A 57,671-nucleotide genomic window follows, 5' to 3' on the forward strand; every position below is an offset into this window, starting at 1 on the left:
ATAATAAATAGAATAAAAATGTATTTATGACCTAAAATATGCGTTTTTATGCAAAAAAATAAGAGGATTATCCTTTTATAGGAAATTCTCTTTTAAATGTAGTAGTACAAAAAAGTACAGTGAATAATCAGTGGGAATTTCCCACTGATTACAGTTGATTTTTTGTTGTGTATGAGTTAGAAAATATTATTTTGATGGTGAGCCTTTAATGAATTTCCATAAGTCGTGGAATACATGAGCTTTGTGTAATGTATTAAGTAGTACTAATATGACTGGACCGATGATTAATCCTAAAAAACCAAAGAGCTTAAAGCCGACAAATAGAGCGATGAGTGTCGCTAATGGATCGAGTCCAATATTAGATGAAAGTACTTTTGGCTCCATGATTTGTCTTTGGACAATCACGACGATGTATAGGATGAGAAGACCGATGGCGAATGCAGTATCGCCTGTGAAAAATACGTATATAACCCAAGGAACGAAGACGGCTCCAGTTCCTAAATACGGGAGTAAATCTACAACTCCTGTAATAATCGCGATAGTAATTGCGTATGGCACGCGTAATATTAAAAGGCCGATTAGTACAATGATAGTTGTCATAGATACGAGTGTAAGTTGCGCTTTAACAAAACCAAACAAAGCTTTTCTTAAATCGACAAAAATAGTTTTTCCGTATCCGTGTACACGATTAGGTAGAAGTTTTCTTACTTTATGAGCAAGACGGTGCCAATCGTAACTAATGAAGAAGGTGGCTAATAAGACGAATACAAGGACAGTTAAAGTTGTTGGTAATGCACTAATGAAATTTGTTAATCCGCTTATAATGGCGGTTAAAAGTTCTTTCATTTGTGTCGTTGCTTCGGTGCCTAAGTTTTGAATGTTTTGTGTAATAGTGTATCGCTGTGGTTCTCCAAGATGATTAAATTTAGAAATTAAATCATCATAGAGAGGCATAATATGATTAAGTGCAAATTCTTGGGCGAATGCAACGATATCTGGAAACTTCACTGTGACAATTTGTAGTAAGTATGTTGTGGCAGATATTGCTTCAGTTACAAGGTATGTAACAAGTCCGACGATAGCTCCGAATACGAGAATTAAGCTAACGAGTACCGCTAATGCGCGAGGGAATTGTAGTTTTTGATTAAGGAAATTGACGACAGGATTAATCAAATAAGCGAATGCAAAAGCGATAATAAAAGGGTAGATAAGGCCTGATATGTGCAGCAATGCATAGAACCCAACTACCGTTGCTACAATGACAAATATGAGTCGTAATATCATATATAGTAAGTTTCGGTTCAAAGGTGTATACCTCCCATTCCAATTTGGATTATCCTAATTCGTTCAACTTATAACTAGTGAGATTCACTGATCAAAGTTTCACTTTATGTTATAGTGGAATGATGGATTTAGCCTGCTTTTGCAGCGGATTAATGACTACAGAAGCTTGTTGGTGACGCTTCTACTATATGGTAAAAACTTCATTTTCTCTCTTTTTTATTTTACCTGTTTCTTATTATAAAAGAAAGGAGAGACATCCGCTTTTAAATGTATATGCATGTTTTATTTTTTTCTGGTTAAAGTCTTGTTTGTAATTTTGAAATGCATATGAAAATCAATTTGTTTCTTTATTATAATTGTTAAATATGCATCGGTATAGCATGTATAACGATAGGTTTAAGGGTATTTTTGTTTGGAAACAAGTTCATTATTTTCAGAAAGGAAGTGCAATCATGATTAGTCAGTCAACGTTATTTTTATTCATACTACTTATTATAGGACTTATTGCTAAAAACCAATCGCTTACTGTAGCTGTTGGAGTGTTATTTTTATTGAAGTTTACGTTTTTAGGCGATAAAGTCTTTCCTTATTTACAAACGAAAGGAATTAACCTCGGTGTGACGGTTATTACAATTGCGGTGCTTGTACCAATTGCGACGGGGGAAATAGGGTTTAAACAGCTTGGAGAAGCGGCGAAATCATACTATGCATGGATTGCTTTAGCTTCAGGAGTAGCGGTTGCTTTATTGGCGAAAGGTGGGGTGCAATTATTAACGACTGATCCTCATATTACAACCGCACTTGTTTTTGGGACAATTATAGCTGTTGCTTTATTTAATGGAGTTGCTGTGGGTCCGTTAATTGGGGCTGGAATTGCCTATGCAGTTATGAGTATTATACAAATGTTTAAATAAGGAATTTTATAGTAATATAAAATTTTTGAATTCTTTCTGTTCACAAAAGTCAGATAATTGTTTATAATAGGATTAGAAACTTTGAAAAGTTACATAACAGCAGAGACTTTACACCAGATAAAATAAAAACAACATAAAACAATTTTATAATGATATTGTTTTATGTTGTTTTTATCATAAAACTCTTCGGAATTTATTTTCCTCACTAACTTGTTGTTCTGAGCGTGAGGATTCGGGGAGATATTCACGCTCATGCTTTCCATGTAAGTAATGGACAATTAGAGGGGAACATCGCAATAAATTTGCATGAACGTGCATTTTGCTTGCCTAAAGAGTGAACGAGCATTCATAATTTATAAGGGGAGCAAATAGATATAAGGAGCAAGGTTGGGAGAATTTTCAGGAAAAGGAGAGAATGTCATGACTGTTATTCGAGGTTTAGAAGGGGTAGTAGCAACAACATCATCTGTGAGCTCTATTATTGATGATACATTAACTTATGTTGGGTATAATATTGATGATTTAGCTGAGAATGCTACGTTTGAAGAAGTAGTGTACTTATTATGGCACCGCAAGCTTCCTAACGAACAAGAACTAGCGGAATTTAAAGAGACTGTATCAGAATACTATAAAGTTCCAGGTGAGATTTTAACATATTTGAAACAAGTAGATTTAAAAATCGCGCACCCGATGTCGGTTTTACGAACTGCGATTTCCATGCTATCATTATATGATGAGAGCGCTGAAATAATGGATGGAAAGTCTAATTATTTGAAAGCGGTTAAATTACAGGCTCAAGTCGGAACTTTAATTGCGGCTTATGCAAGAATTCGCAAAGGTTTAGATGTTGTTGAGCCAAGAAAAGATCTATCATTAGCTGCAAACTTCTTGTACATGTTAAATGATCGTGAGCCAAATGAAGTTGAAATTGAGGCTTTTGATAAGGCACTTGTACTTCATGCAGATCATGAGTTAAACGCTTCTACATTTACTGCACGTGTTTGCGTAGCTACACTTTCAGATGTGTATTCTGGTATTACAGCAGCAATCGGTGCATTAAAAGGTCCTCTTCACGGCGGGGCAAATGAAAATGTAATGAAGATGTTAACTGAAATTGGCGAAGAAGAAAATGTAGAATCATATATTCATAATGCTCTTCAAAATAAAGTAAAAATTATGGGATTTGGTCATCGCGTATATGAGCATGGTGATCCACGCGCGAAACACTTACGCGAAATGTCTAAGAGATTATGCGTGCTTTTAGGAGAAGACAAATGGTATAATATGTCTATCAAAATTGAAGACATTGTAACAAAAGAAAAAGGTCTTCCACCAAATGTTGATTTCTATTCAGCTTCTGTATACCATTGTTTAGGAGTTGACCATGACCTATTTACACCTATCTTTGCGATTAGCCGTATGTCAGGCTGGTTAGCTCATATTCTAGAGCAATATGAAAATAACCGTTTAATCCGTCCGCGTGCTGATTATGATGGACCTACGCATCAAGTGTATGTTCCAATTGCGCAACGATAAGTGAAAAACACTATTTTGATAGTGAAAATACGCTTTCAAAAGTCTGATTTTTTCGGAAAGATATAATGATTAGAATATTTTAATTTGACTAACGGTTTGAACTGAGGGGTTATTCCCTCAGTTTCATACATATGAAATTTCAAACATGGGGGTTATCACATTGACGACAGGTGAAAAAATTACTGTAACTAATGGTGTTATGAATGTACCAAACAATCCGATTATTCCATTTATCGAAGGAGATGGAATTGGTCCTGATATTTGGGCTGCAGCATCTCGCGTACTAGAAGCAGCAGTTGAGAAAGCATATGATGGTGAGAAGAAAATTGTTTGGAAAGAAGTGCTTGCAGGGGAAAAGGCATTTAACCAAACAGGCGAGTGGTTACCAGAAGAGACTTTAAATTTAATTCGTGAATATTTAATCGCAATTAAAGGTCCACTTACAACTCCAGTTGGCGGTGGTATTCGTTCTCTAAACGTTGCGCTTCGTCAAGAATTAGATTTATATGTATGTCTACGTCCAGTTCGTTACTTTGAAGGTGTTCCTTCACCTGTAAAACGTCCGGAAGATACTGATATGGTTATTTTCCGTGAAAATACAGAAGATATTTACGCTGGTATTGAATATGCACAAGGTTCTCCAGAAGCGGAAAAAGTTCTTGCATTCTTAAAAGAAGCAATGGGCGTTAATAAAATTCGTTTCCCAGAAACATCAGGGATTGGTATTAAACCAATTTCAGAGGAAGGGACAAAGCGTCTTGTTCGTGCTGCGATTCAATATGCAATTAACGAAAAACGCTCTTCTGTTACATTAGTTCATAAAGGAAACATTATGAAATTTACAGAAGGTGCTTTCAAAAACTGGGGTTACGAAGTAGCTGAACAAGAATTTGGCGACAAAGTATTTACTTGGGCTGAATATGATCGTATCGTTGAAAAAGATGGTAAAGATGCAGCGAATAAAGCGATGGCAGAAGCAGAATCTGCTGGAAAAATCATCGTAAAAGATTCTATTGCAGACATCTTCTTACAACAAATTTTAACTCGTCCACGTGAGTTCGATGTTGTTGCAACAATGAACTTAAACGGAGACTACATCTCGGATGCACTTGCTGCACAAGTAGGTGGAATTGGTATTGCACCTGGTGCAAACATTAACTATGTGACTGGACATGCTATCTTTGAAGCTACACATGGTACAGCTCCAAAATATGCAGGTTTAGATAAAGTAAATCCATCTTCTGTTCTTCTTTCTGGTGTATTATTATTAGAGCACTTAGGATGGAATGAAGCTGCGAATTTAGTAACTGATTCAGTTGAGAAAACAATTGAATCAAAAGTAGTAACTTATGATTTCGCACGCTTAATGGAAGGTGCAACAGAAGTGAAATGTTCTGAGTTCGCTAATGAACTTATTAAAAACATGGATGTAGCGATAATCAAAAACGCATAATTAAAGCGGGGGGTAAATTATGACAATCAAACGCAAGAAAGTTTCAGTCATCGGTGCAGGATTTACAGGAGCAACAACAGCATTCTTATTAGCACAAAAAGAACTTGCAGATGTTGTATTAGTGGACATTCCACAGCTGGAAAATCCAACAAAAGGGAAAGCGTTAGATATGTTAGAAGCGAGCCCAGTACAAGGTTTTGATGCTAACATTATTGGTACATCTGATTACGTAGATACTGCTGATTCTGACGTTGTCGTTATTACAGCAGGTATTGCGCGTAAGCCTGGTATGAGCCGTGATGATTTAGTAGCAACAAACTCTAAAATTATGAAAAGTATTACGCGCGACATTGCAAAACATTCACCAAATGCGATTATTGTTGTATTAACAAATCCAGTTGATGCAATGACATATTCTGTATTTAAAGAAGCAGGATTCCCGAAAGAGCGTGTTATCGGTCAATCGGGCGTATTAGATACAGCTCGTTTCCGTACATTCATTTCACAAGAATTAAATCTTTCTGTGAAAGACATTACAGGATTTGTTCTTGGTGGACATGGTGACGATATGGTACCTCTTGTACGCTATTCCTATGCAGGTGGCATTCCGTTAGAAACATTAATTCCAAAAGAGCGTTTAGAAGCAATCGTAGAACGTACACGTAAAGGTGGCGGTGAGATTGTAGGCTTATTAGGAAACGGTAGTGCATATTATGCGCCAGCAGCTTCTTTAGTTGAAATGACAGAAGCAATCTTGAAAGATCAACGCCGTGTATTACCTGCTATTGCATACCTTGAAGGTGAGTATGGTTATAGTGACATTTACTTAGGGGTACCAGTAATTCTAGGTGGTAACGGAATTGAAAAAATTATTGAATTAGAACTTCTTGCAGATGAAAAAGAAGCGTTAGATCGCTCTGTAGAATCTGTACGTAACGTTATGAAAGTTCTTGTTTAATAATTAAATATAAGCGGAAAAAGATTCGGGGCCCCGAATCTTTTTCTACTATTTACTAAATTGTTTTTTTGAAATAATATGAAAACGCTATCATTCGGTGTATCCTATAATGAAATTATAGACTTATACTATACATTGCCCTCGTCATAGTAATTCTCGGATAAGGTATCACTTTTAATAGGATAATAAGGTGAAAAAATCGGAGGGGGTTGTAACATGTTAAAGAAAAAAGTTCAAATTGGTCGTAGAATGGATGAAATTACAGTAGGAGAGAAATTATCTATCACTGAAAAAATTGAGGATAAAGATTTGTTATTGTATTTAGGGTTAACGAATGATGCCAATCCATTATATATTCAGCATGATTACGCATCCCAAACTCCGTATGAAAAGCCGATTGTCCCAAGCATTATGCTAACGGGGCTGATTACAACGGCGGTTACGAAATATTTACCAGGTCCAGGTAGTCATATTACTAGGAAGGACCTTACGTTCGTGAAACATGTTCACCATTATGAAACGTTACAAATCCACTTTGAAGTTGTGGCTGTTTCAGAGGAGGAACATACAATTGATATGCTTGTATTTGCTCATGATGAAAAAGGGGAAACTGTTGTAAAAGGTTCATTAACAGTAACGCCACCTTTTAAATCTGTTTCCATTATGGAAAAGGCATTAGATAATTTTTAAAAAATGAAAGTTAGAATGATATAAAAGTAGCGCTAGTCATATTCTTATTAAGGGTATGCTAGCGCTACTTTTTGTTTGGAAAGGGTGATATAACTGTGAAATGGGAAAGGGAAGACATTATTTTTGAAACGATAAGAGAAGCTGAAGTGTGGGCCGATTCAATTGCGAATGAAATGTACGGGAAAGTATTTGATGGATATGAAACACCAGATTATAAAATAGCGTATGCTCTTTCGTTTTTCCTAGCGCAAAATCGAGATTGTATAGTTCATACGGAAGTGAGTTTTAAAAAAGAGAGAGCGATCTATAAAGTTTGGGAAAATCCTGTGTAGCTGAAGGTGAGTCGTAATTACTTCTATTTTCTCAATTTTACACAAACGAGCTCCATGAATAGACAATTATATTGAGGGAGACCTTGTTTTCTAGTATGATGAGAATAACGGGGAAAATACTAGGATGAAGAAGGTTTCAAGTCTATAACTTGGAGGAAAAGAATGAACAATCGTATTTTAGTAGTTGATGATGAGGAATTTATCTTAACTTTAATTGAATTTAATTTACAACAAGCTGGGTTTGAAGTTATAACAGCGATGGATGGAGAAATGGCGCTTCAAAAAGCGACAACAGAACGCCCAGATTTAATTATATTAGATTTAATGCTTCCAAAAATGGATGGTATGGAAGTTTGTAAAGAATTACGATTGCAGCGTGTTATGACGCCGATTTTAATGCTAACAGCAAAAGATGATGAATTTGATAAGGTGCTAGGTCTTGAGCTTGGGGCTGATGATTATATGACGAAGCCGTTTAGCCCAAGGGAAGTTGTTGCTCGTGTGAAAGCGATTTTGCGCCGCACGAAATTACAGCAAGAAGAAAAAGTTTCGGAAACGCCAGATGAAGATAGTATCATAATTGCAGAGCTTAAAATTTTACCGGAGTTTTATGAAGCGTACTTCCAAGGCAGGAAACTGGAACTAACACCGAAAGAATTTGAGTTACTTGTTTATCTTGCAAAAAATAAAAGTCGTGTATTAACTCGTGACCAATTATTGAGTGCTGTATGGAATTATGATTTTGCCGGTGATACAAGAATTGTTGATGTCCATATTAGCCATTTGCGCGATAAAATTGAACAAAATACGAAAAAACCGACGTACATTAAAACGATACGTGGTTTAGGTTATAAATTAGAGGAGCCAAAAGGGGATGAATAAATTTCGTTCCAGGCTTCTTTTTACATTTGTTTCTCTTATCGTTTTTATCTTAGTTGGACTAGGTGTATTATTAGAAACCGTATTTGAAAATTACTATATAGATCATGCTAAAGAAAGAATGGTAAAAGAGACAAGGTATGTTGCTGTATTAGCAGAGGAGCAAGGGTTTGATTCTGTTTTAAAAAAGCCGTATGTATTTGAAAAGTTAGAAGAACAAATACCAGCTTCTATTATATTTGTGGATGAAAAAAAGAAAGTTCAATATAGCGGAGGGAAACAATCTGCATTTAATCAAGAGATGATTAAAGAACTTTCTTCTGAAGCAGGAAAACAAAAAAATAAAGTCATTACGAAAGAAACAGATCAAAAAAATGAATTTTATCATGCTGTGTTCGTCCAGGATGTAGAAGGGAAACAAGGATATATTTTGGTGAAAAGTACAATTGATACTTTGAGGGACGTTCACCAAAAAACGTGGGGATTATTAATTATCGGATTTGTCATTGCTTGTCTCGTAGTTGTATTCCTAGGTGTCAAAATTACAGGACAATATATTAGGCCGATCGAATCAGTTACGAAAGTTGCGATTGAATTAGCGAAGGGTAATTATAAAGCGCGTGCATATGAAAGTCATTCGGATGAAACAGGAATGCTGAGTAAAGCAATTAATATTTTAGCTCGTAATTTACAAGAGATGACACTCGAACAAGAAATGCAACAAGATCGTTTGCACACATTAATTGAAAATATGGGAAGCGGAATGATTTTAATTGATAGCCGTGGTTATATAAACCTTGTAAACCGTTCTTATAAGGAGACTTTCCACGTAACAGATGAAGAATATTTAGACCGTTTATATTATGAATCGTTTCACCATACGGAAATTATTGAGCTTGTGGAAGAAATTTTTATGACAGAAGTGAAAGTGCGTAAACAAATGCTATTGCCGCTAGGTATTGAGCGCAAGCATTTCGAAGTATACGGAGCGCCAATTATTGGGACAAACCATGAGTGGAAAGGGATTGTTCTCGTATTCCATGACATTACAGAGTTAAAGAAATTAGAACAAATGAGAAAAGACTTTTTAGCGAATGTTTCTCATGAATTGAAGACACCGATTACTTCTATTAAAGGTTTTTCAGAAACACTCTTGGACGGAGCGATGGATAATAAAAAATTCTGCGAACATTTCTTGCATATCATTTTAAAAGAAAGTGAGCGTATGCAAGGATTAATTGAAGATTTATTAGATTTGTCAAAAATCGAGCAGCAAGGGTTTAGATTAAATATGGGCACGGTTGATATGAAGGGGCTTCTTGAAGACATTCACATGGTGCTTGATAATAAAGCGGGTGAAAAAGAAATCTCTTTACAAGTGAATGTATTGAAACGAGTTTCCGTTATTGGAGATCCGAGCCGCTTAAAACAAATCTTTATTAATTTAATTAATAATGCAATCGTATATACGCCGGCTGGAGGCGTTGTTTCAGTTGAATTATTAGAGGATAAATATAATGCGTATATAAAGGTGTCGGATACTGGAATTGGTATTAGTAAAGAAGAAATCCCTCGTATATTTGAACGTTTTTATCGAGTTGATAAAGCGAGAAGTAGAAATACGGGTGGAACGGGTCTTGGTTTATCAATTGTAAAGCATTTAGTTGAAGCACATCAAGGTACGATTACAGTGGATAGTGAGGTTGGAGAAGGTACAACATTTACAGTTGTTTTACCAAAATCAGCTACTGAAAAATAGGATGAAGGATATTTACAATATATTAACAATGGCTTAATTAAATATTAATAAAGCTCTGTTAATATAATATATGAAAACCCCTTCATCCAAGGAGTAATTTTGGACGAGAGTAGTTATGCTATTCTCGTCACTTCCCTTTTATGCCAATGTAAGTCTGTTTATATATGATAGAAAAAAACCGTTATTTTTCTTCTCTCTATTAGTCATGTTAATATAGAGAGAGGATAGGAACGGTTTTTTTTCTGTGGAAAAATCGTTTCAAATTTGTATGGGGAGGTTTGTAGTTTGGAAAAAAAAGTCGTATTAGTAGATGGTAATAATATCGCGTATCGTGCTTTCTTTGCACTACCGCTTTTAAATAACGACAAAGGTATACATACGAACGCAATTTATGGTTTTACGATGATGTTAATGAGAATATTAGAGGAAGAAAAACCGACGCACATGCTTGTGGCGTTTGATGCGGGGAAAACAACGTTCCGTCATAAAACGTATAGTGATTATAAGGGAGGACGTCAAAAGACTCCACCCGAACTATCAGAGCAATTCCCGTTTATTCGCGAAGTACTTGATGCATTTAATGTTCCGCGCTATGAATTAGAAAACTATGAAGCGGATGACATTATGGGGACTTTAGCGAAAGAAGCGAGTGAGCAAGGGTTTCATGTGAAAGTTATTTCAGGAGATAAAGACTTACTGCAACTTGTTTCAGATAATACACTCGTATGTATTCCTCGCAAAGGGATTACAGAAGTAGATGAATATACGAAAGAAGCTTTATTTGAGAAATATAGCTTATCACCAAAGCAAATTATCGACATGAAAGGTTTAATGGGAGACCAATCAGATAACATTCCAGGTGTACCGGGTGTTGGTGAGAAGACAGCCATTAAATTATTAACGCAATTTGAAACGGTAGAAGCAGTGTATGAAAATTTAGATCAAGTGAGTGGAAAGAAATTAAAAGAAAAGTTAGAAGCGAATAAAGAACAAGCTCTTATGAGTAAAGAGCTTGCGACTATTATTACAGACGCGCCAATTACTGTGCATGTAGATGATATGGCATATAAAGGGTATGAACCAAGCGATGTTATTCCGATGTTTGAGAATTTAGGGTTTACATCTCTTTTAAATAAGTTAGGTGTTACACCAGAAGAAACAGCTCCTGCTGAATTAGATGATATTACATTTGATATCGCTGAGGCAGTTACAGAAGAAATACTTCAGCAAGATAGTGCGCTTATTGTAGAAGTGCAAGAAGATAATTACCATAAAGCTGATATTCAAGGTTTTGGTATTCAAAATGAAAATGGTTGTTACTTCATTCCGGCCGATGTTGCTCTTAAATCAGATGCTTTTAAAGAGTGGCTTGCAAATGGAGAAATGAGAAAACATACATTTGATGCGAAGCGTGCTATCGTTGCCCTAAAGTGGAAAGGTGTAGATATTCAAGGGATTGACTTTGATTTATTAATTGCCGCTTATTTACTTGATCCAGCTGATACCGATAAAGATTTCCGAACTGTTGCGAAAATGAAAGAAACACATGCGGTAAAATCTGACGAAGAAGTTTACGGGAAAGGTGCGAAGCGTGCTGTTCCTGAGCAAGAGGTAGTAGCTGAGCATGTCGCTCGTAAAGTGCATGTATTATTCGATGTGAAGCAAACATTCGTAGAAGAGTTAGAAAAGAATGAGCAATATGAACTATTTACAGAGTTAGAATTACCGCTTGCTCGTGTATTAGCTGACATGGAAGTGAAAGGTGTTACAGTTGATACGGAGCGTCTTCGTAATATGGGAGAAGAGCTTGCGGGTAGATTAAAGGAAATGGAACAAGAGATTTATGAGCTTGCAGGAACGGAATTTAATATTAATTCACCGAAGCAGCTTGGGGTTATTCTGTTTGAAAACTTAAATTTACCTGTTATTAAAAAGACGAAAACAGGTTATTCTACGTCTGCTGATGTACTAGACAAGCTTATGGATCATCATGCAATCATTCCGAAGATTTTACACTACCGTCAATTAGGGAAACTAAACTCTACATATATTGAAGGGTTATTAAAAGTTGTACATGACGATTCATCTAAAATTCATACTCGCTTTAACCAAGTTTTAACGCAAACGGGACGACTAAGTTCAACGGAACCAAACTTGCAAAATATCCCGATTCGCTTAGAAGAGGGAAGGAAGATTCGTCAGGCGTTTATTCCTTCAGAAGAAGGATGGATTATGTACGCAGCCGATTATTCACAAATTGAACTTCGTGTGCTTGCTCACATTGCAAAAGATGAAGGTTTAGTTGAAGCGTTCCAACATGACATGGATATTCATACGAAAACAGCTATGGATGTATTCGGTGTTGGAAAAGATGAAGTGACATCTAATATGAGACGACAAGCAAAAGCTGTAAACTTCGGCATTGTATACGGTATTAGTGATTACGGTCTTTCGCAAAACTTAGGAATCACGAGAAAAGCGGCAGGGGAATTTATTGAAAGGTATTTAGAAAGCTTCCCTGGAGTACAAGAATATATGGCTGACATTGTAAAAGATGCGAAGCAAAAAGGATATGTTTCAACGTTATTAAATCGCCGTCGTTACATTCCAGAAATTACGAGCCGTAACTTTAATTTACGTAGCTTTGCAGAGCGTACAGCAATGAATACACCAATTCAAGGTAGTGCGGCGGATATTATTAAAAAGGCTATGATTATTATGGCGGATCGCTTAGAAGAAGAAGGCCTACAAGCTCGCCTACTTCTGCAAGTACACGATGAATTGATCTTTGAAGCGCCAAAAGAAGAAGTGGAAAAATTAGAGAAGCTTGTACCTGAAGTAATGGAGCATGCAATTGAACTAGCAGTTCCATTAAAAGTTGATTATTCTTACGGTCCAACTTGGTACGACGCGAAATAAGGAAGTGATAAAATGCCAGAATTACCAGAGGTTGAAAATGTTAGACGGACACTTGAAAATCTTGTAACGGGAAAAGTGATTGAAGATGTAATTGTCACCTATCCAAAAATAGTGAAACGACCAGACGATGCAGAAATCTTTAAAGACATGCTAAGAGGCGAGATGATCGAGAATATAAAGCGAAGAGGTAAGTTTTTGCTTTTGTATGTAACGAACTATGTAATTGTTTCACATTTGCGTATGGAAGGTAAGTTTTTACTTCATCAAGAGGATGAGCCAATTGATAAACATACACACGTACGTTTCTTATTTACAGATGGAACTGAATTACATTATAAAGATGTGAGAAAGTTTGGTACGATGCATCTCTTTAAGAAAGGTGAAGAGTTTGCTCAAATGCCTCTTGCTGATTTAGGACCAGAGCCATTTGATGCTGAATTGACACCGCAGTACTTACAAGAAAGATTGCAAAAGACAAATCGCAAAATAAAAGTCGTATTATTAGATCAGCGTCTTTTAGTAGGGCTTGGAAATATATATGTAGATGAAGTATTATTCCGTTCGCAAATTCATCCAGAACGAGAAGCTGCATCTTTAACAGAAGAAGAAGTAGAAAGAATTTATGAGGCGATTGTTACAACGCTAGGCGAAGCTGTTAAGCGAGGCGGAAGTACAATTAGAACGTATATTAATTCGCAAGGACAAATTGGTTCGTTCCAGGAACTTCTAAATGTATATGGGAAAAAAGGAGAACCGTGTGTGACTTGCGGTACGCTATTAGAAAAAACAGTTGTTGGCGGAAGGGGAACACATTACTGCCCAATTTGCCAACCTAGAATATAGAAAAGGGATAACATCGGATAGGCATTTGTCATATACATAGAGCAGAGCTATGTATAAGGGAGGAGCTTACCGATGTACCTTTATTTATCTCTTATTTTATTAGCTTTTACATTAAGCTTAGATAGCTGTAGTGTGGGGCTAACATATGGGTTAAGGAGCGTAAGAATTCCACTAAGATCAATTATAATTATCGGGATCTGTTCAGCAGCTGTCATGCTCGTTTCCATGGGAATTGGACATATGATCGCGAAAATATTTTCACCTGTTATCGCAACGCGTATCGGTGGGCTTGTTCTTATTGGAATAGGTATTTGGGTATTATATCAATTTTTTCGAAGTGATAAAAAAGAAGAACCGAAGCAAGAGGAGAAGGTTTGGAAATTAGAAATTGCTTCACTAGGGTTAGTGATTCAAATTTTGCGGAAGCCGACTGTTGCGGATTTTGATAAATCAGGAACCATCTCTGCAGGAGAAGCACTACTTCTCGGTATCGCTCTTTCTATAGATTCGTTTGGTGCTGGAATTGGTGCATCTTTATTAGGTTATGCACCTGCTATGATGGCGCTGTTAGTTGCGGTTATGAGTTCTTTGTTTTTATTTATTGGAATGAAACTTGGAACGGTTTTATCCAATATGAAATGGTTACAAAAATTTACATTCCTGCCTGGGGTTTTACTCATTATTATTGGAATTTGGAAAATGTAAGTATGGGCGTGGAACATTAGTTTCGCGCCTTTTATTATGAGGAGGATTGTTATGACGGTAGTAATTGGATTAACGGGAGGCATTGCAAGCGGAAAAAGTACAGTGTCTCAAATGTTTCATGAACTTGGTATACCGGTTATTGATGCAGATATTATTGCGAGAGAAGTTGTAGAACGAGGAAAACCAGCATATAACAAAATTGTAGAAGTCTTTGGAACGGAAGTACTACAAAAAGATGGAGAACTTGATCGTCCGAAGCTTGGAAGTGTTGTTTTCTATAATGAAGAAAAGCGATTGCACTTAAACAAAATTGTTCATCCTGCGGTACGAGAAGAAATGAATGCACAAAAAGAGTTATACATAAAAGAAGGTATGCAATCGGTTGTGTTAGATATCCCTCTTTTGTTTGAAAGTAAATTAACAAATCTCGTTGATCGAGTATTAGTTGTAGCGGTTACGCCGAATACGCAATTAGAACGTTTAATGAAACGGAATAGTTTTTCAGAAGAAGAAGCAACGGCGCGTATTCAATCTCAAATGCCACTAGAAGAAAAAATAAAGATGGCGGATGAAGTGATTTATAATGATGGCACAATTATGGGAACGAAAACACAATTAGCTGCTATTTTGAAGGAATGGAACATTATTGATTAAAAAATTGTGAAATTAATGAAAATGCTTAGTGACATATCTCCTTTTTGTGTTATACTATTATTGGGATTGGAGATAAATAGTATAACGCATTCAAGGGGGATAACATATTATGACTCGTGTGGCAATCAATGGATTTGGACGTATTGGGAGAATGGTGTTTCGTCAAGCAATAAAAGAAAGCGCATTCGAAATTGTAGCAATCAATGCAAGCTATCCATCAGAAACGTTAGCACATTTAATTAAATATGATACAGTTCATGGAAAGTTTGACGGAACAGTGGAAGCATTTGAAGATCACTTACTAGTAGATGGGAAAATGATTCGCCTTTTAAACAACCGCGATCCAAAGGAATTGCCTTGGAAAGAATTAGGTGTTGAAGTTGTAATTGAAGCAACTGGTAAATTTAACTCGAAAGAAAAAGCAATTCTTCATGTTGAAGCTGGAGCGAAAAAAGTCATTTTAACAGCACCTGGTAAAAATGAAGATGTAACGATCGTAGTTGGTGTGAACGAAGAACAATTAGATATTACAAAACATACCGTTATTTCAAATGCATCTTGTACAACAAACTGTTTAGCGCCTGTTGTAAAGGTGTTAGATGCGCAGTTCGGAATTGAAAACGGTTTAATGACAACTGTTCACGCTTATACAAATGACCAAAAAAATATTGATAACCCACATAAAGATTTAAGAAGAGCGCGTGCTTGCGGACAGTCTATCATTCCGACAACGACGGGTGCTGCGAAAGCGCTTGCAAAAGTTCTTCCACATTTAAATGGAAAACTTCATGGTATGGCACTTCGTGTACCAACACCAAACGTGTCTCTTGTTGATTTAGTAGTAGACGTAAAACGTGATGTAACAGTTGAAGATATTAATGAAGCATTCAAAACTGTTGCAAACGGTGCGTTAAAAGGAATTGTAGAATTCAGCGAAGAGCCTTTAGTGTCTATCGACTTTAATACAAATACACACTCAGCTATTATTGATGGTTTATCTACAATGGTAATGGGTGAGCGTAAAGTGAAAGTACTTGCTTGGTATGATAACGAGTGGGGCTACTCTCGTCGTGTTGTAGATCTTGTAACGTTAGTTGTAGATGAATTAGCAAAACAAGAAAATGTACAACATATTTAAGTGGAATAGAGGGAGGGCAAGTGAATATTTGCCCTCTTTTTTTATTTTTTTCTGAAAAGGGAAAAAATTATATGAATATATTTTCAAATAGTGGACATACCAAAAACCATTGGGATTACTGTATTTGTGAATCGATTAATTTTTTTAGGGAAAAGTAAAGAGGAAATTATGACAGAAAATCGAAAAAACTGTGGTTGCAAAATGAAAATAAACAAAGTATACTAACACTCGTAAACTTAAGAGCTGAGGTACGTAGTCACTACTTAAAGGGTTAGGACCTCTCTGGACTAACTTTCCCCCGTGGTAGTGGAGCAAGCCAAATTGCAAATTAGTTTTCAATTCGAACAGTTAGAATAAATTTACAAGGGGGAACTGTAGAATGGATACTATGGATACGATGGGTCGTCACGTGATTGCTGAACTTTGGGATTGCGATTTCGACAAGCTTAATGACATGACGTATATTGAACAATTATTTGTGGATGCAGCACTAAGAGCTGGTGCTGAAGTACGTGAGGTTGCTTTTCATAAATTTGCACCACAAGGTGTAAGTGGAGTAGTAATTATCTCGGAATCACATTTAACAATTCATAGCTTTCCGGAGCACGGTTACGCAAGTATTGATGTTTATACTTGTGGGGATCGTATTGATCCAAATGTTGCTGCAGAATATATTGCAGAAGGTTTAAACGCGAAAACGCGTGAGAGCATCGAGCTTCCTCGAGGCACTGGTAGCTTCGAAATTAAGCAGAGAGAAACAAAAGCTCTTTAAAAAAGAACATAATTGATTTAAAATGTAAAGAGGTGTATAATGCACCTCTTTTTTAGTTTATATAAAATAGGATCACGATATGTAATAACTTAGAGTGGTCATTATAGAAGAATGAGTTATATAATATTGTATATATATTTTCACATGTAGGTGAGTAGCGAAAGAATAAAGATTATAGTGTAAAGGAGTGAATGAATTGCGTTGTCCATCCTGTTTTCATAATGGAACAAGAGTGTTAGATTCGCGTCCGGTAGACGAGGGGCGCTCTATTCGAAGAAGAAGAGAGTGTGAAAGTTGTTTAAGTCGCTTTACGACATTTGAAAGAGTAGAAGAATCACCTCTTATCGTTGTTAAAAAAGAAGGAACACGAGAAGAGTTTAATAAAGAGAAAATTTTGCGCGGTTTAATTAAAGCGTGTGAAAAAAGACCTGTATCTTTAAGGCAGTTAGAGGAAGTAACACAAAGTGTGGAGCGTGAACTTCGTAACTTAGGTATATCAGAAGTGAAAAGTGATATGATTGGTGAAATTGTTATGGAAGAACTTCGTGATATTGATGATGTTGCTTACGTACGTTTTGCTTCTGTGTATCGTCAATTTAAAGATTTAAATGTATTTATTGAAGAATTAAAAGATATACTGCAAAAAGAGAGAGAGTAGAAGGAATCTCTTTATATACTGTAAGTAAACGAGATAAGAGAGCTAGAAGCGGAAGCTAATAGCTCTTTTTCGCTAATAAATTATATAATAAAGATAGAACGAGTGAAATGTAGGTTAGATTGGATGAGAGAAAGGAAAAGCAAGAATGGAAAAACAGTCATGGATGGAGCTATTGCCGATTGATCGTTATAAAGTAAGTGCGAAAGGGTTGTTACATAATTACGACCGTAAAGTATTAACGATGTTGTATCAGCCGTTAATAGGTAGTAGAGCTTTTAGCTTATACATGACACTATGGGGAGAGTTAGAGCAAGATCGTGTGTTTGGAAAAGAGAATACACATCACTCCCTTATGGTGACTATGCAAATGCAACTTCCTGAAATATATGGGGAACGAGTAAAGTTAGAAGCGATTGGTCTTTTAAATGTATATATTAAGAAAGAAAAAGATATTCGAATGTTTATATATGAATTGCAACCACCTTTATCTCCGAAGCAGTTTTTTGATGATATTGTTTTAAGTATCTTTTTATATAATCGCTTGAGTCGGACAAAATACAACCAAGTAAAGCAATATTTCTTAGAAGAAGAATTCGATTTTGCTTCTTATGAAAATGTTACGCGCTCCTTCAACGATATATTTGATTCGTTTAACCCAGGTCAGTTTGAATATGCGCAAGAAGAACTGCGTATCCCGAAAACGACAATTATGCCAAGTAACGAGAATGGGGATGCTCCGAAAGTTTGGAACGATTTCTTTGATTTCTCTTTATTTGTAGACGGACTATCAGCGCTTGTTCCTAAAAAGGCGATTACAGATCAAGTGAGAGAATGTGTTATTACACTCGCTTATGTGTACGGTGTGGATGTGTTATCGATGCAAAATATCGTTCTTGGCGCAGTGACAGAGATACAAACAATTGATATCGAAAGGCTTCGGAAGGGAGCACGCGATTGGTATCAATTCGAAAATGGTCAAGCGTTACCTGTATTAAGTGAAAGAGTGCAACCTCATGCTGCTCGTACAATGAAAGAGAAAGAGCCATCTACGCAAGAAGAGATGCTAATGAAGCAGTTAGAGGAAATCTCGCCAAAACAACTATTGAAAGAGATTTCAGGCGGTGCAGAGGCGACGAAAGCGGACTTGCAAATCGTTGAGGATGTAATGATAAACCAAAAGTTAACGCCAGGGGTTGTGAATGTACTTATTTATTACGTTATGCTACGCTCAGATATGAAGCTTGCTAAAACGTATGTCGAGAAGATTGCTGGACATTGGGCGCGAAAAAAGGTCGGTACAGTAGGCGAGGCGATGGCGCTAGCGAAAGAAGAGAATCGTCAATATCAAGAGTGGGCTGAGACGAAGAAAAAAGGTCGTACAGCGAAGAAAACAGTGCGAAAAGAAATGGTACCAGATTGGCTTAAAGAAGAGTCGAAAGAAGAAGAGAAAGAACCTGTAAAAAATGACGTAAGTGCGAAAAAAGATGCAAGTACGTTAGAAGACGAACGGAAACGATTAGAAGAAGTGTTGAAAAAATATAAGCGTGATTAATAAAAGAAAATGAACGCTCTTTGAGGTGAGAAAATGGAGCATATTCAAAATTCATTTACGAAATTAATGGAAAATAAAAACTTTAAAAATAGATATGAAGTCTTAAAGGCAGAAGTGATGGCGCACCCTCGTGTGAAAGAATTTATAGACGAACATAAAGGTGAAGTAACGACTTCTATGATTGAACGAAGTCTTGTGAAGTTATATGAATATATTGGACAAAGTGTAGGGTGTGCGGATTGTCCAGATTTAGGGTCATGTAAAAATATGCTACAAGGATATGAGCCGAAGCTCGTCATCCAAGGTAAGATGATTGATATTCAATATGATCGTTGTATTAGAAAAGTAGCATATGATGAGAGAAAAAAATATGAAAAACTTGTTCAAAGTGTATATATGCCAGTTGACATTTTGCAGGCAACTATGGAAAATTTAGACCCTTCAGATTTAGATGCACGTATTGATGCAATAGGTGCAACGAATGAATTTTTAAACACATACGAACCAGGTAAAAAAGCACAAGGTTTATATTTGTACGGTAAATTTGGTGTAGGGAAAACGTATCTTTTAGGGGCAATTGCAAATGAGCTTGCGCGAAAGAAAATTAGTTCGATGCTCGTATACTTCCCTGAATTTTTACGTGAAATCAAAAGTTCGATTCAAGATAATTCGATTAGCGGAAAGATTGATGCTGTCAAACGTGTACAAGTATTAATGTTAGATGATATCGGAGCAGAAGCGATGTCAAGTTTTGTACGTGATGATGTACTCGGTGCAATCTTGCAATTCCGTATGTTGGAAAACTTACCGACGTTCTTTACATCTAACTTTGATTTCAAACAGTTGGAACATCATTTAACGTATACACAGCGCGGTGAAGCAGAAGAGATGAAAGCGGCCCGTATTATGGAACGAATTAAATATTTAGCGAAGCCAATCCCAATTGGCGGGAAGAACCGTCGTAATAAGTAAAGAGCGAGCTGAGAAGCTTGCTCTTTTTTATTTTAAACATTTTTTCAGAGTAGCTTGTATCATTTTTTTCTCCCTCCCTTAATATATATAAAATTAGCAAGCCATATCGAGTGGATGTTCTAACAATGGGAGATAGGTTTCTACTAAGAGTGAACTTCCATAGATCGGACTCTTATAGGATTTGTAACGTATAGATGCAATCCTTTAGAGCGGGGATAAAAGGGGGGACAAAAGTGATTGAAATTTGCTTCGAAGAAAAAAATGATGCTGTGCACGTATACAGACAACTAACGAAAAGAACGGAATCCTTATATAAGGAAACAAGTGTATATTTAAACGAACAAAAGGTTGTTATTCATATACCATTATGTGAATCGAATTATATTGAAAAGATTTTATTGCCAGTATTACTATATTTCATTATGAATGTGAAACAAAATGAATGGATTCATACCATTTTAAAGGAAAAGTTTTTTTATGAAGAACAAGAAGAGTGTCATCAAATATTGCATATGGCACATGAGATTTTAAAGGAAAGAAGAAAAGGAGTAGCTCGTGATTTAACACGTCAAAAATTCGAATCTTATATTGCGTCGTCTTTGAATGATTGGCTTTGTGATCCGCTCTCATTCTCATTTTCATCATACGTTCGTTTTCGTCTTCGTACATATAGGGAAATGGTAGCTGAGCTTGCTGAAGTTGCAATTGATGAGTATAAGATGGAGCAGGAATATCAAATGTTCATTGAGACACTTCGCCAACAAGTAAGTAGCCGGAAATCACGTTTGTCCTGTGTACATCTTATTTTTGATGAAAGTTTTATTTTCTATGATGATAAAGGTAGACGTTTAAAACAGGATAAATTGGTTCAATATATAGATGAAGAATTATTAAAGAAACAGGACGTATATATTGATACGAAAGTAATTGCACCACTTCTTTCTATTTCGCCGAAAAAGATTTATTTATATACGAAAGAACAAGATCATAATATGATTATTACTTTGCGAAATGTATTTCAGGAACGAGTGCAACTACATGGATTACATGAATTTGAGCGCAACGTGAAAAATTTAAAAAATAAAGGTAACGCCCTTGATTTTCTAAGTTTTTGAGCATATAATTACCTACATAAATGAAATATATCGAAATGTTATGATGAGGACATGGGTAGTTTTCTACGATTTTCAGAGAGGGAAGCCTTAGGGTGCGAGCTTCCTATTACGGGCTTATTACTTACCACCTCTAAACTTTAGCAGTGAACGTTTTTCTAGTAATTGCTAACGGACAACACCGTTATGTTGAACTTGAGCAATTAACAATAAGGTTAATTGGAACAAGGGTGGAACCACGAATTCAACACTCGTCCCTTTTTACGGGATGAGTGTTTTTTATTTTGAAAAAAAAGAGGAGTGACCAGTGATGGCAGATGTAGTTAAAATTACTTTCCCTGATGGAGCTGTGAAGGAGTTTCCAAAAGGAGTAACAACTGAAGAAATCGCAGCTTCTATTAGCCCAGGCTTAAAGAAAAAAGCTGTGGCTGGAAAATTAAACGATGAGATGATCGATCTTGTTACACCAATCGAAGAAGATGGTGCAGTTTCTATTATTACATTAGATTCTGAAGATGGCTTATATATTTTACGCCACTCAACAGCTCACCTTTTAGCACAAGCGTTAAAACGTTTATATAAAGATGTTAAGCTTGAGCTTGGCATTGGTCCAGTAATCGAAAATGGCTTCTACTACGATATTGATATGGAAGAAGCAATTACAGTTGAAGACTTCAAGAAAATCGAAAAAGAAATGCAAAAAATCGTGAACGAAAACTTAGAAATCGTTCGTCATGAAGTACCACGTGCAGAAGCACTTCGTCGCTTTGAAGAAATCGGCGATGAGTTAAAATTAGATTTAATTAACGATCTTCCAGAAGATGCAGTTATTTCGATCTATGAGCAAGGCGAATTCTTCGACCTTTGCCGTGGTGTTCACCTTCCGTCTACAGGGAAGATTAAAGTATTTAAATTATTAAGCGTGGCAGGTGCTTACTGGCGCGGCGATAGCAATAATAAAATGTTACAACGTATTTACGGTACTGGATTCGTTAAGAAAGCAGAATTAGATGAGCACTTACGTATGCTTGAAGAAGCGAAAGAGCGCGATCACCGTAAATTAGGTAAAGAGTTAAAACTATTTACTAATAGCCAAAAAGTAGGACAAGGTTTACCACTTTGGTTACCAAAAGGTGCAACAATTCGCCGTATTATCGAGCGTTACATCGTTGATAAAGAAGCAAGCTTAGGCTATGATCACGTATACACTCCAGTATTAGGAAGTAGAGAGCTTTATGAAACTTCTGGTCACTGGAACCATTACCGTGATGGCATGTTCCCATCAATGGAAATGGATAATGAAGAGTTAGTTCTTCGTCCAATGAACTGCCCTCACCATATGATGGTTTATAAAAATGATATTCACAGCTACCGTGAATTACCAATCCGTATTGCGGAACTTGGAACAATGCACCGCTATGAAATGTCTGGAGCATTATCTGGATTACAACGTGTACGCGGAATGACTTTAAATGATGCGCACATTTTCGTTCGTCCAGATCAAATTAAAGAAGAGTTAAAACGTGTTGTAAACTTAACTTTAGAAGTGTACAAAGATTTCGGTTTAGAAAACTATTCATTCCGTCTATCTTATCGTGACCCAGCAGATACTAAAAAGTATTATGCTGATGATGAGATGTGGGAAAAAGCACAAGGTATGTTAAAAGAAGCTATGGATGAAATGGGTCTTGATTACTATGAAGCTGAAGGTGAAGCGGCATTCTATGGTCCAAAACTTGACGTTCAAGTCCGTACTGCTCTTGGAAAAGACGAAACACTTTCAACTGTACAATTAGACTTCTTACTTCCAGAACGCTTTGAATTAGCTTACGTTGGTGAAGACGGTAAACAACATCGTCCAGTTGTAATTCACCGTGGTGTTGTATCAACTATGGAACGTTTTGTAGCCTTCTTAATTGAAGAATACAAAGGCGCATTCCCAACTTGGTTAGCTCCAGTTCAGGCGCAAGTAATTCCAGTTTCTCCGCAAGTACATTTAGATTATGCGAAGAAAGTACAAGATGAATTACGACGTGCTGGTATCCGTGTTGAATTAGACACTCGTGAAGAGAAAATTGGTTACAAAATCCGTGAAGCACAAATGCAAAAGATTCCGTACATGCTTGTAGTAGGTGACAATGAAGTTACTGAAAATGGCGTTAACGTACGTAAATATGGTGAACAAAAATCAGAAACAATCGCATTAGATGCGTTTGTTGACATGATTAAAGTAGAAGGAAAACGATAAGAAAGAGCCGCGGTATACCGCGGCTTTTTTATGTATTATAAAAAAGAAAATCTAGAAAAAATAACCAAACAATACTTATCATAAAAAAGTATTGCAAGTATGCTGGTTGTTTGTTACAATATTTCTTGTTGTTAGTAAAACACATCGCGTCTTCTTGACAGACGTCATGTCCTATGATAAACTCATCAAGGATAATAGAATATGGTTTTGACAAGTAGAAGCACCCGCTTCTCACCTGATGGACGCATTCGCAGTTAGCAGGTAAATGTATTTCTTACTAAAGATATTACAAGTGTGGGTGCCGTGTGCCCGCACTTTTTTTGTTCGGGTTCTACAATTGCAAAACGTATTCTAAGAAAACCTTGGAGGTGGCTTACTATTAGCAAGGATATGATGATTAACGAGCAAATTCGTGCACGTGAAGTACGCTTAGTTGGCGCAAACGGCGATCAACTTGGAATCAAGTCTCGTAATGACGCTTTAGACTTAGCTGCAGGTCTTAATCTTGATTTAGTATTGGTTGCTCCAAATGCGAAACCGCCAGTATGCCGCATTATGGACTACGGTAAATTCCGCTTTGAGCAACAGAAGAAAGAAAAAGAACAGCGCAAAAATCAAAAAGTAATTAGCATGAAAGAAGTTCGTTTAAGTCCAACAATTGATGAACATGACTTTAACACAAAACTTCGTAATGCTGTCAAGTTTTTAGAGAAAGGCGACAAGGTTAAAGCGTCAATTCGCTTTAAAGGACGTGCCATTACTCATAAAGAAATCGGTCAACGTGTTTTAGATCGCTTCTCAGAAGCTTGTGCTGAAGTTAGTACAATTGAATCTAAGCCTAAAATGGAAGGACGTAGTATGTTCTTAGTTTTAGCACCGAAAAACGATAAGTAATAGATAGAGGAGGAAATACCTATGCCTAAACAAAAAACTCATCGCGGCGCTGCAAAGCGTTTCAAAAAGACTGGATCTGGTAAACTGAAGCGTTCTCACGCTTACACAAGCCATTTATTCGCTAACAAATCTACAAAAGCTAAACGTAAACTACGTAAAGCTGGTGTAGTTAGCGCTGGTGACTTCAAACGCATTCGTCAAATGCTTGACAACTTAAAATAAGTTCGGCTGATATATAGAACAAACTAGGAGGTAATATTATGCCAAGAGTAAAAGGTGGTACAGTTACTCGTCAACGTCGTAAAAAAGTTATAAAATTAGCAAAAGGTTACTACGGTTCTAAGAGTACATTATTTAAGGTTGCTAACCAACAGGTTATGAAATCTCTAATGTATGCATTCCGTGACCGTCGTCAAAAGAAACGTGACTTCCGTAAATTATGGATTACACGTATCAACGCAGCAGCTCGTATGAATGGTCTTTCTTACAGCCGCTTAATGCACGGTTTAAAAAATGCTGGCATCGAAGTTAACCGCAAGATGCTTGCTGACTTAGCTGTTCATGACGAAAAAGCTTTCGCTGAATTAGCAACAGTTGCAAAAAACAACATTAACTAATTGTTTAAAACCTTAGAAGATCTTTCTTCTAAGGTTTTTTTATTTGTATTCATCATAACCATTCAATAACTTGTAAAATTTCCCGCTTCGTGTCGTCACAATTAAATGAGTTAATTCTCTCTAGTATATTAAGATGTGCTTGTAAGAACTTTTGTAACGATAACGAGGAGGCTTTTACATGAAAGTAGGAAAGATTAACGGACGTGTCGTTATCGATATGACAAAATCAATATAAAAGCTATAGCGATATAAAAGAATATATATATAAAGTCAGGAGAATCCTCCTGACTTTTTTTATTTGAACTCATTCGTGAGGAAGTGTATCTTTCCTAGCAGAAACGACACTGCTATAATGGAAAGATGATATGGAACTTTCATCAAGTGAATAATCTATGAGTGATGATTGAAACGTATTTGCAAATTAAGGACAAGCTATCTTTATAAAGATGTAGGTAGCTGACTTGTTAATAAGAAACGAAAAATAATAATGAACTTTGAGATGAAACAACATTGTTGCGGAAAATGCGATGTTGGAGGAGGGCAATAGAATGGACTTACTACAACTATTTAAATTACAAAAAGAGTTAGATGACCGTATTGTGAAAGAGCATGACTTACAACCGAAGAAATTGTTAAAAGAAAAAATGTTAGCTCTTCTTGTAGAAATTGGAGAACTTGCAAATGAAACACGTTGTTTTAAATATTGGAGCAATAAACCAGCGTCAGAACGTGAAGTAATATTAGAAGAATACGTAGATGGTTTGCATTTTATTTTATCAATCGGAATCGATTTAGGAATTGATAAAAACTTCTTATTCTATAAATGTGCGCAAACGAATAAAACACAAGTGGAAATTTTCTTAGACACATATGCGAAAGTAATTCGTTTTACAGATCAACCTTCTATCACGAACTATATTGAACTATTTACAAGCTATCTTCGCCTTGGACAAGCACTTGAATTTGAACAAGAAGAAATTGAAAAAGCATATTTAGATAAAAATGAAGTAAATCATCAGCGTCAAACACAAGGATACTAATTTAATTTTTGAATATTTCAATTTCCTTTTGTATAATAAAGTGACTGAAGAAAAAGGAGGGTGTTGGCAATGACAAAATTAGACGAGACATTGACAATGCTAAAAGAATTAACAGACGCACGCGGTATTGCGGGTAACGAGCGTGAACCACGTGAAGTAATGAAGAAATATATTGAGCCGTTTGCAGATGAACTTTCTACTGATAATTTAGGAAGTTTAGTTGCGAAAAAAGTTGGGGAAGAAAACGGCCCGAAAATTATGGTTGCAGGTCATTTAGATGAAGTTGGCTTTATGATTACGCAAATTGATGACAAAGGCTTCCTTCGTTTCCAAACGGTTGGTGGTTGGTGGTCGCAAGTTATGCTTGCACAGCGCGTGACAATTGTAACGCGTAAAGGAGATGTAACAGGTGTAATTGGTTCAAAACCACCGCATATCTTGCCTCCAGAAGCTCGTAAAAAGCCAGTTGATATTAAAGATATGTTCATCGATATTGGTGCTTCTAGCCAAGAAGAAGCAATGGAGTGGGGCGTAAGACCAGGAGATCAAGTTGTACCGTACTTTGAATTCCAAGTGATGAAGAATGAAAAAATGTTACTTGCAAAAGCATGGGATAACCGAATTGGTTGTGCAATTGCAATTGACGTATTAAAACAATTAAAAGATGAAAAGCATCCAAACGTTGTATACGGCGTTGGGACTGTACAAGAAGAAGTTGGTCTTCGTGGTGCAAAAACATCTGCAAACTACATTAAGCCAGATATCGCATTTGCAGTAGATGTAGGTATTGCTGGTGATACACCGGGTGTAACAGCCAAAGAAGCGCAAAGTAAAATGGGCGATGGACCGCAGATCATTTTATATGATGCTTCTGTTATTGGTCATACAGGTTTACGTGATTTCGTTGTTGATGTTGCTGATGAATTACAAATTCCATATCAGTATGATTCTGTAGCGGGCGGGGGAACGGATGCAGGAGCAATTCATATTTCTGTAAATGGTATTCCGTCTATGGCAATTACGATTGCGACACGCTACATTCATTCTCATGCAGCGATGTTACATCGTGATGATTATGAAAATGCAGTGAAGTTAATTGTAGAAGTTATTAAACGTCTTGATAAAGAGGCTGTACATAACATTACATTTAATTAATAGAAAAAAGCGAAGGATAATTTCCTTCGCTTTTTCCATTTTTAAAACGGTCTTTCCAATCCTGCTGCAGTATGGGCTCCTAAAATAATTAAGCGAGTTAATTGCATTGCCATGAAATGCGGGGTATAAATCATGCCTCTTTTTAACCATGACATAATCATTCCGATATGTGCCCCTGTAACATAACTAATAAGAATGTCACGAGGAACCATGAGTCCTTCATCATCAGGTTGTGAAATAGATAAGCTTAATGTTAAATGTGTTTGGACTGTTTTCATCATTTTATAAGAGTAGTTTCCAGCGGCTTTATCACCGAGCATAACGTTATAGAAGTTCACATTTTCTGCTATATGTTCAAACAAAGCTAAAAAGGTTGGATGTGGTGAGTCAAATGTGAGCTGAAAATCTTCTTTATTTTGTTTTTGTGGTTTAATGACTTCAGCTAGTTTTTCTAACATTTCTTCTATGCTTTTTTCTAATAAATCATATTTATCATGGTAATGGCTATAAAATGTAGCACGATTTACAGGAGCACGTTCCGCGATATGTTGCACAGTTACATTTTCAAAGCCCTTTTCGCCTACTAAAGCGACAAAAGCATCCTGTATGAGTTGTCTCGTTCGTTTTACACGTGGATCATTTGTATTTTTAATAGACATTTTTACTTCACCTCGTTTAATTTTTTTAACTTAAACAACACACGTATAGTGTAATGTTGTTTAAACAACATATAGGTTTAAATTGTTGGTTGTAGATTCGGGATAATTATTTATAATTATAAACGATAGTCCTTTAGAAATCAGCACCGCTAGGATGCAGACAAAGCATAGTTTGTGTCGTAAAAGGTGTGCTTTTTTTGTTTAAAGGTTAATATAATTAACAATTAAACAATATAAACAATAAGGATGTAAATAGTTTAGAAAAAAATTATATGCGATATAAGGAGAGGAATGCAATGAATCAGTTTCGAAGAATGGTAATTATCAACATTATCACATTAATTGTATTAGTTGGCGGCGGTATTGGCGGTTATTACTATTACAATCAAACAGAAAATTATTTAAAAACAGAAAATGCAAAGATTGACGGGAAAGTAATCCCAATTGCATCACCAGCAGCAGGTAAATTAACAGACTGGAAAGCTGAAGTCGGAAAAAACTACAATGAGAACGATAAATTAGGTGCGGTTACTGTAGCAGGAGCAAATGGTGAGCAAACAGTAGATGTAACAATTCCGCAAAATGCAACAGTTGTACAATCAAACGCAACAACAAATGCGTTCGTTGGAGCAGGAAGTCCAATTGCTTACGCATTTGATATGAACAATTTATGGGTAACAGCAAATATTGAAGAAACAAATATTGATGATGTTCAAAAAGGCCAAACAGTAGATGTGTATGTAGATGCATATCCAGATACAACATTGACAGGAAAAGTAGAACAAGTTGGATTAACAACAGCGAATACATTCTCGATGTTACCATCAAGTAACGCAACAGCGAACTATACGAAAGTAAAGCAAGTTGTACCAGTTAAAATTTCTTTAGATCATAGTAAATCAGTAAATATTGTTCCTGGAATGAATGTGTCAGTTCGTATTCATAAGTAAGGGGGAGATGAGATGTCCTCAATTGCAATTGTAGGATATGCACTATTTTGTATAATCGTCTTCTTCCTTATAAATCGTCTTTTACGAAAGAAAAAAACGAATGTGGGAGAAGAACAAGTCCCAGCCGTAAGTAAGATAGAAGTAAGTCAAGCAGAAACAGTAGAGAAAGAACTTGAACAAAAACAAGAAACAGAAGCTTCTAACGTAGTGGAATTAGAAACAGGGAAGCAAGAGCAAGTAAAACAGGAAAAAGAAATGCTGAAGAGACAATTGCCGGTAGAGAATGTGAATGTAAAAGCAGTTGTAGCTGTATTAATTCTTGGTATGTTCGTTTCTATTTTAAACCAAACGATCATTAATGTTGCACTGCCTCCATTAATGAACGAATTTAACGTATCAACTTCAACAGCACAATGGTTAATTACAGGCTTCATGCTTGTAAACGGAATTTTAGTACCGATTAGTGCATTTTTAGTTTCACGGTTTACGTATCGTAAATTATTCATAGCAGCAATGTTATTCTTCACTGTAGGATCTATCATTTGTGCTACATCAGGAAACTTCACAATGATGATGACGGGCCGTGTTATTCAAGCGGTTGGTGCAGGTATTTTAATGCCAGTTGGTATGAATATCTTCATGACATTATTCCCTCCTAATAAGCGCGGAGCAGCTATGGGACTACTTGGGGTAGCGATGATTTTAGCACCAGCTATCGGACCAACTGTAACAGGTTGGGTAATTGAAAACTATAGCTGGAACTTAATGTTTTACGGGATGTTTGTTGTTGGTTTAATTATTACGTTCTTATCTTTAAAATTCTTTACACTAGCTCAGCCAGTGTCTAAAACAAAGTTAGATGTATTCGGTGTTATTAGTTCAAGTATTGGACTAGGTAGCTTACTGTACGGATTTAGTGAAGCTGGAAATAATGGCTGGACTAGTGCAGAAGTTGTTATAACACTTATCATCGGTGTCATTGGTTTAGCTGTATTTATTTGGAGAGAGTTAACAACGGACAATAAAATGCTTGATTTACAAGTGTTTAAATATCCAACGTTCACTTTCACATTAGTAATTAACGCAATCGTAACGATGGCATTATTCGGAGGTATGTTATTACTTCCAGTATATCTGCAAAATATTCGCGGCTTTACGCCGATGGAATCAGGTTTATTACTCCTTCCGGGATCATTAATTATGGGGATTATGGGACCAGTTGCAGGAAAACTATTTGATAAGTATGGTATTCGTCCGTTAGCAATTGTCGGATTAGCCATTACAACATTTGCGACATATAAATTTACAACGTTATCGATGGATACACCGTATAGCGTTATTATGACGGATTATATTATACGCTCAATTGGTATGTCATTCATTATGATGCCAATTATGACAGCTGGTATGAATGCACTGCCGATGAAATTAATTTCTCACGGTACAGCAACGCAAAATACGTCAAGACAAGTAGCTGGTTCAATTGGAACAGCGATATTAATCACGCTTATGACGCAACAAACTACTGCTCACGTAGCAGATTACGGCAACATGTTAACGACGTCAAACCCAATTTTAGTTGATAAAGTACACGGTATGGGCCAAAGCTTAGCGGCATTAGCCGGATCAGCTCAAGCAGGAGATGCGATGAGCACGCAACTATTATTCGGACAAATTTCAAAGCTATCTGCAATTAATGGTATTAATGATGCCTTCTTAATTGCAACAATACTCGCAGGTATTGCTTGGGTGTTATCGTTCTTCTTACCATCAGGCAATAAACGAAATAGAAAAGCAGGGAATTAATTTCCCTGCTTTTTTGTCTTTTAAAGAGTGAGATATAAAAGATGATAACCACTCACAGAGCATAATCCTGTTATAAACAAAATCGTGCCCATAGAACGAATACTTGATATTTGTCTTCCGCTTATAATAGCTAATAGTCCAGCTAAAGAGAAGAGACACCAATATAAGGTTCCAGAAATTAGGATCATCCGCTCTATGTCTATTCCATAACCTATACAAATGATAGGAACAACGATAAGCAATATGCTAATCAATCCTGCTATGAATGTAAAAAAAATTCGATATTTAATTCCGGCAGCAATTAAAAAAATACCCACGATGAATTCGCATAACAATAAAATAGGGGCTAAGATAAGCCAAATAAATAATCCGGTAGATTCCATGTGTAATAACTCCTTAACGAATGAAAAATGAATTAGGCATAGACATGAGCTGCCAACAGTCCTATCGAAAAAATAATGAGTCCCATGTTGCGTATACTATTAATTTTTGAACGTGCCCCATTGATTCCTGCTAATAAACCAGCTAGAGAGAAAAGAGAGGTATCGGGATGATACCTCTCTTTATACTAAAAAGGCGAACATATTATTCATAATATGAAATAGCATAGCTGGAATAATAGAATTTGTTTTCTTACATAGAATAGCCATTAAAAGTCCCATGAAGAATGTGATTACCATTACTCCAAGTGAGTATGTGTGTGCGATACCGAAGAAGAAACTCGTTAAGACTGCTGCAATCCAAAATGGAAAACGCTCTGATAAGAAGCGAAGTATGAAGCCACGGAAAATGAGTTCTTCAAAAATTGGTGTGAGTATTGCAAAGCCAATAAGTAGTAATGTTTGATATTGATTAAAAACTTCTAAGTTTAGTGCAGAAGATTGTTGTTTCGTTGCGTCTTGGAATACATAATTTAACATGATGAAATTAAGAAGAATATTTAACGCGAAAAAAAGGAGCAAGTATATGTATGTACGCCATTCTTTGAGTGCCCTAAAGTTAAATGCCTCTAGTAATAGTCTTTTTGCAGGTTCGTATTTAAAAATGAAGAACAATAAAATCCCTAGTTGCAATGCGATACTTGTAGTATTTGCAATAGAATCATATAAGGCTATTTGCTTTTTATTTGTGAGACCAGCTGTATAAATCATTAAAGGTAATGCTAGAAATAAAGTGATAAGTCCGGTTCCAAAAAAAGCAAATAAGACAGAACTAATAAATTGCCCCCATGACATGGAGTGTTTCTGTTCATATGGAAGTTGTGTAGTGGATTGCATGTATAAAATCACCTCTTTTATATTCTTATATATAATTATAAGGTATTTTTATTTATAATGTTATGCTCAAATATTACATACAAAGTTAGAATTTTTACAATTGCACTTCTTGTTACATGATTAGTAAAAATAATAAAAGAGGTATCACTCTGTAGTGATGCCTCTTTCTCATTGGTAACTATGTTCTGTTTTGTTATTCGATTTCGATTGCTCTATTTGCAATTCACGCTCTACCAATCGATCTAACTGCTGCATTGCTTTTATTGCTTTTTCATAAGAAATCGTTCTATAATGGTGTGCTCCGCCTGGCTCTTCATCGGCTTCATCTGCCCGCTTAATAACGGTTTGTAGAGGTGTTCTTTCAAGCGTTTGTTCTAGTAGGAAAGAATCAGTGTGCAGAAGAATTGCAACAGAAATTTCTTTTGCTAGATTAGGGTGTTCCCCTAATCTAATAAGCAATTTATGAGCTCTTTCCGCTCCTTTAATCGCATGTATATCATTCTTTTTATACAAGTCATAGTCCCATTCTCCCTCACTGTACCATGTGTGATGTCCGATATCATGAAGGAATCCAGCCTTTGTCGCAGCATCGACTGAGGCGTGATGCTTTTTAGCTAAGTGAAACGCATGGTAAGCGACAGCAATCGCATGGACCATCCCAGAACGGTTTACGTATTTTTGTGTAATATGATGTTGAAAAATTTGTTCAAGCGTAATACGACGCATAAAACATTCACTCCTTTTATCTATTGATGTATTTAAAGAAAAACGATAGGTTTAAATGTATTTTGAACATTGTACTCCATCAATCAGCGTTAGTAAAGTAGAAATGTTTAGGAAAAGAAAAATTTTATAGACATAAAAAAATCACCTTAGTTTTTTCTAAGGTGACCTTTTATTGCTTATTTTTTTAAACCTTGCTCCAGTGTTCCTAACATTTCGTGTTTTTCATTTTCATCAGCATTTTTCCAAATGACTTCGAATAAAACGCCAAGACCTGGAAGCATTTTTTCTTCACCGCTTTGAATTGCATCGACAATCGTTTCTTGTAATTGGTCTTGCGAATTTCCAGATACATTCGCTAATACAGCGCCGCGTAAATTAAAACTCATTATATTCACCTCTTCTTCAGAATTGAAACTGACGTTAGTTTTTGTTCTTTTTTATGTAAATATGTATGAAAAATAGGCTATAATGATAAGACAAGAAGAGAGGGAAATACATATTATGAAAAACATTGATTCAGTACAAAACCCACGTGTGAAGCAGTGGAAAAAGCTGCAGACGAAAAAAGAGCGCGATAACAAAGGTTTATTTTTTGTAGAAGGATTCCATTTAGTAGAGGAAGCGTTAAAGGCAGGAGTTGTAACAGAACTTATCGTTTCAGATCAGACAGATCTTCCGAAAGATTGGACAGTTAATGATGTTGAAATGTATATTGTGCCTGAAGCAATTGTAAAAGTACTTCGCGAAACAGAAACAACGCAAGGTGTATTTGCTGTTTGTGAGAAACATGAGAAAGAAGTAGCTCTTACTGATGGGAAATTTCTTTTATTAGACGGCCTTCAAGACCCAGGTAATTTGGGAACGATTATTCGTACAGCTGATGCAGCTGGTATTCATGCCGTTGTGCTTGGAGAAGGGTGCGTTGATGTTTATAATAGTAAAGTGCTACGCTCTACACAAGGTTCTATTTTCCACTTACCGGTTGTAAAAGGGAACTTAGAAGAATGGGTAGACAAGTTAAAAGAAAATAACGTGCCTGTATATGGAACAGCTCTTGAAAATGGAGTTCCGCACGTTGAAGTAACACCGGCCGGAAGTTTTGCATTAATTGTAGGAAATGAAGGAAGCGGCGTACGCCAAGAAATTCTTGCAAAAACTGATCAAAACTTGTATATTCCGATTTACGGAGGGGCAGAATCATTAAATGTTGCGGTTGCAGCAGGGATTTTAACGTATTATTTACAAAGCCCAGTTGCGAACAAATAAAAAACTTCTTATAATAAGTTGAAGTATACGTTCGTAATGAACATACAATAAAAGTTAAATAACGAAAAACGTTGATAGAGAAGAGTAGCTTACAAAATCGCCATATAGGGAGAGAGTGCCGTAGACTGAAAGCATTCTTATGGTAGATGGAAGTGAATTCACCTCTGGAGTTGGCGCCAGGACCATTTATATGTAAAGGCGTTCCGGTCAGAATTGATCGTTATAACTAATGAGTGGGCAGACTTGTTCTGTCAATTTAGGGTGGTACCGCGAATTTACCTCGTCCCTTTTTGGGAGCGGGGTTTTTTTATTTTTAAAATTAGGAGGGTTCCAAATGGAAGCACGTTTAAAAGAGCTAAAGCAAAAAGCGTTAGAGCTTATTGAAGAAGCGAAAGAGCTAAAGGGCTTAAACGACGTACGCGTAGCGTATTTAGGAAAAAAAGGTCCAATTACAGAAGTATTACGCGGCATGGGAAAATTATCAGCAGAAGAGCGTCCACGTATGGGAGCATTAGTAAATGAAGTACGTGAAGCGATTCAAACGCGTCTAGAAGACAAAATTGGCAACTTAGAAAAAGCAGTAATTGAGGCGAAATTAGCTACTGAAACAATTGATGTTACACTGCCAGGTCGTCCTGTTGAAACAGGTTGTCACCATCCGTTAACAGCAGTTGTTGAGCAAATTGAAGATGTATTTATCGGTATGGGTTATGAAGTAGCTGAAGGAACAGAAGTAGAAAAAGACTACTACAACTTCGAAGCATTAAACTTACCGAAAGATCACCCAGCGCGTGATATGCAAGATACATTCTACATTACAGAAGAAACGTTATTACGTACACATACATCTTCTGTGCAAGCACGTACGATGGAAAATAACAAAGAAAAAGGACCAATTAAAATTATTTGTCCTGGTAAAGTGTATCGACGCGATGATGATGATGCGACGCATTCACACCAGTTCATGCAAATTGAAGGTCTTGTAATTGATAAAAACATTCGCATGAGTGATTTAAAAGGTACATTACAAGTATTCGTGAAAAAGATGTTCGGTGAAGATCGTGAAATCCGTCTTCGTCCAAGTTTCTTCCCATTCACAGAGCCATCTGTCGAGATGGATATTTCTTGTATGATGTGTCACGGTAAAGGTTGTGGCACTTGTAAAGGAACTGGTTGGATCGAAATTTTAGGCGCAGGTATGGTTCACCCGAACGTACTTGAAATGGCTGGTTATGATTCAAAAGAATATCAAGGTTTCGCATTCGGTATGGGCGCAGAGCGTATCGCAATGTTGAAATACGGCGTTGATGACATTCGTCATTTCTATACAAATGATGTACGTTTCTTACAACAATTCAAACGAGCGTAAGGGAAGGAGAGGATAAATATGTTCGTATCATATCGTTGGTTACAAGAGTATGTAGATATTAAAGATGTAACGGCACAAGAACTAGCAGACAAAATCACGAAAAGTGGTATTGAAGTAGAAGGCGTTGAAGTATTAAATAAAGGTGTAAAAGGTGTTGTAGTTGGTCACGTATTAGAATGTGAAAAACACCCAGAAGCTGATAAGTTAAGCAAATGCTTAATCGATATCGGTGAAGAAGAGCCAGTTCAAATTATTTGTGGTGCTACTAATATTGCAAAAGGTTTAAAAGTACCGGTTGCAAAAGTTGGCGCTGTACTTCCTGGTAACTTCAAAATTAAAAAAGCAAAACTACGCGGTGAAGCTTCTCATGGTATGGTTTGTGCCCTTCAAGAGCTTGGCATTAATGGGAAACTAGTTGCGAAAGATTACGCAGATGGAATCTTCATCTTCCCAAGTGACGCTGAAGTTGGTGCAGATGCACTTGAAATTTTAAACTTACATGATGAAGTACTTGAGCTTGGTTTAACACCAAACCGTGCAGATTGCTTAAACATGTTAGGTGTTGCATATGAAGTAGCTGCTATTTACGGCCGTGAAGTAAAACTTCCAGCTATCAACTTACAAGAAACAGCAGAAAAAACTTCTGATTACATTTCTATAAGTGTAGAAGCGAAAGAAGAAAATCCGTTATACATTGCGAAAATGGTGAAGAACGTAAAGATTGGTCCATCACCAATGTGGATGCAAACTCGCCTTATGGCAGCTGGTATTCGTCCAATTAGCAATGTAGTTGATATTACAAACTATATTTTAATGGAATACGGTCAACCGTTACATGCATTCGATTACGATAAATTAGGTTCAAAAGAAATCGTTGTTCGTCTTGCAAAAGAAGGCGAAAAAATTGAAACATTAGATGATCAAGAACGTACGTTACAAGAGCATCATCTTGTAATTACAAACGGTACAAAAGCTTTAGCTGTTGCTGGGGTAATGGGCGGAGCTGATTCTGAAGTTACAAATGAGACGGTAAACGTTTTAATCGAGTCTGCATACTTTGCAGGTCAAACAGTACGCCGTACATCAAAAGACTTAGGTCTTCGTAGTGAATCAAGTGCACGTTTCGAAAAAGGAATTGATCCAACACGTACATTTGAAGCGATTCAACATGCGGCTGCTTTAATGGCGAAATATGCTGGTGGTGAAGCACTTGAAGGTGTAGTAGAAGCTGATAACTTACAAGTACAAGAACGTACAGTATCTGTTACTGCTGAAAAAGTAAACCGTGTATTAGGTACAGATATTTCTGCAAGTGAAATGGGTACAATGTTCACAAACTTGAAATTCCCATTCACAGAAGTAGAAGGGACATTCCATGTAAATGTACCAGCACGTCGTCCTGATATTACAATTTCAGAAGACTTAGTAGAAGAAGTGGGTCGTCTGTATGGGTATGATCACATTCCAGTTACATTACCTTCTGGAACGATGACACGTGGTAAATTAACAGCAGCACAAACGAAACGTCGTAAAGTACGTCGCTTCTTAGAAGGTGCTGGTTTATATGAAGCAATCACATATTCATTAACAAGCGCTGACAAAGCAAAACAATATATGGTAGAGCCGAACGAAAAAGCTCCTGTAAATCTTGCGCTTCCAATGAGTGAAGAGCGTAGTCAACTTCGTTTAAGCTTAGTGCCACAATTGTTAGAAGCAGTTTCATACAATAATGCTCGTAAAAACGATAGTGTTGCTTTATACGAAGTAGGTTCTATCTTCTTACCGACAGAAGCAGGAGAACTTCCGAAAGAAGAACAACATCTTGCGGGTGTTATGACAGGTCTTGCTCTTCACCATGCATGGCAAGGTGAGAAGAAAGTAGTAGACTTCTTCGTTATGAAAGGTGTGCTAGAAGGATTATTCGACGTACTTGGCGTTGTAAACCAAATCGCATATGCACCAGCAAAACGTGAAGGTATGCACCCAGGCCGTACAGCTGACATCGTATTAGATGGCGAAGTAATTGGATTCATCGGTCAATTGCACCCAGAATCGCAAAAACAATTAGATGTGAAAGATACATTCGTATTCGAATTATCTCTTGCAAAAGTATTCGGTGCAGACGTGGAAGAAACTTACTACTCAGCAATTCCACGTTTCCCATCTATGACACGTGATATGGCTGTTGTAGTAACAACAGAAACAAAAGCTGGTGAGATGAAGCAAGTCATTGCTGAAGCTGGCGGAGAACTTCTGAAAGACGTAACACTATTTGATTTATACGAAGGTGAAAAAATGGAAGAAGGCAAGAAATCACTTGCATTCTCTATGAACTACTTCGATGCAGAACGTACATTAACAGACGAAGAAGTAACAGAAGCACATAGCCGTGTATTAACAGCGGTAGAAGAGAAATTTGGTGCGGAGTTACGTAAGTAATAAAAACAGCTGCCGGAATTTTCCCGGCAGTTTTTTTATGATGCGATTGTCGAAAAGTGTCGGTAAGTCGATATATTATAAAAATCGCTGATATATTTTCTGGCATCTTGCATCTTTTCCACGAATGTAGTACATTAATTTTAGTTTAACAAAACGAAAGACGATGATAAGGAAAAGTAGTATATACTATAATCCAAAGCGAGTCAGGGGCGGTGAGAGCCTGATGAGGCGGTATATGTGAAGAACACCTTGGAGTTGCTAACCGAAATTGGATCTTGTATTCAAGAGTAGACTTAGACGGGAATCCGGCCTGTTACAAACTGGGAAGTATGTATTACATACGAGTTAAAGTTGGTCTTTATGACAAATTGGGTGGTACCGCGAAGTTTAACCTTTCGTCCCTTTATGGATGAAAGGTTTTTTTGTATTTAAATATATCAGCAAAGGAGAATTTCACTATGGAAAACACATTAGTAAAAAGTCTGTATAGAGATACAGAAAAGTATGCAGATCAAACAGTACAAGTATCAGGGTGGATTCGTAACTTACGTGATTCAAAAGCATTTGGTTTCATCGAATTAAACGACGGTAGCTTCTTCAAAGGCGTTCAAATCGTTTTCGATACAGAATTAGAGAACTTCAAAGAAATTGCAAAACTTCCACTTAGCTCTTCAGTTAAAGTAGAAGGTAAAGTAATTGCAACGCCTGGAGCAAAGCAACCATTTGAAATTAAAGCAGAAAAAATTGATGTAGAGGGCTTATCAGATTCTGATTACCCACTTCAAAAGAAACGTCACACGTTTGAATACTTACGTACAATCGCTCACTTACGTCCAAGAACAAACGCATTCTCTGCAACATTCCGCGTGCGTTCTATCGCAGCATTTGCAATTCACCAATTCTTCCAAGAGCGTGGATTTGTACATGTTCACACACCAATTATCACTGGTAGTGATACAGAAGGTGCAGGCGAAATGTTCCGCGTAACAACGCAAGATTTAAACAACGTACCAAAAGGTGAAGAAGGACAAGTTGATGAATCAAAAGACTTCTTCGGTAAAGAAACAAACTTAACAGTAAGTGGACAGCTGAATGCTGAAGCTTATGCATTAGCGTTCCGTGATGTGTACACATTCGGACCTACATTCCGTGCAGAAAACTCAAACACAACTCGCCACGCAGCGGAGTTCTGGATGGTTGAGCCTGAGATTGCATTCGCTGAATTAGGCGATGTAATGGATCTTACAGAAGATATGCTGAAATATGCAATGAAATATGTATTAGAACATGCACCAGAAGAAATGGACTTCTTCAACAGCTTTGTTGATAAAACAGTTCTAGAGCGCATGAACAACGTAATTAACTCTGACTTCGGTCGCATCACTTATACAGAAGCAATTAAAGTACTTCAAGAATCAGGTGCTGAATTCAAATACCCAGTAGAATGGGGTATTGACTTACAAACAGAGCACGAAAGATACTTATCAGAAGAAATCTTCAAACGCCCTGTATTCGTAACTGACTATCCGAAAGACATTAAAGCATTCTACATGCGTATGAACGAAGATGGTAAAACAGTAGCAGCTACTGACCTTCTAGTTCCTGGCATCGGCGAATTAATCGGCGGTAGCCAACGTGAAGAAAGAATAGACGTTTTAGTAGACAGAATTAAAGAATTAGGTATGAACGAAGAGGACTACTGGTGGTACTTAGAACTTAGAAAATACGGCGGTACAAAACACGCTGGATTCGGTCTAGGTTTTGAGCGCTTCCTAATGTACATCACTGGTATGGCTAACATCCGTGACGTAATTCCATTCCCAAGAACTCCAGGTTCTTCGGAGTTTTAAGATAAAAAAAGCGAGAGCAACTGCTCTCGCTTTTTTTGTTTGGAAAAATGTTGTTCATAGGTTCGTTCATCTCTCACATATAGTAAAACGAATGAAATATTTATGGGCAAGGGAAGGGGTTTTTGTACAATGGGGGAAATTCCAAGTCAGACAAAGTGGACATTGCGTGACAAGTATATAGTAATCACTGGTGCAACAAGTGGTATTGGATTAGCGGCAGCTAAGGCATTTGCGGAGCGTGGTGCCAAGCTAGGAATTATTGCACGCAACGAGGCAAAAGCGAATGATGCTATGACTCAAATTAAGGATGTAACGAATGGGAATGTGGTGGTAGATTTATTTCTGGCTGATATGGCTTCCCAACAATCTATACGCCGGGTAGCTACTGATATTTTAGAAAGGTGTCCGAGAATAGATATATTAGTGAATAATGCTGGTGCTTTATTTCAAACAAGGAAGCTTACGGAGGACGGTTTGGAGATGACCTGGGCAGTAAACCATTTAGGTCCATTCTTACTCACTAATTTGTTGTTGGAGCGTTTAAAAGAAAGTGCTCCTGCTCGTGTCATTACCACCGCATCTCACGGTCACAAAATGGCTAAAAAGGGAATTGATTTCGGTGATCTAGATGCAGAACAACTGTATCGCGGTGTTAAGAAGTTCATGGGCGGTCCTACAATGCGTTATGCGCAAACAAAACTAGCTAACATTTTATTCACCTTTGAATTGGCACAGCGGTTGGAGGGAACGGGTGTTAGTGCTTATAGCTTTGACCCGGGGCTAGTGAATACGAATTTTAACCAGGACAATGGTCTGGTTGCTCGCTTAACTATGGCAGCAATGAAACCTTTCTCTCGTACACCCGAGGAAGGTGCGGAAACTTTAATATGGCTAGCAGAATCAAATGGATTCATTGACCATAGTGGCTGTTACTATGCCGACAAGCAAGTGGGGAAAACATCTGAAGCCGCTTTGGATAAGGATGTCGCAAAACGTCTATGGGACATTAGTGAAAAACAGACAGGAGGATAAAAGAGTAGCCAGTATATGTTCAGATGGTTATGTTGAATAGTTTTTTACCCTTAAGTAAAAAGTAATCTTGGGGGTGATTGTAATGAGTAAGAAAGTGAAAACAGATCATTCTAGATCAAGCCTAGGTTCTCCAGAGGTGGAAGGACAAGGAACAACTACGCATGAAACGGGTTCTCATAAAGTATCTTCATCAAATAAGAAGCAGAAGCGAAGTTAACACAAAAAGGAGAGTCTTGGCGGCTCTCCTTTTTTATATGTATTACATCTTGTTGTTATGAATCTCTTGTGTAATCCTATCCACGTCTTTGTCTAATCGACCTAAATAGAAAAACCACAGTAAGCTTATAAACACGTAATAGATGGCCATCACACAAAGATTATCAGATATATTTTCGAATGTAGATTTGGAAGTGAAAAAAGCTCCCCAAATGGTAGAGATAATGAGGTAAGAAAGCGGGCCTACGAGGTGTACGAAAACATATAATAACTTTTTAACCTTTTCAGAGTTCATATGAATTCTCTCCTTATTTAAACAATCCTCTTCTTTTAATCATAAATTCAAGTTCCTCACAGAAGTATTGTAGCTTGACTGGATTTCGAATTAACAAGTGGGCATCGTGTTTCCCGATAAATTTTCGAAGCCGAAAGTTTAATAAAAAAGATCGACCATAGCGCTCTATTAAATTGTTGAATTCTCGTTGTTCACTTAGTAGCTGAATGTTTTCTCTAATTTTGAATTGGCGTTCATGTGGATCCCCTAGTAAAATATTTAGAATCATTTGTAGAAGTAGCAATAGGAACCTCTCCTTGGGTTATTTATATTCTGTATATTTAGATTATAACAAAAATAAGAGGTTTTTACTATTGATTATAACAAAAATGGGATTTTTTACATTTTTGAGTGCCAGGATGAAATAAAGGGTAATTTCTAGGTTGTTATATCATCCATAAAAGGCGAAAAGAACGCAATTCTTTTCGCCTTGTTTAGTTCATCCATATCCTGTCGATACTAAAAAGTAGTTATTTTTTCAGTAAGCGAAACGCCTTCTCTGTATTAGCAAAATGCACTTTCACAAACTCAGGTAGTCTTTCTTTACCGACTTTTTGAATTAATTTAGCAGCGGCAATATCAACTTGTTTACCAGCACCTTTTGGAAGTGGCATACCAGCTTTTTTGCTTAGTTCATCAAATTGTTTTACGAATGAGTAACGAGCTAAAATGGAAGCAGCAGCTACTGCTAAATGGACACTTTCACCTTTCGTAGCGAAGTAAACATTTTCACGCTGTACCTGTTTTTGTTTCGCTAAATACTTATAGTATGTATCAGGCTGTGTAAATTGGTCGATTAAGATGCCTTCTGGTGTTGTAGGTGCTATTTTCGCTAGTAAGTTTGTAATTGCTTTGTTATGTAGTAAAGCTTTTAGTTTACCTTGGTTGTTTCCTTTATCAAATAGCTCATTATATTTTTCATTATGAAGAACGAGAGAGCTGTAAGGAACAACGTGAAGGAGTTGTTTTGCAATCTCAGCAATTTGAGCATCATTTAAGTTTTTGGAGTCTTTTACACCAAGTTCTTTTAAAAGTGGAATTTGCTTTGCATCCACATATACAGCAACTACTGTCATCGGTCCGAAGTAATCACCAGTACCTACTTCGTCTGATCCTAGAATAGACATTGTACCGATGGAAGCGGGCGGCGCATAACGATGTGAATTGACCGATTTTTTTACAGCTGATTTTGGTGTTTGAGAGACAGTTTGCCAACGAGAAGCTTCTGCTTCAGCACGTCCACCTTGAAACATCACTTTTCCTGATTTATAAGCTGTAATTGTGCAAGATGGAACTTTTGCCATAAAGATACCGCCTTGCGGAATTTTGGGGCTAAGTGCTTGTTTGTATTGTTGTTTCATGTCTTCAATTACTGTAGAACTTGTTTGTATTACGATAGAATTTGACAAAATGGTCGCTCCTTTTTTATGTTGTTATTTTTATCATATCGGATTGTTCTTTCTGTTTCCATATTATGATGGTTCATGGTATGATAAACTTTAGGATTCTGTACGTGATTGGAGGCCGGTGAGTTGTCACAACAAAAGGGAAATAAAAGTCGAATTAATGTAGAAATATATGGTCAACAATATTCAGTTGTTGGCGATGAAAGTACAAGTCATATCCGCATGGTAGCAGCGATTGTGGATGATAAAATGCGCGAACTCAATGCCAAGAATCCTTCGCTTGATACGAGTAGACTAGCGGTATTGACGGCGGTAAACGTCATACACGATTACATAAAATTAAAAGAAGAACATGAGAAATTGAAAGAAAGTATGACACAAAAAGGAATTGAATAAACATGATTGATATTATTATCATTTTATTGCTTGTTATGGGATTCTTCCTCGGTTTACGCAGAGGATTTATTTTGCAACTTGTAAAGTTAACAAGCTTTATTATCGCATACCTCGTTGCATACTGGTATTGTAAAGATTTAGCGCCAGCACTTGCGAAAATTATTCCGTATCCATTTGATAAGAATGTTTCTGTTCCAGAATGGATAGATGCGAATAATATTGAGGGTGTCTTCTATCAAGCAATTGCGTTTATTGTATTATTTATTATTACAAAAATCGCACTTTCACTACTTGGTAATTTACTGAATATGTTTGCAGAAATCCCAGTTTTAAAGCAAGTCAATGCGGTTGCTGGGGCACTTCTTGGCTTTTTAGAAGTGTATATCATTCTGTTTGTCTTAATTATCGTTGGATCAATTCTTCCAATTGAACAAATACAAACACCATTACAAAAATCATCAATTAGCAAAATAATTGTAGACGATACACCGATTCTTTCTGAAAAGGTGAAGGAACTATGGCAGACAGGTAGCAGAGTGTAACTTCTCTTTTTTCGGAAAGAGAAGTTTTTTTCTATGAAAGAAAGGCGGGGCAATGATGAAAGTGAATAAAAAACAAGTTATCAAATTACTAGAGACAATCGGCCTGTTTATGGAACTGAAGGGCGCGAATCCATTTAAAATATCTGCATTCCGTAAAGCGGCGGCAGCACTAGAAAGTGATGACCGTAGTCTTTCTGAAATTGAAGATTTCACAAAGATTCCAGGTATCGGAAAAGGAACGGCAGCAGTTATTCAAGAATATATAGAATCGGGAACATCTGAAGTACTACAAGAACTTGAAAAAGAAGTACCAAGCAGTTTATTACCACTATTAAAACTACCAGGCCTTGGTGGTAAGAAGGTGGCCAAGTTATACAAAGAACTTGGTGTTGTTGATATGGAAACGTTAAAAGCTGTTTGTGAAGAAAATAAAGTACAAGCTTTAGCGGGATTCGGTAAGAAAACAGAAGAGAAAATATTAGAAGCCATTGATCAAGTAGGCTCTCGTCCAGAGAGGTTACCAATTGCGATGGTATTGCCTATTGCCGGGGAAATAGAGGAGAAATTGTCGAATGTTGCTGAAATAATTCGTTTCTCACGTGCTGGTAGTTTACGCCGTGTTCGTGAGACAGTGAAAGATTTAGATTTCATCATTGCAACGACAGAGCCAGCAGTAGTACGTGAACATTTACTACAATTTGATAATATGATTGAAGTGATTGCAAGTGGCGATACGAAAGTGTCTGTTCGTCTTCAATATGAATATGATATTTCAATTGATTTCCGCTTAGTAAAACCAGAAGAGTTTATTACAACTCTTCACCATTTCACAGGATCAAAAGACCATAACGTAAAAATGCGCCAAATCGCGAAAGATAGAGGCGAGAAAATTAGTGAATATGGTGTGGAAATCTTAGAGACAGGTGAAGTGAAAACATTCGAAACAGAAGAAGCATTCTTCGCCCACTTTGGCCTTCCATTCATCCCACCAGAAGTGCGTGAAGATGGAAAAGAAATTGAATTAATTAAAGAGTATCCGAACTTAATTCAGTTCTCTCATATACAAGGTGATTTACATATGCATACAACATGGAGTGACGGTGCCTTTTCAATTGAGGAAATGGTACAAGCGTGCCGCGCTCGTGGATATAAATTTATGGCAATTACTGATCACTCGCAATACTTGAAAGTAGCGAACGGTTTAACGAAAGAGCGCCTTCGTGAACAAGCGAAAGAAATTGAACGTATGAATGAAAAGTATCCAGACATTACAATTTTGCGCGGGATCGAAATGGACATTTTACCAAATGCAACACTTGATTTTGATGATGAAGTATTAGCAGAATTGGATTATGTAATCGGTGCAATTCATTCTAGCTTCTCACAAGACCGTGAAACGATTATGAAACGTCTTCGCACTGCACTTGAGAATAAGCATGTCACAATGATTGCCCATCCGACAGGACGTCTTCTTGGGCGTCGTGAGGGTTACGATGTAGATACAGATTTATTAATCCAACTCGCAAAAGAAACAAATACAGTTTTAGAATTAAATGCAAATCCAAACCGTCTAGATTTAAGTGCGAAATTATTAAAACAAGCACAAGATGCTGGTGTAAAAGTAGCGATTAATACGGATGCCCATACACTTGAAATGTTAGAAGATATGGAAACAGGTGTAGCAGCAGCGCGTAAAGGTTGGATTCAAAAAGATAACGTGATTAACACATGGGATATTGAACGTTTATTAGACTATATTAAACGTAATAAGTAACACAAGGGGGACCTGCAACATGTTAGAAAGAACGTTGCGTGTATTAGAATACAATAAAGTAAAAGAACAATTACTTGAACATACAGCATCTTCACTTGGTCGTGACAAGGTGAAGAATTTAGTGCCAAGCACAGATTTTGAAGAAATTGTGGAACTGCAAGAAACAACGGATGAGGCAGCGAAAGTTATCCGTTTAAAAGGACATGTACCACTTGGAGGGATTTCTGATATTCGCTCAAATGTTAAGCGTGCGAAAATTGGGAGTATGTTAAGTCCGCATGAGTTAATCGAAATCGCAAGTACGATGTATGGTAGCCGCCAGATGAAACGATTTATTGAAGACATGGCTGAGAATGGCGTAGAGCTTCCAATTCTAGAAGGACATGTTGCGCAAATTATATCTTTATATGATTTAGAAAAGAAAATTACAAATTGTATCGGTGACGGCGGTGAAGTAGTCGATAGCGCAAGTGACAAATTGCGTGGTATTCGTAACCAAATTCGTACTGCGGAAAGCCGTATTCGTGAAAAATTAGAAAACATGACGCGTTCTTCAAACGCACAAAAAATGTTATCAGATGCAATTGTGACAATACGTAACGACCGTTACGTAATTCCAGTAAAACAAGAATATCGCGGCGTATATGGCGGTATTGTTCATGACCAATCGGCTTCTGGACAAACATTATTTATCGAGCCGCAAGTAATTGTGGAACTAAATAACGCACTGCAAGAAGCACGTGTGAAAGAAAAACAAGAAGTAGAACGCATTTTAATGATGTTAACAGAAGAAGTAGCAGTGGAAGCTGATATCGTTTTATCGAACGTAGAAGTAGTTGCAAATCTTGATTTTATTTTTGCGAAAGCTCTTTATGCGAAGCGAATTAAAGCGACGAAGCCAATCGTAAATAATGAACGCTACATGGATTTAAAACAAGCACGCCATCCGCTTATTGATCCGGAAATTATCGTGCCAAATAACATTATGCTTGGTAAAGACTTTACAACAATCGTTATTACAGGACCGAATACAGGTGGTAAAACAGTTACACTTAAAACAGTCGGTATTTGTGTCTTAATGGCGCAATCGGGTCTTCATATTCCGGTAATGGATGAATCAGAGATATGTGTATTTAAAAACATCTTTGCTGATATCGGTGATGAGCAATCGATTGAACAAAATTTAAGTACATTCTCTTCTCATATGGTAAACATTGTAGATATTTTAGAAAAAGCTGATTTTGAAAGTTTAGTCCTATTTGATGAATTAGGTGCTGGGACAGATCCGCAAGAAGGGGCTGCACTTGCAATTTCAATTTTGGATGAAGTATGTAACCGCGGTGCTCGCGTTGTTGCAACGACGCATTACCCAGAATTAAAAGCATATGGATACAATCGTGAGCAAGTTATTAATGCGAGCGTTGAGTTCGATGTGAATACATTAAGCCCAACGTACAAATTATTAATCGGTGTACCAGGACGTAGTAACGCCTTTGAAATTTCGAAGCGTCTTGGTTTGTCTGATCGCGTTATTGATCGCGCTCGTAACCATATTAGTACAGATACGAACAAAATCGAAAATATGATTGCAAAGCTAGAAGAAAGCCAAAAAAATGCAGAACGCGAACGAAAAGAAGCGGAAGAACATCGTAAGCAATCTGAAAAACTTCATCGCGAATTACAACGTCAAATTATTGAATTTAACGATGATCGTGATGAGCGATTATTAAAAGCGCAAAAAGAAGGGGAAGAAAAAGTCGAAGCTGCGAAGAAAGAAGCAGAAGGCATTATTCACGAACTTCGTCAATTGCGTAAAGCACAGCTTGTAAATGTGAAAGACCACGAGCTTATTGAAGCGAAGAGCCGTCTAGAAGGGGCAGCGCCAGAGCTTGTGAAGAAACAAAAAGTAAACGTGAAAAACACGGCGCCAAAACAACAATTACGTGCAGGCGATGAAGTAAAAGTGTTAACGTTCGGTCAAAAAGGTCAATTGCTTGAAAAAGTAAGTGATACAGAGTGGAGCGTACAAATTGGTATTCTGAAGATGAAAGTGAAAGAATCCAATATGGAATACATTAATACACCGAAGCAAACAGAGAAAAAAGCAGTCGCAAGTGTGAAGGGTAGAGATTATCACGTGTCGTTAGAGCTTGACCTTCGCGGCGAACGTTATGAAGATGCAATGATGCGCGTTGAAAAATATTTAGACGATGCACAGCTTGCGAGCTATCCTCGCGTATCGATTATTCACGGTAAAGGTACGGGAGCGCTTCGCCAAGGTGTACAAGATTACTTGAAGAAGCACCGTGGTGTGAAGAATTACCGTTACGGTGACATGGGCGAGGGAGGCCTAGGCGTAACAGTCGTCGAATTAAAATAGCAAACAACCAAACAAAAGGGGAAACCATTATATGTTTATGGACAAACTTGCAAAAGTATTGTTAGCTTGTTGCGGAATATTTTTGGTGATTGGGGTTATTTATTTAGTTGTTTTTGCGAAGTGAAGGAGCGTCAATCTTGGCATAATGATATTGCCATGGATTGACGCTTTTAATCTATAAGAAAAGGAATAAAACATGAAAATCAACCAATACATAAGCGAAGCAAAATCTTGCTCAAGACGCGAAACAGACCGTCTTATTAAAGCGGGCCGCGTGGCTATTAACGGCGAAATATGTACGCACGGTGCACTCGTGAGCGATGGTGATATTGTAACGATTGATGGACAGGTTATTGAAAAAGAAGAGAAAGAAAAGGTGTATATCGCCTTTCATAAACCAGTCGGAATTACTTGTACAGCAGCCGATCATATTGAAGATAATATTATTGATTATATCAATTATCCAGAGAGAATTTTTCCTGTAGGGCGATTAGATAAGGCATCAGAGGGACTTATTTTATTAACGAATGATGGCGCGATTGCGAATCAAATTTTACACGGAGATCATGAGCATGAGAAAGAATATGTTGTGACGGTCGATAAACCTTTTACAGATTGGTTTATTGATGAGATGTCCAGCGGTGTAAAGATTAAAGGTGGAATGACGAAGCCATGTAAAGTGACAAGAGTCGATCAGTCAACATTTCGCATCGTTTTAACACAAGGGATGAACAGGCAAATTCGTAGAATGAGCCGTGCTTTCGGGTTTACTGTAACAAAGTTAAAGCGAGTGCGCATTATGAATATAGAGCTAAATGAGCTTGAAGTAGGAAAATGGCGGAGTGTTACACCTGAGGAATTAGAAATATTAATAGGGCAGTTATAGGGAGAAAAGTTTTCTCCCTATATTTTTTTCAGAAAAAATAAAACTATTGATTTTTTAGAAAATAGCCCATATAATAAAAAACAACAAGTTTCGACAAGATATTTTATAAAAGTAATGATGAGGACATGAGTTGTTTTTGACGATTCTCAGAGAGGGAAGCCTTAGGCTGTGAGCTTCCTAATACGGAAAGACAAACTTACCACCTCTAAACTTCAAGAGTGAACTGCATGATGCATTGTAATTCTTGGCGGATGAAACCGTTATCAATTTACACGAGCTATAGAATGAGCTTATTTCGTTATAAATTCATTTTATTAGAATAAGGGTGGAACCACGATTTCAACACTCGTCCCTTTGTTAGGGACGGGTGTTTTTTGCGTTCTTTTACGGGGAAGTATGCTTGAAAGAGGATATGTGACGGATTTTAATTCAGAATATTTTGTTAATCAAACAATTAATTAGGGGGTTAGTAGAAATGAAATCATCTTTAAAGTTTTCTGAGATGTTTGCAATAAGTTTAATGTTATTTGCACTATTTTTCGGTGCAGGTAATATGATTTTCCCACCAGCATTAGGACAAGGTGCTGGAACAGATGTATGGATCGCGTTATTTGGCTTTATCGTAACAGGTGTAGGACTGCCTTTATTAGGGGTTATTGTTATAGCTCTAAAGGGAGATATTAATGAATTAGCAGGACGTGTACATCCTGTATTCGCGCTAATTTTCATTACTGCAATTTATTTATGTTTAGGCGTATTCGTAAGTGTTCCACGTACAGGAACAGTTGCTTACGAAATGAGTGTTGCACCGTTTTTACCAAGTGAAATAGCTGGTCAATCATATCCACTTGTTATCTTTACACTTATTTACTTTGCAGTAACTTTCTATTTAGCTTTAAACCCATCGAAATTAGTGGGACGCATCGGTAAAGTGTTAACTCCAATTTTGTTAGGTGTTATTGCAATTATTGTAGGTAAAGCACTTATTACACCAATTGGAGAATTTGGTGCACCGACAGAAGCATATAGTGCCCCGCTCTTTAAAGGTTTTATTGATGGATATTTAACTTTAGATGGATTAGCAGCACTTGTTTTCGGAAATGTTGTCATTAATGCTTTAAAAGCAAAAGGTATTACAAATAAGAATAGCATTGCGAAAGTAACGATCTTTGCAGGATTCATTGCAGCACTTGGTTTACTTCTTGTTTATTTAGCACTTGCTTACCTTGGAGCTTCTAGTGTTTCACTTGGAATGGGAGCAAACGGAGGAATTATTTTAACAAACGTCGTGAATCATTTATTTGGTAGCTACGGAACATTATTACTAGGTATCGCAATTACAGCAGCATGTTTAACAACTTCTGTAGGTATTGTTGCAGCTTGTGGGGAATATTTCTCTTCGTTATTACCAAAGCTTTCTTATCAAAAAGTCATTTTCATTTTCTGTGTATTAGCATTTATGGTAGCAAATCTTGGTTTAACACAGTTAAACGCATTAGCATTACCAATTTTAATTGCAATTTATCCAATTGGTATCGTACTTATCGTATTATCACTCGTTGAAAATTACGTTCGTCTTCCATTAGCAATGTATGTAGGCGGTATTGTAGGAGCATTTGCAATTAGCTTCTTTGATGGATTGCACAATGCGAATCTGCAAATTGCAGCATTAGCACCTATTCTAGATAAGCTTCCATTATATAGTGTAGGGATTGGCTGGTTAGTTCCAGGTATGATTGGTATAGGAATTGGTTATATAGTTTCTAAGTTTCAAAAGCAAGAGATTGTTGTAGAAAAATAGAGAAAAGAGGCTTTCTATGAAAGAAAGTCTCTTTTTTTGTAGGGAAAGCCGCATATAGAGAAATTTAGATATTAAAAATTTTATACATAATATAGTTGACAAAAAAATTAGCATTAGGCTAAGATTGACTTAGTCGTGGAAATGTTGGAAGGGAAGTGACGGGGGCAAGGGAAGAGGTTTTCTATGACTATATCATTTTTGAAGAAGGGGTGATGGAACAGTAGAATAGGTAGTTTATTTTTTTTGTAGCCTGTTGAGAATGATAATCAGTAAAGTGATTAAATTATTTTAGATTGCTTTTTATAGGGAATATTGAGGGATATTATATTTTTTGACCTCTAGTGAGAATGATAATCAACGATACTTATATTACATAAAGTAATGACAATTAAATAAAGGTAGAAGAGATTATTTTTTTCTTATAAATTGAGAATAATTATCATTTTCAAATTATAAAACGAAAGATAAACAAGGAGGAAGTAAGCAAAATGAGAAAGTTTTCAGTATTATCCGCATTTATTATAACGTTAGTATGTATGCTAGCTTTTCTCGTAATGCCATCTGGACAAGCTTCAGCAAAATTAGCTGACGGTACTTACGATATTAACTACGTTATCAAAAAGGCGGAAGATGATTCAGCTTCAATGGCAAATGATTATTTTGAAAAACCAGCTAAGTTAATTGTGAAAAATGGTGAGATGAGAGTACAAGTTCCAATGAATCATAGTGCTTGGATTACAGAATTTAAAGCACCAGAGAATGGTAATTTCGTTGATTCAAAAGTAATTAGCAAAGACGAAGCGGCAGATAAAAGAACGGTTGAATTTAAAGTTGATGATTTATCTAAACCGTTAGGAGTAAAAATTCATGTTGTTGTACCAAGTGCAAACTACGACCATCATTACACAGTTCGCTTTGCATTTGATGCGAATGTAAAAGCTGTAGGTGGCGATAAAGGTGTAGCTGGTGTAACAAAAACTGATGATCAAACTAAAAAAGATGGCCAAGTAAAAGAAGAGAAAAAGAAAGAAGAGAGCAAAGCAACAAATAAAGATGCAAATAAAGGAACAAATGAAAGTGGAAAGGCTGAAAAAACAGATAACCCAAAAACAGGTGATGATGCTCGCATTGGATTATTTGCAGCGTTAGTTTTAATCTCAGGTATTTTCTTAGTTCGTAAAGTGAAGTTAAGTAAATAAATCTTTGGAAGGGCGATGAATATATGTTTAAACAATTTAAAATGATTATTGCCGTATTTGCTGTCTTATTTACGTTTATAGCAACACTAGGTTTACAAGATGCAAAAGCTGCTACACAACTAGCTGATGGAAAATATAATATTGCTTTTACTGTGTGGAAAGGCGATAAAGATGAATCATCTAGAATGAATAGTTATTTTGAAAGCCCAGCAAAATTAACCGTTAAAAATGGAAAACAATATGTTTCATTTAAAGTGAAAGATAGTGCTTCTATTAAAAGTTTTCAAGTAGAAAAAGATGGTCAATTCTTAGAAACAACAGTCTTAAGTGAAAACAAAAAAGAGAATACTAGAGTAGTAGAATTTGAAGTTGCTGACTTGTCAGAAAAACTAAAAGGCAAGGTGAAAATTAATATCCCAATTATTAATTATAACGCTTCATATGATATTCGTTTTGTATTTGATGGGAACAGTATTAAATAATTGGAAATTTTTCAAAAAGGAGAGTCATTCTATTGAACAGATATTTTAAAATTGTCGTTGCAATGTTTTTAACGATATTCACATTCGTGTCGACACTACAACCACTTGCAGTTCAAGCAGCTACCCAATTAGCTGACGATGAGTATTCAATTGGTTTTAAAGTTTTGAAAGATACATCAGATGAAGAATCAATGATGAATCAATATTCTGTAAGCCCTGGGACTTTGAAGGTGAAGGATGGGAAAAAGAAAGTATCCTTTACGTTAACGCATAGCTCATGGATTACGAAGTTTGAAACAGAAAAAGGTAGTCAATTCGTTGATGTAAATGTAGTTAGTGAAGATAAAGAGAGCGATACAAGAGTAGTAGAATTTGATGTGGAAGATTTAGAGAAAATATTAAATGCGAAAGTGAAAGTTGATATTGATGCTTTTAATTATCATCATTACTATGATATTCGTATTTCATTCGACCAAAATAGCATTACACCAATTCATGTAGAAAAACCAGATGAAAAAGAGGACCCAGCTAATAAGCCAGATCCAAATGAAAATCCGGATCCAAGTCAGAAGCCCGACCAAAAGCCTGACTCAGATCAACAACCAAATTCTAACACAATTAAAGATGGTGCGTACAGCATTCCATTTAAAGTATTAAAAGATCAAACGGATGAAGAATCTAAGATGAATACTTATATGGAAAATCCAGGGGTATTGAAAGTAGAAAATGGTAAGAAAAAAGCAATTGTAACGCTAAAAAGTAGCTCATTAATTAAAAATTTCCAAACGGAAAAAGATGGTGCATTTGTTGATGCAAAAGTAGTGAGTGAAGATAAAGAAAAAGATACAAGAGTAGTAGAATTTGAAGTAGCTGATTTATCAAAAAAAATAAATACAAAAGTATTTATTGAAGTGGCATCGCAAGGTTACAAGCAAACTCATGACGTACAGCTTGTATTTGAGCAAGATAAACTTGAACAAGTTAAAAATGAAGAGAAACAACCGGATGAAGATAAAAAGCCGGAAGTAGAAAAACCGGATGGAAATAAGAACCCAGATGCTGAAACAATTAAAGATGGTGAATACAGCATCAATTTTAAAACATTAAAAGATCAAACAGACGAAATTTCAATGATGAACACATATACAAAAAATCCAGGTGTATTAAAAGTAAAAGATGGTAAGAAATATGTATCATTTACATTAACGAATAGTGCATGGATTACAAAGTTTGAGTTTGAAAAGAATAGTTCGTTTGTCGATGCGAAAGTATTAGGTACAAATAAAGAGCAAGATACAAGAGTAGTGGAAGTAGAAGTAGACGACTTATCGAAAAAGTTAAATGCAAAAGTGAAAGTTGATATTGATGCGATGAATTACCATCATTTCTACGATATTCAATTTGCATTTGATAAAGATAGCATTAAGCCGTTAGATAACCAAGGTGGAAACGACAACCAAAGTGGAAACGACAACCAAGGTGGAAACGACAACCAAGGTGGAAACGACAACCAAGGCGGAAACAATAACCAAGGTGGAAACGACAACCAAGGCGGAAACAATAACCAAGCTGGAAACGACAACCAAGGCGGAAACAATAACCAAGGTGGAAATGACAACCAAGGCGGAAACAATAACCAAGGCGGAAACAATAACCAAGGCGGAAACAATAACCAAGGCGGAAACAATAACCAAGGCGGAAACAATAACCAAGGTGGAAACGACAACCAAGGCGGAAACGACAACCAAGACAATAACACAACAATTGATCCCAATGCTCTTAAAGACGGTGAATACAGTATCGGTTTTAAAGTGCTAAAAGATAAAACAGACGAAATTTCAATGATGAACACATATACGAAGAGTCCAGGTGTATTAAAAGTGAAAGATGGTAAGAAATATGTATCTTTCACAGTAACGAATAGCTCATGGATTACAAAGTTTGAGTTTGAAAAGAATAATTCGTTTGTCGATGCGAAAGTATTAGGTACAAATAAAGAGCAAGATACAAGAGTAGTGGAAGTAGAAGTAGACGACTTATCGAAAAAGTTAAATGCAAAAGTGAAAGTTGATATTGATGCGATGAATTACCATCATTTCTACGACATTCAATTCGCATTTGATAAAGGTAGTATTAAAGCTTTAGGCAACCAAGGTGGAAACGATAACCAAGGTGGAAATAACAACCAAGACGATAACAATAATCAAGGTGGAAATAATAATCAAAATGGGCACACAATAGTTGATCCGAAAAATTTAAAAGACGGTCAATATGATGTTACTTTTAAAGTGTTAAAAGATAAAACGGATGAGATTTCAATGATGAATCAATACGTTGTAAAGCCAGCAAGATTAACAGTGAAAGATGGCAAAAAATATGTTGCGATGACACTGAAAAATAGTGCATGGATTACGAAGTTCCAAACAGAAAGTGCTGGTGCATTTGTTGATGCAAAAGTAGTGAGTGAAGATAAAAATGCAAATACGAGAGTAGTAGAGTTTGAAATCGATGATTTATTTGCGAAATTAAATGTGAAAACAAAAGTAGATATCGATTCAATGAACTACCATCATTTCTACGACGTGCAAATTCAATTTGATACAAATAATATTGGTGCAGTAGGAACTATTAAAGAGGATCCGAAAAACGATCCGAAGAATGAACCGAAAAATCCAGTGATTACACCGAAAGTAGACAATGTAAAAACAATCAGTAATCCTGATTTTAATCGAAATGCAGACGGTAAGAAGCAAAATGAAAATGTGAAGAATGATGTAAAAAAAGAGAAAAACTCAAAAACAGCAGATACAGCACAGATTGGAATGTATATGTTGTTATTACTAGGATCACTTGCTTTCTTAGTTCGTAAATATAGAGCAGGTAGACTGTAAAATTTGGAGTCTTGATGCATGGTTTCATGCATCAAGACTCGTTTCATATTGTACCGAAAGGAGTGGTGATTGAGAGTGAAGAAAATCACGAGTGTATTCATGGCTATCATTCTTTTATTTAGTATAGCTGGGTGCTCATCACCAAAAAAAGAAACGGCAAAAAAGGTAAAGAGCAGTAGTGAGGAACGTGTTATTGCAACGACAGTTGCTGTGACTGAAATTATGGATGCATTAGAAGTAGATTTAGCAGGTATTCCTACAAGTTCTAAAACTTTGCCAAAGCGCTATAAAGGTTTACCTGAAGTTGGGAATCCGATGAGTCCTGATATGGAAAAAGTAAAATCAATGAAACCATCAGAAGTATTATCTGTTACGACGCTTGAATATGAGTTGAAGCCAGTTTTTAATGAAGCGGGCATTAAGGCAAACTTTTTAAATTTAACGAGTTTAAAAAACATGCAAAATTCAATTACAGATTTGGGTAAAACATATGGGCGTGAGAAACAGGCTGAAGCAGTCGTAACAAAGTTCGATAAAAAAGTTGCAGACATTCAAAAACAAGTGAAAGGGAAGAAAGAACCGACAGTCCTTATTTTACTTGGAGTACCTGGAAGTTATTTAGTTGCGACAGAACACTCCTATATTGGGGATTTAGTAAAACAACTAGGTGGTAAAAATATAGTACAAGGTGAGAAAGTAGAATATTTAGCTTCTAATACAGAGTACTTAAAAAAAGCTGATCCAGATATTATTTTACGTGCAGCGCATGGTATGCCAGATGAAGTTGTGAAAATGTTCGATAAGGAATTTAAAACGAACGACATTTGGAAGCATTTTGCCGCAGTTAAAAATAATAGAGTGTACGATTTAGAAGAGCGCTTATTTGGAACGACGGGGAATTTAGCAGCTATTGAAGCCTTAGATGAATTAAAGAAAATGATGTATCCATGATGCATGTATAGATAAAGGAAGATTGAGATGAATAAAAAAATTTGGAGTTTCTTCATCGTCACAGTATTACTAGTTATTATGACTACTGTATCCGCTGTGAAAGGTAGTTTAGAAATAGGTGTCATTGATCTTTTTCAAGGTATATTTACAGGGACAAATGAAGATGTTGAAGTCATTAAAGATTTACGTTTCCCGCGCATCATTATTGCACTTTTCACTGGAGCGGCGCTTGCTGTTTCTGGTGTGCTTTTCCAAGCAGTTATGAAAAATCCACTTGCGGATGCTGGGGTTATCGGGATATCTTCAGGGGCCAGTTTTATGACGCTTGTTATCATTACGCTATTCCCTCAGTTCTTTTTCTGGACACCACTATTCGCGTTTTTAGGCGGTGCGTTTGCTTGTTATCTCGTTTATGCGTTTTCTTGGAAATCAGGTTTAAGTCCGCTGCGTATCATTTTGATCGGTATAGCGATAAATGCGATGTTTACTGGTTTAAATGAATCTTTCGTTACGATTTGCGGATATTTCATTAAAAGTATTAAGCAGACGACAACATCTAATATAACGATGAAGACATGGGGCGATGTGGAAGTACTTGTTACATATGGATCAATCGGCCTTATACTTGCACTGTTTGTAGGGGCATGGTGTAATTTATTATCTTTACAAGATAAAACGGCTAAAAACCTTGGACTTCATGTGACAAGGGTACGCCTTATTATTTCTGCCATTGCTGTCCTGTTAGCAGCTGTATCAACTGCGATTGCGGGCGTTATCGCTTTCGTTGGATTACTTATCCCGCATATTTCAAGGCAACTGGTTGGATCAGATCATAAAGTACTTATTCCGTTTTCAGCCCTTGCAGGTGCGTTATTAATTTTAACGGCAGACACAATCGGTAGGTTAATCGTACCGCCTAATGAAATTCCAGCGGCAACGATTATGGCAGTTATCGGTGGTCCGTTCTTAATATTCTTGCTTAGAAAGGGTGATCGAGTTCATGGAAATTAAAAATGTAACCTTTTCTTATGATAATGTAACGGATCGTTTAAAGTCTGTTAGTAGTGAGATAGAGGTTGGAAAAATCACAACAATTATTGGTCCAAATGGTTGTGGGAAATCAACATTACTAGGTGTTATGTCGCGAAATCATAATCCCCGTAGTGGAGAAGTAATACTAGATGGGAAAGCTATTAGCCAGTATAAGCCGAAAGAATTTGCTAGAAAGCTAGCGGTCGTTCATCAGCAAAATGAGGCGCCAGCAGATATTACAGTTGAGAAATTGACGAGTTTTGGGCGCATGCCATATAAAAATATTTTTTCTACACAAACGGATGAGGATAGCGAAGCAATCGAAAGAGCATTGACGTGTACGAGACTACAAGATAAGCGTGATAAGCCAATACACGCATTATCTGGTGGAGAAAGGCAACGTGTTTGGATTGCGATGACTTTAGCGCAAAATACGCCCATGCTGTTTTTAGACGAACCAACGACGTATTTAGATATTTACTATCAGCTTGAAATATTAGAGTTAGTGAAAGAGTTAAATGAAGTAGAGGGTTTAACGATTGTTATGGTATTACATGACATTAATCAAGCAATCCGTTATAGCGATCATATTATCGTGATGAAGGATGGAGAAATAGTTATGAAAGGTACGCCACATGATGTTGTAACAGAAGATATGATTAAGAGCATATATGGCGTAGAGGTCGTTGTGAAACACGATGAAGATACAGGATCGTATATGGTACCAATGGGGATTTGACAGGCGGCTAAATCCCTTTGGCAATTCGTTTTGAGGTGATATTTTGAGCAGCAAGAAAGAAAAGAAAAAGAATTCCTTTTTTCAAAGAATACTTACAGTTGTTTTTTTAGGCATCTTTTTCTACTCTGTGTATGAATTAGGCGGGATGTTCATAGATTACTATGAAAATCGCAAAGTAATGGCT

General features: G+C 36.7%; 54 protein-coding genes, 1 pseudogene and 5 other annotated features (1 of these 60 running past the window's edge). Of the genes and pseudogenes, 45 read left to right on the forward strand and 10 right to left on the reverse strand.

Going from position 1 to position 57,671, the window contains the following annotated elements; all coding sequences use genetic code 11:
- Positions 1–186: 186 nt before the first annotated feature.
- Positions 187–1,305, reverse strand: a complete 1,119-nt coding sequence (gene ytvI / locus ACFWDE_RS09790; RefSeq protein ID WP_002145428.1) for a sporulation integral membrane protein YtvI — start codon at positions 1,303–1,305, stop codon at positions 187–189.
- 431 nt (positions 1,306–1,736) lie between these two features.
- Between ytvI and ACFWDE_RS09795 the strand changes: the two genes are divergently transcribed.
- From ACFWDE_RS09795 to ACFWDE_RS09910, 24 genes are all read left to right on the forward strand, one after another.
- Positions 1,737–2,198, forward strand: a complete 462-nt coding sequence (locus ACFWDE_RS09795) for a DUF441 domain-containing protein (RefSeq protein WP_002112200.1) — start codon at positions 1,737–1,739, stop codon at positions 2,196–2,198.
- A gap of 387 nt (positions 2,199–2,585) precedes the next feature.
- The gene (citZ, locus tag ACFWDE_RS09800; protein WP_078179662.1) at positions 2,586–3,734 is read left to right on the forward strand and encodes a citrate synthase; all 1,149 of its coding nucleotides are present in this window, start codon (positions 2,586–2,588) and stop codon (positions 3,732–3,734) included.
- Between the two features lie 160 nt (positions 3,735–3,894).
- On the forward strand, positions 3,895–5,187 hold the full coding sequence (icd, locus tag ACFWDE_RS09805; protein WP_002112198.1) for an NADP-dependent isocitrate dehydrogenase: 1,293 nt from the start codon (positions 3,895–3,897) through the stop codon (positions 5,185–5,187).
- 19 nt (positions 5,188–5,206) lie between these two features.
- Positions 5,207–6,145: a malate dehydrogenase gene (gene mdh / locus ACFWDE_RS09810; RefSeq protein WP_002112197.1), complete on the forward strand. Its 939-nt coding sequence runs from the start codon at positions 5,207–5,209 to the stop codon at positions 6,143–6,145.
- 216 nt (positions 6,146–6,361) lie between these two features.
- The gene (locus tag ACFWDE_RS09815) at positions 6,362–6,835 is read left to right on the forward strand and encodes a MaoC/PaaZ C-terminal domain-containing protein (protein ID WP_002015489.1); all 474 of its coding nucleotides are present in this window, start codon (positions 6,362–6,364) and stop codon (positions 6,833–6,835) included.
- Between the two features lie 95 nt (positions 6,836–6,930).
- Positions 6,931–7,167: a hypothetical protein gene (locus ACFWDE_RS09820; RefSeq protein ID WP_078179661.1), complete on the forward strand. Its 237-nt coding sequence runs from the start codon at positions 6,931–6,933 to the stop codon at positions 7,165–7,167.
- Between the two features lie 162 nt (positions 7,168–7,329).
- Complete coding sequence (gene phoP, locus ACFWDE_RS09825; protein WP_002112195.1) at positions 7,330–8,049, forward strand: two-component system response regulator PhoP; 720 nt, start codon at positions 7,330–7,332, stop codon at positions 8,047–8,049.
- On the forward strand, positions 8,042–9,805 hold the full coding sequence (phoR, locus tag ACFWDE_RS09830; protein ID WP_377891878.1) for a sensory box histidine kinase PhoR: 1,764 nt from the start codon (positions 8,042–8,044) through the stop codon (positions 9,803–9,805). Before phoP ends, phoR begins: the two co-directional genes overlap by 8 nt.
- 285 nt (positions 9,806–10,090) lie before the next feature.
- Positions 10,091–12,724, forward strand: a complete 2,634-nt coding sequence (gene polA / locus ACFWDE_RS09835) for a DNA polymerase I (protein ID WP_377891881.1) — start codon at positions 10,091–10,093, stop codon at positions 12,722–12,724.
- A gap of 12 nt (positions 12,725–12,736) precedes the next feature.
- Positions 12,737–13,567, forward strand: coding sequence for a DNA-formamidopyrimidine glycosylase (gene mutM, locus ACFWDE_RS09840; RefSeq protein ID WP_377891883.1), 831 nt, complete (start codon positions 12,737–12,739; stop codon positions 13,565–13,567).
- A 72-nt stretch (positions 13,568–13,639) separates the two neighbouring features.
- Entirely contained in the window at positions 13,640–14,272 is a 633-nt protein-coding gene (gene ytaF / locus ACFWDE_RS09845) for a sporulation membrane protein YtaF (protein ID WP_002145437.1), read from the forward strand.
- Between the two features lie 51 nt (positions 14,273–14,323).
- Positions 14,324–14,926 (forward strand): dephospho-CoA kinase, encoded by a 603-nt coding sequence (coaE, locus tag ACFWDE_RS09850; RefSeq protein ID WP_377891887.1) that lies wholly within the window; start codon positions 14,324–14,326, stop codon positions 14,924–14,926.
- A 109-nt stretch (positions 14,927–15,035) separates the two neighbouring features.
- Positions 15,036–16,064 carry a glyceraldehyde-3-phosphate dehydrogenase gene (locus ACFWDE_RS09855; protein ID WP_377891889.1) on the forward strand — a complete coding sequence of 343 codons (1,029 nt, stop codon included), beginning with the start codon at positions 15,036–15,038 and terminating at the stop codon, positions 16,062–16,064.
- A gap of 388 nt (positions 16,065–16,452) precedes the next feature.
- Positions 16,453–16,836, forward strand: coding sequence for an adenosylmethionine decarboxylase (gene speD, locus ACFWDE_RS09860; RefSeq protein ID WP_377892020.1), 384 nt, complete (start codon positions 16,453–16,455; stop codon positions 16,834–16,836).
- A gap of 196 nt (positions 16,837–17,032) precedes the next feature.
- Positions 17,033–17,494 (forward strand): transcriptional regulator NrdR, encoded by a 462-nt coding sequence (gene nrdR / locus ACFWDE_RS09865; protein WP_001203686.1) that lies wholly within the window; start codon positions 17,033–17,035, stop codon positions 17,492–17,494.
- A gap of 145 nt (positions 17,495–17,639) precedes the next feature.
- Positions 17,640–19,046: a replication initiation and membrane attachment family protein gene (locus ACFWDE_RS09870; protein WP_002160267.1), complete on the forward strand. Its 1,407-nt coding sequence runs from the start codon at positions 17,640–17,642 to the stop codon at positions 19,044–19,046.
- A 33-nt stretch (positions 19,047–19,079) separates the two neighbouring features.
- Positions 19,080–20,018 (forward strand): primosomal protein DnaI, encoded by a 939-nt coding sequence (gene dnaI / locus ACFWDE_RS09875; protein WP_002015473.1) that lies wholly within the window; start codon positions 19,080–19,082, stop codon positions 20,016–20,018.
- Positions 20,019–20,251: 233 nt separating this feature from the next.
- Positions 20,252–21,133: a putative sporulation protein YtxC gene (gene ytxC / locus ACFWDE_RS09880; RefSeq protein WP_377891893.1), complete on the forward strand. Its 882-nt coding sequence runs from the start codon at positions 20,252–20,254 to the stop codon at positions 21,131–21,133.
- A gap of 31 nt (positions 21,134–21,164) precedes the next feature.
- Positions 21,165–21,392 (forward strand) — a binding site (T-box leader).
- 48 nt (positions 21,393–21,440) lie between these two features.
- Positions 21,441–23,378, forward strand: coding sequence for a threonine--tRNA ligase (thrS, locus tag ACFWDE_RS09885; protein ID WP_002160268.1), 1,938 nt, complete (start codon positions 21,441–21,443; stop codon positions 23,376–23,378).
- A gap of 206 nt (positions 23,379–23,584) precedes the next feature.
- Positions 23,585–23,705: a sequence feature (ribosomal protein L20 leader region), on the forward strand.
- A gap of 63 nt (positions 23,706–23,768) precedes the next feature.
- Positions 23,769–24,272: a translation initiation factor IF-3 gene (gene infC / locus ACFWDE_RS09890; protein ID WP_002015470.1), complete on the forward strand. Its 504-nt coding sequence runs from the start codon at positions 23,769–23,771 to the stop codon at positions 24,270–24,272.
- A 21-nt stretch (positions 24,273–24,293) separates the two neighbouring features.
- Positions 24,294–24,494: a 50S ribosomal protein L35 gene (rpmI, locus tag ACFWDE_RS09895; protein ID WP_001125945.1), complete on the forward strand. Its 201-nt coding sequence runs from the start codon at positions 24,294–24,296 to the stop codon at positions 24,492–24,494.
- 38 nt (positions 24,495–24,532) lie between these two features.
- Complete coding sequence (rplT, locus tag ACFWDE_RS09900) at positions 24,533–24,889, forward strand: 50S ribosomal protein L20 (RefSeq protein ID WP_001138364.1); 357 nt, start codon at positions 24,533–24,535, stop codon at positions 24,887–24,889.
- A 548-nt stretch (positions 24,890–25,437) separates the two neighbouring features.
- Positions 25,438–25,929, forward strand: coding sequence for a dUTP diphosphatase (locus tag ACFWDE_RS09905; RefSeq protein WP_000365057.1), 492 nt, complete (start codon positions 25,438–25,440; stop codon positions 25,927–25,929).
- A 69-nt stretch (positions 25,930–25,998) separates the two neighbouring features.
- The gene (locus ACFWDE_RS09910) at positions 25,999–27,084 is read left to right on the forward strand and encodes a M42 family metallopeptidase (protein ID WP_002122951.1); all 1,086 of its coding nucleotides are present in this window, start codon (positions 25,999–26,001) and stop codon (positions 27,082–27,084) included.
- A 41-nt stretch (positions 27,085–27,125) separates the two neighbouring features.
- Here ACFWDE_RS09910 and ACFWDE_RS09915 read toward each other — a convergent pair whose 3' ends face one another.
- Complete coding sequence (locus ACFWDE_RS09915; RefSeq protein WP_377891898.1) at positions 27,126–27,743, reverse strand: TetR/AcrR family transcriptional regulator; 618 nt, start codon at positions 27,741–27,743, stop codon at positions 27,126–27,128.
- Between the two features lie 296 nt (positions 27,744–28,039).
- Between ACFWDE_RS09915 and ACFWDE_RS09920 the strand changes: the two genes are divergently transcribed.
- Positions 28,040–28,693, forward strand: a complete 654-nt coding sequence (locus ACFWDE_RS09920) for an HlyD family secretion protein (protein ID WP_002145447.1) — start codon at positions 28,040–28,042, stop codon at positions 28,691–28,693.
- Positions 28,694–28,705: 12 nt separating this feature from the next.
- The gene (locus ACFWDE_RS09925; RefSeq protein WP_377891901.1) at positions 28,706–30,499 is read left to right on the forward strand and encodes a DHA2 family efflux MFS transporter permease subunit; all 1,794 of its coding nucleotides are present in this window, start codon (positions 28,706–28,708) and stop codon (positions 30,497–30,499) included.
- A gap of 20 nt (positions 30,500–30,519) precedes the next feature.
- On the opposite strand, the gene ACFWDE_RS09930 is transcribed toward ACFWDE_RS09925, so the two are convergent.
- The 5 genes and pseudogenes from ACFWDE_RS09930 to sspI all read right to left on the reverse strand — a co-directional run bounded on the left by ACFWDE_RS09930 (position 30,520) and on the right by sspI (position 32,888).
- Positions 30,520–30,882 carry an ammonia permease gene (locus ACFWDE_RS09930; protein ID WP_377891903.1) on the reverse strand — a complete coding sequence of 121 codons (363 nt, stop codon included), beginning with the start codon at positions 30,880–30,882 and terminating at the stop codon, positions 30,520–30,522.
- Between the two features lie 13 nt (positions 30,883–30,895).
- A pseudogene (locus ACFWDE_RS09935) lies at positions 30,896–31,037 on the reverse strand (ammonia permease); the annotation flags it as partial.
- A gap of 25 nt (positions 31,038–31,062) precedes the next feature.
- Positions 31,063–31,776: a CPBP family intramembrane glutamic endopeptidase gene (locus tag ACFWDE_RS09940; RefSeq protein WP_002145450.1), complete on the reverse strand. Its 714-nt coding sequence runs from the start codon at positions 31,774–31,776 to the stop codon at positions 31,063–31,065.
- Between the two features lie 168 nt (positions 31,777–31,944).
- Positions 31,945–32,502 (reverse strand): HD domain-containing protein, encoded by a 558-nt coding sequence (locus tag ACFWDE_RS09945; RefSeq protein ID WP_377891907.1) that lies wholly within the window; start codon positions 32,500–32,502, stop codon positions 31,945–31,947.
- A 176-nt stretch (positions 32,503–32,678) separates the two neighbouring features.
- Entirely contained in the window at positions 32,679–32,888 is a 210-nt protein-coding gene (gene sspI, locus ACFWDE_RS09950) for a small acid-soluble spore protein SspI (RefSeq protein ID WP_000009511.1), read from the reverse strand.
- 82 nt (positions 32,889–32,970) lie between these two features.
- Here sspI and ACFWDE_RS09955 point away from each other — a divergent pair, with 82 nt between their 5' ends.
- The 6 genes from ACFWDE_RS09955 to ACFWDE_RS09980 all read left to right on the forward strand — a co-directional run bounded on the left by ACFWDE_RS09955 (position 32,971) and on the right by ACFWDE_RS09980 (position 40,675).
- Positions 32,971–33,768 (forward strand): TrmH family RNA methyltransferase, encoded by a 798-nt coding sequence (locus ACFWDE_RS09955; RefSeq protein ID WP_377891910.1) that lies wholly within the window; start codon positions 32,971–32,973, stop codon positions 33,766–33,768.
- A 62-nt stretch (positions 33,769–33,830) separates the two neighbouring features.
- Positions 33,831–34,059 (forward strand) — a binding site (T-box leader).
- Positions 34,060–34,102: 43 nt separating this feature from the next.
- Entirely contained in the window at positions 34,103–35,137 is a 1,035-nt protein-coding gene (pheS, locus tag ACFWDE_RS09960) for a phenylalanine--tRNA ligase subunit alpha (protein WP_000388220.1), read from the forward strand.
- An 18-nt stretch (positions 35,138–35,155) separates the two neighbouring features.
- Entirely contained in the window at positions 35,156–37,576 is a 2,421-nt protein-coding gene (gene pheT, locus ACFWDE_RS09965) for a phenylalanine--tRNA ligase subunit beta (RefSeq protein WP_377891915.1), read from the forward strand.
- Between the two features lie 154 nt (positions 37,577–37,730).
- Positions 37,731–37,982: a binding site (T-box leader), on the forward strand.
- A 52-nt stretch (positions 37,983–38,034) separates the two neighbouring features.
- Positions 38,035–39,426 carry an asparagine--tRNA ligase gene (gene asnS, locus ACFWDE_RS09970; protein ID WP_377891917.1) on the forward strand — a complete coding sequence of 464 codons (1,392 nt, stop codon included), beginning with the start codon at positions 38,035–38,037 and terminating at the stop codon, positions 39,424–39,426.
- Positions 39,427–39,555: 129 nt separating this feature from the next.
- Positions 39,556–40,458: an SDR family oxidoreductase gene (locus tag ACFWDE_RS09975; RefSeq protein ID WP_377891919.1), complete on the forward strand. Its 903-nt coding sequence runs from the start codon at positions 39,556–39,558 to the stop codon at positions 40,456–40,458.
- Between the two features lie 82 nt (positions 40,459–40,540).
- Positions 40,541–40,675, forward strand: a complete 135-nt coding sequence (locus ACFWDE_RS09980) for a YuzL family protein (protein ID WP_078179650.1) — start codon at positions 40,541–40,543, stop codon at positions 40,673–40,675.
- Positions 40,676–40,717: 42 nt separating this feature from the next.
- Here the strand turns inward: ACFWDE_RS09980 and ACFWDE_RS09985 are convergent, their stop codons facing one another.
- From ACFWDE_RS09985 to rnhC, 3 genes are all read right to left on the reverse strand, one after another.
- On the reverse strand, positions 40,718–40,969 hold the full coding sequence (locus tag ACFWDE_RS09985) for a hypothetical protein (RefSeq protein ID WP_377891923.1): 252 nt from the start codon (positions 40,967–40,969) through the stop codon (positions 40,718–40,720).
- 13 nt (positions 40,970–40,982) lie between these two features.
- The gene (locus ACFWDE_RS09990) at positions 40,983–41,252 is read right to left on the reverse strand and encodes a hypothetical protein (protein WP_377891926.1); all 270 of its coding nucleotides are present in this window, start codon (positions 41,250–41,252) and stop codon (positions 40,983–40,985) included.
- A gap of 226 nt (positions 41,253–41,478) precedes the next feature.
- Positions 41,479–42,417 carry a ribonuclease HIII gene (gene rnhC / locus ACFWDE_RS09995; RefSeq protein WP_002112166.1) on the reverse strand — a complete coding sequence of 313 codons (939 nt, stop codon included), beginning with the start codon at positions 42,415–42,417 and terminating at the stop codon, positions 41,479–41,481.
- Between the two features lie 123 nt (positions 42,418–42,540).
- Between rnhC and zapA the strand changes: the two genes are divergently transcribed.
- From zapA to srtB, 13 genes are all read left to right on the forward strand, one after another.
- Positions 42,541–42,810 (forward strand): cell division protein ZapA, encoded by a 270-nt coding sequence (zapA, locus tag ACFWDE_RS10000; RefSeq protein WP_002112165.1) that lies wholly within the window; start codon positions 42,541–42,543, stop codon positions 42,808–42,810.
- 2 nt (positions 42,811–42,812) lie between these two features.
- Complete coding sequence (locus ACFWDE_RS10005; RefSeq protein WP_002015450.1) at positions 42,813–43,352, forward strand: CvpA family protein; 540 nt, start codon at positions 42,813–42,815, stop codon at positions 43,350–43,352.
- A gap of 55 nt (positions 43,353–43,407) precedes the next feature.
- Positions 43,408–45,126, forward strand: a complete 1,719-nt coding sequence (polX, locus tag ACFWDE_RS10010) for a DNA polymerase/3'-5' exonuclease PolX (protein WP_377891931.1) — start codon at positions 43,408–43,410, stop codon at positions 45,124–45,126.
- A gap of 19 nt (positions 45,127–45,145) precedes the next feature.
- A complete protein-coding gene (locus tag ACFWDE_RS10015; RefSeq protein ID WP_377891933.1) occupies positions 45,146–47,506 on the forward strand; it encodes an endonuclease MutS2 in 2,361 nt (786 codons plus the stop codon).
- A 196-nt stretch (positions 47,507–47,702) separates the two neighbouring features.
- Positions 47,703–48,392: a 23S rRNA pseudouridine(2604) synthase RluF gene (locus ACFWDE_RS10020; RefSeq protein WP_377891936.1), complete on the forward strand. Its 690-nt coding sequence runs from the start codon at positions 47,703–47,705 to the stop codon at positions 48,390–48,392.
- 105 nt (positions 48,393–48,497) lie between these two features.
- Positions 48,498–48,749 (forward strand) — a binding site (T-box leader).
- Between the two features lie 118 nt (positions 48,750–48,867).
- Entirely contained in the window at positions 48,868–50,193 is a 1,326-nt protein-coding gene (brnQ6, locus tag ACFWDE_RS10025) for a branched-chain amino acid transport system II carrier protein BrnQ6 (protein ID WP_377891938.1), read from the forward strand.
- Positions 50,194–50,681: 488 nt separating this feature from the next.
- Positions 50,682–51,392, forward strand: a complete 711-nt coding sequence (gene isdC, locus ACFWDE_RS10030; protein WP_377891941.1) for a heme uptake protein IsdC — start codon at positions 50,682–50,684, stop codon at positions 51,390–51,392.
- Between the two features lie 23 nt (positions 51,393–51,415).
- Positions 51,416–51,874, forward strand: coding sequence for an NEAT domain-containing protein (locus ACFWDE_RS10035; RefSeq protein ID WP_377891943.1), 459 nt, complete (start codon positions 51,416–51,418; stop codon positions 51,872–51,874).
- Positions 51,875–51,906: 32 nt separating this feature from the next.
- On the forward strand, positions 51,907–54,765 hold the full coding sequence (locus tag ACFWDE_RS10040) for an NEAT domain-containing protein (protein ID WP_377891946.1): 2,859 nt from the start codon (positions 51,907–51,909) through the stop codon (positions 54,763–54,765).
- Between the two features lie 69 nt (positions 54,766–54,834).
- On the forward strand, positions 54,835–55,716 hold the full coding sequence (gene isdE, locus ACFWDE_RS10045) for a heme ABC transporter substrate-binding protein IsdE (RefSeq protein ID WP_078179641.1): 882 nt from the start codon (positions 54,835–54,837) through the stop codon (positions 55,714–55,716).
- A 27-nt stretch (positions 55,717–55,743) separates the two neighbouring features.
- Positions 55,744–56,727: a FecCD family ABC transporter permease gene (locus ACFWDE_RS10050; protein WP_377891950.1), complete on the forward strand. Its 984-nt coding sequence runs from the start codon at positions 55,744–55,746 to the stop codon at positions 56,725–56,727.
- On the forward strand, positions 56,717–57,487 hold the full coding sequence (locus ACFWDE_RS10055; protein WP_377891953.1) for an ABC transporter ATP-binding protein: 771 nt from the start codon (positions 56,717–56,719) through the stop codon (positions 57,485–57,487). Before ACFWDE_RS10050 ends, ACFWDE_RS10055 begins: the two co-directional genes overlap by 11 nt.
- A gap of 43 nt (positions 57,488–57,530) precedes the next feature.
- Positions 57,531–57,671: the start of a class B sortase gene (gene srtB / locus ACFWDE_RS10060; RefSeq protein WP_377891956.1), read on the forward strand. The gene runs 624 nt beyond the window's last position; the window shows 141 of its 765 coding nt (coding positions 1–141); it begins with the start codon at positions 57,531–57,533; its stop codon lies off the right edge, out of view.

It is taken from the genome of Bacillus sp. NPDC060175 (genome assembly GCF_042728695.1).
Classification (GTDB): Bacteria; Bacillota; Bacilli; order Bacillales; family Bacillaceae_G; genus Bacillus_A.

What these genes read in the sequence shown, in the direction of transcription:
- ACFWDE_RS09945 (WP_377891907.1), bottom strand. Translation starts at nt 32,502, where the DNA reads ATGCGTCGTATTACGCTTGAACAAATTTTTCAACATCATATTACACAA.
- thrS (WP_002160268.1), top strand. Translation starts at nt 21,441, where the DNA reads ATGGCAGATGTAGTTAAAATTACTTTCCCTGATGGAGCTGTGAAGGAG.
- mdh (WP_002112197.1), top strand. Translation starts at nt 5,207, where the DNA reads ATGACAATCAAACGCAAGAAAGTTTCAGTCATCGGTGCAGGATTTACA.
- ACFWDE_RS10015 (WP_377891933.1), top strand. Translation starts at nt 45,146, where the DNA reads ATGTTAGAAAGAACGTTGCGTGTATTAGAATACAATAAAGTAAAAGAA.
- ACFWDE_RS09905 (WP_000365057.1), top strand. Translation starts at nt 25,438, where the DNA reads ATGGACTTACTACAACTATTTAAATTACAAAAAGAGTTAGATGACCGT.
- ACFWDE_RS09975 (WP_377891919.1), top strand. Translation starts at nt 39,556, where the DNA reads ATGGGGGAAATTCCAAGTCAGACAAAGTGGACATTGCGTGACAAGTAT.
- mutM (WP_377891883.1), top strand. Translation starts at nt 12,737, where the DNA reads ATGCCAGAATTACCAGAGGTTGAAAATGTTAGACGGACACTTGAAAAT.
- speD (WP_377892020.1), top strand. Translation starts at nt 16,453, where the DNA reads ATGGATACGATGGGTCGTCACGTGATTGCTGAACTTTGGGATTGCGAT.
- pheS (WP_000388220.1), top strand. Translation starts at nt 34,103, where the DNA reads ATGGAAGCACGTTTAAAAGAGCTAAAGCAAAAAGCGTTAGAGCTTATT.
- isdC (WP_377891941.1), top strand. Translation starts at nt 50,682, where the DNA reads ATGAGAAAGTTTTCAGTATTATCCGCATTTATTATAACGTTAGTATGT.
- ACFWDE_RS09940 (WP_002145450.1), bottom strand. Translation starts at nt 31,776, where the DNA reads ATGCAATCCACTACACAACTTCCATATGAACAGAAACACTCCATGTCA.
- ACFWDE_RS09930 (WP_377891903.1), bottom strand. Translation starts at nt 30,882, where the DNA reads ATGGAATCTACCGGATTATTTATTTGGCTTATCTTAGCCCCTATTTTA.
- ACFWDE_RS09920 (WP_002145447.1), top strand. Translation starts at nt 28,040, where the DNA reads ATGAATCAGTTTCGAAGAATGGTAATTATCAACATTATCACATTAATT.
- rpmI (WP_001125945.1), top strand. Translation starts at nt 24,294, where the DNA reads ATGCCTAAACAAAAAACTCATCGCGGCGCTGCAAAGCGTTTCAAAAAG.
- ACFWDE_RS10005 (WP_002015450.1), top strand. Translation starts at nt 42,813, where the DNA reads ATGATTGATATTATTATCATTTTATTGCTTGTTATGGGATTCTTCCTC.
- ACFWDE_RS09795 (WP_002112200.1), top strand. Translation starts at nt 1,737, where the DNA reads ATGATTAGTCAGTCAACGTTATTTTTATTCATACTACTTATTATAGGA.
- rplT (WP_001138364.1), top strand. Translation starts at nt 24,533, where the DNA reads ATGCCAAGAGTAAAAGGTGGTACAGTTACTCGTCAACGTCGTAAAAAA.
- phoR (WP_377891878.1), top strand. Translation starts at nt 8,042, where the DNA reads ATGAATAAATTTCGTTCCAGGCTTCTTTTTACATTTGTTTCTCTTATC.
- ACFWDE_RS09815 (WP_002015489.1), top strand. Translation starts at nt 6,362, where the DNA reads ATGTTAAAGAAAAAAGTTCAAATTGGTCGTAGAATGGATGAAATTACA.
- brnQ6 (WP_377891938.1), top strand. Translation starts at nt 48,868, where the DNA reads ATGAAATCATCTTTAAAGTTTTCTGAGATGTTTGCAATAAGTTTAATG.
- ACFWDE_RS10035 (WP_377891943.1), top strand. Translation starts at nt 51,416, where the DNA reads ATGTTTAAACAATTTAAAATGATTATTGCCGTATTTGCTGTCTTATTT.
- phoP (WP_002112195.1), top strand. Translation starts at nt 7,330, where the DNA reads ATGAACAATCGTATTTTAGTAGTTGATGATGAGGAATTTATCTTAACT.
- ACFWDE_RS10050 (WP_377891950.1), top strand. Translation starts at nt 55,744, where the DNA reads ATGAATAAAAAAATTTGGAGTTTCTTCATCGTCACAGTATTACTAGTT.
- ACFWDE_RS09955 (WP_377891910.1), top strand. Translation starts at nt 32,971, where the DNA reads ATGATAAGACAAGAAGAGAGGGAAATACATATTATGAAAAACATTGAT.
- infC (WP_002015470.1), top strand. Translation starts at nt 23,769, where the DNA reads ATGATGATTAACGAGCAAATTCGTGCACGTGAAGTACGCTTAGTTGGC.
- pheT (WP_377891915.1), top strand. Translation starts at nt 35,156, where the DNA reads ATGTTCGTATCATATCGTTGGTTACAAGAGTATGTAGATATTAAAGAT.
- sspI (WP_000009511.1), bottom strand. Translation starts at nt 32,888, where the DNA reads ATGAGTTTTAATTTACGCGGCGCTGTATTAGCGAATGTATCTGGAAAT.
- coaE (WP_377891887.1), top strand. Translation starts at nt 14,324, where the DNA reads ATGACGGTAGTAATTGGATTAACGGGAGGCATTGCAAGCGGAAAAAGT.
- ACFWDE_RS09910 (WP_002122951.1), top strand. Translation starts at nt 25,999, where the DNA reads ATGACAAAATTAGACGAGACATTGACAATGCTAAAAGAATTAACAGAC.
- ACFWDE_RS10020 (WP_377891936.1), top strand. Translation starts at nt 47,703, where the DNA reads ATGAAAATCAACCAATACATAAGCGAAGCAAAATCTTGCTCAAGACGC.
- dnaI (WP_002015473.1), top strand. Translation starts at nt 19,080, where the DNA reads ATGGAGCATATTCAAAATTCATTTACGAAATTAATGGAAAATAAAAAC.
- ACFWDE_RS09870 (WP_002160267.1), top strand. Translation starts at nt 17,640, where the DNA reads ATGGAAAAACAGTCATGGATGGAGCTATTGCCGATTGATCGTTATAAA.
- ACFWDE_RS09855 (WP_377891889.1), top strand. Translation starts at nt 15,036, where the DNA reads ATGACTCGTGTGGCAATCAATGGATTTGGACGTATTGGGAGAATGGTG.
- ytaF (WP_002145437.1), top strand. Translation starts at nt 13,640, where the DNA reads ATGTACCTTTATTTATCTCTTATTTTATTAGCTTTTACATTAAGCTTA.
- ACFWDE_RS09980 (WP_078179650.1), top strand. Translation starts at nt 40,541, where the DNA reads ATGAGTAAGAAAGTGAAAACAGATCATTCTAGATCAAGCCTAGGTTCT.
- polX (WP_377891931.1), top strand. Translation starts at nt 43,408, where the DNA reads ATGAAAGTGAATAAAAAACAAGTTATCAAATTACTAGAGACAATCGGC.
- ACFWDE_RS09985 (WP_377891923.1), bottom strand. Translation starts at nt 40,969, where the DNA reads ATGAACTCTGAAAAGGTTAAAAAGTTATTATATGTTTTCGTACACCTC.
- ACFWDE_RS09915 (WP_377891898.1), bottom strand. Translation starts at nt 27,743, where the DNA reads ATGTCTATTAAAAATACAAATGATCCACGTGTAAAACGAACGAGACAA.
- ACFWDE_RS10055 (WP_377891953.1), top strand. Translation starts at nt 56,717, where the DNA reads ATGGAAATTAAAAATGTAACCTTTTCTTATGATAATGTAACGGATCGT.
- ACFWDE_RS09925 (WP_377891901.1), top strand. Translation starts at nt 28,706, where the DNA reads ATGTCCTCAATTGCAATTGTAGGATATGCACTATTTTGTATAATCGTC.
- asnS (WP_377891917.1), top strand. Translation starts at nt 38,035, where the DNA reads ATGGAAAACACATTAGTAAAAAGTCTGTATAGAGATACAGAAAAGTAT.